Here is a 49,544-nt window from a genome sequence, read left to right as displayed (position 1 = left end):
CAGCTGGAGTACGTGCGCAAGGGAGCGGTCGAGATCATCCGCGAGGAGGAGCTCCTCGAGAAGCTGCACCGCTCCCATCGGGACGGAGCCCCGCTGACGATCAAGGTGGGCTTCGATCCCTCCGCCCCCGACCTGCACCTGGGACACACCGTGGTGATCCGCAAGATGAAGCACTTCCAGGACATGGGGCACCGGGTCGTGTTCCTGATCGGCGACTTCACCGGGATGATCGGCGATCCGACGGGGCAGTCGAGGACGCGGCCGGTCCTGACCAAGGAGCAGGTGAAGAAGAATGCCGAGACCTACAAGAAGCAGGTCTTCAAGATCCTGCATCCGGAGAAGACGGTCATCGACTTCAACAGCCGCTGGCTCGGCAAGCTCGGGGCGGCCGGGTTCATCCAGCTGGCTTCCAAGTACACCGTGGCGCGTCTACTCGAGCGCGACGACTTCGCCAAACGCTACAAGAGCGGCCTGCCGATCGGGCTGCACGAGTTCCTCTACCCGCTGGCGCAGGGGTACGACTCGGTGGCGCTCAAGGCGGACGTCGAGATGGGCGGAACCGACCAGACCTTCAACCTCCTGGTCGGACGCGATCTGATGCGCGAGTACGGCCTGGAGCCGCAGGTCGTCCTGACGATGCCCCTTCTGGAAGGGCTCGACGGCGTCGAGAAGATGAGCAAGTCGCTCGGCAACTCCATCGGCATCAACGAGTCGCCGCGGGAGATCTACGGCAAGGTGATGTCGGTGAGCGACACGCTCATGTGGCGCTACTGGGAGCTGTGCACCGACGCCACCCTGGCCGAGATCGCCGACATGCGTCAGCGCATGGGGGCCGGGGAGCTCCACCCGAAGCAGGTCAAGACCGCCCTGGCCCGCCGCATCGTCGCCGATTGCCACGATGAGAAGGCGGCGAAGGACGCGGCCGCCGAGTTCGAGAGGATCTTCGCCCGCCGGGAGACTCCCGAGGACGTGCGCGAGGTCCGCCTGCCGTCGGCGCCGCAGCCAGTCTGGGTCCCAAAGCTCCTGGTCACGCTCGGGATGGCCAAGTCGAACGGCGAGGCGCGCCGTCTCATCGAACAGGGGGGTGTCTACCTCGAGGGGGAGCGCCTGGCGGACGCGTCGCAGGAGATCCCCGCCGCGCCGTCCTCCTCCTACCTGTTCAAGGTGGGAAAGCGCCACTTCGTGCGGGTGCGATTCGACTGAGCGCCGGGACGGGGAGTCCGGCTAGCGATCGGCGCCGCCCGGCGCGGCCGCTTCCTTCAGGATCGCCCGGATGTCGTCTTCCGGCAGGCCGGTCGCGGCCCGCAGCCGCGAGATGGACCATCCGGTGTGCCGGCGCACGAAGGTCTCGAGCTCGTCGCGCGTGGGCTCCGAGCTCAAATAGAAGATGCGGTCGAGCAGGGTCTCGATCTCCGCGAGCTGTGCCGGAGCGTCCTTCTTCCCCGCCTTGAGCTCCAGGATCACGCTCGTGCTCCCCTGCTGGGCGAAGGTGGCGAGGGTGCGCCCGTAGTTCGGGTTGGACATCGACGGCATGGGGATCGCGCTGGCGCGCAGCCGGTCGGCCTCCTCCTGGTTGCGGTAAACCGTGAGACCGAGCCGCGTCCCCCCGTCGTTCGTGATCCGCTGCACGTACACGGTGTCGAGAGCGCTGAACAGAGTCGGGGAGCGCTCGCTCGGATAGCCGACGCCGTCCAGGCTGACGACGTTCGGGTCGGTGGCGCGTCCCGCCGCCTTGAGATCGACGCGCAGCCTCAAGGAGAGCCCCTCGTAGCGGCTGCGGATGTCCCTGTACGCGCCGCGCTGGACGGCCCGGAGCGCCGGGACCGGCAACAGACAGAACGCGGCCAGGAGTGACGCTGAAAGTGCCAGACGACCCGGGCGCCGCGAGGACATGCAGGCATTCTAGTCCCTTCCGGTCGCTGGACACACCGTCGCACCGCCCGCTCCGGACCGCGTGCTATTCTCGCGCTCTTTTCGCGGGACGGCGCCGATGGCGAGACATGCCCTGAGAGGCGGGCTCCTGTGGGTCCTGGTGATGGCGCGCCTGGCGTGGGCCGGCGCGGCCGCCGAGGCGCCCCTGCGCGTGCCGCGCGCCGCTTCGCCGATCCGCGTGGACGGCGTCCTGGACGAGCCGGCCTGGGCCTCGGCCCTGACCCTGTCTCTCGAGTACGAGACCTACCCCGGCGACAACCTGCCGGCGACGCTTCGCACCGAGTGCCTGGTCCTGCACGACGAGCGCAACCTGTACATCGGCGTGCGGGCCTTCGATCCGGATCCAGGGGCGATCCGCGCCTACCTCGCCGATCGCGACAGCCTGCCGGGGGACGAGGACCAGGTCCAGTTCGTCCTCGACACCTTCAACGACCAGAGACGGGCCTACGTGTTCGCCGCCAGCCCGCTGGGAGTGCAGTGGGACGCGATCGCGAGCGAAGTGGGCGGCACAGGTCTCTCGTACGACAGCTCGTGGGACGCGATCTGGAGCGTGCGGGGGAGGATCGACAGCGACGGCTATACCCTCGAGTTCGCCGTGCCGTTCGCCTCGCTGCGCTTCCCGCGAGGAGGCGGAGAGCAGACCTGGGGCCTGCACGTCACCCGATCCCAGCCGCGCTCGGTCGTGCGGCAGGTATCGCTCCGGCCGATCGACCGCAGCAACAACTGCTTCCTGTGCCAGGAGGCGAAGATCGCCGGCTTCGAGGGGGTGCGGACAGGGCTCAACCTCGAGCTGGACCCGACGCTCACCGCCACGCGCAGCGACGAGCGCGCGGCGTTTCCGGACGGGCCGATGCTGGACGGTCCGGTCGGAGGCGACCTGGGAATCACCGCCCGTCTCGCCCCCGCCCCCGACCTGACGCTGAGCGCCGCGGTCAACCCGGACTTCTCGCAGGTCGAGGCCGACACGGCCCAGCTCAAGATCAACACCCGCTTCGCGCTGTACTACCCGGAGAAGCGCCCCTTGTTCCTGGAAGGGGCCGACTTCTTCCAGACGAGGCTGAGCACGATCTACACACGCACGGTGGCCGATCCGTCCTGGGCTGCGAAGCTCGTCGGCAAGGGGGGCGCGAACGCGCTGGGCGTCCTCGTGGCGAGGGACCGGATCACCAATCTGGTCCTTCCGGCGAACCAGGAGTCCCGGTCGACCTCCCTGGACCAGGAGTCGACCTCCTCGGTCGTGCGTTACCGGCGGGACGTCGGCGCCTCGTCGACCCTCGGGGCCCTCCTGGCGGACCGGGAGGGGAGCGGCTACTCGAACCGGGTGCTGGGAGTGGACGGGATGATCCGTCTGTCGGAGCGCGACACGCTGAACGCGCAGGCGCTGGCGTCGCGCACCGAGTATCCGGCGGCGGTCGCGGGCGCCTTCCTGCAGCCGGACGGCCCCTTCAGGGGCACCGCCGTGAATTTCGGCTACCAGCACGACTCGAAGGAGTGGAACTGGGGCGTCACCGGGTCCGACCTCGGCCGGAACCTGCGCGTCGACACGGGGTTCATCCCGCGGGTCGACACACGCTCGGCCGGGGCGAGCGTGGAGCGCGTCGTCTGGGGTGATCCTGCCGGCCCCTTCATCCGGACGAGCTTCGGCGCGTCTTTGTACAGGTCCGAGGACCACACCGGGCTTCTGACCGACGAGTCGAAGAGCCTGTTCTTCCGCTGGGACGGGCCGCGTCAATCGGCGCTGTCCGTGGACCTGAACCGCGTGCGCGAGTTCTTCGCAGGAACGACCTACGACCTGGCGGGCGAGAGCGTGTCGCTCTCCGTCACGCCACGGGGCGACCTGTCGCTCGATCTATCGGGTGATTTCGGCGATGAGGTCGATTACGACAACTGCCGGCCGGGCCGGGTCGTGCGGCTGGTCCCCGGTGTCTCGTTCAAGGCGGGGCGGCACGTGCGGGTGAGCCTCGACGACACCTACGAGACGCTCGACGTCGAGGGGGGGCGGCTGTTCCGGGCCAGCCTGGCGCAGACGCGCATCGCCTGGCAGCTCAACGTGCGCGCGATGGCGCGTGCCATCGTGCAGTACACCGACATCCACCGCGAGCCGGATCTCTACCTGACGAGCCCCTGCCCGGATCTCGTCCCGCCCGGCTCTCCTCCGCCGGTCGTCGCTCCCCCGGAACGGATCGGGCGGACGCTGTTCACCCAGCTCCTGTACTCCTACAGGGTGAATCCGCAGACGGCCCTCTACCTCGGCTACTCGGAGGATCGGCTGGGAGACACCGGGACGCCGCTCACGCAGAGCGACCGGACCTTCTTCGTCAAGGTCGGGTACGCCTTCCTGCCCTGAGGCGCGTCCCCGGACCAGCGACTGCTTCGGGCTCGGTCCCCGGGCGGCGCCCTTCCGCCCAGGCGAAGGCGAACCAGAAGGCGGCGTCCGGGCGCAGCTTCCAGGCGTCGAACGCCGCGAGGGCCGCGTCGAACTCGCCCGCCGGCAGGAGGCCGCCTCCGACGATCGCCCGGCGGGCGCCCACGAGCACACCCATGGCGTTCTCGACGTAGGCGGCGAAATCGGGCGAGCCGGAGCAGCTCCCGAAGAAGATCCAGGTGTTTCTCTCCGGGACTGCGCCCGCCTGGTGCAGGAGCCACACGAGTCGGCGCCCGATCGCCGGGTCGTTTCCCAGCCGATCGAAGCTGCGGATGTAGGCGCGCCACAGCGGCGTGAACCCGGCCGGCTCCGGCCACAGTCTCAGGATGTCGTGGTCGTCGTCCTCGAGGACGATTCGCCCGCCCGGCCGCACCGCCCGCGCCATGGAGCGCACGACCGCCAGGGGGTCGGGGACGTGCTCCAGGAGGAAGCGGGCGTGCGCCACGTCGAACGACCCCCACTCGCCCCTTCGCAGCGGCAATTTCAGGGCGTCGCCCCGGCGCCACTCGACGCGAGCGGCCTCAGCTGAAGTCCGAGCCGCGCGGACGGCCCCGCGGATCTGGGAGGGGCTGCGCTCGATCCCGAGGACTCGGGCGGCGGGGCCGGCGCGGCGCGCCATGTCCCGGGCGAACTGACCGAGGCCGCTGCCGACCTCGAGAATCCGCTCCCCCCCGCAGAGACCGATCTCCGCCAGCGATCTGCGGTTGATCAGGTCGTTGAGACGGGCGAGCCGCGCCTGTTCGGACGGATCGGTTCCGTGCAGGTAGCGCGAGATCCTGGACGGCATGGCTCCCCCGGGCCGGTCAGCGCGCCGCGGCCGGCTGCAGGTCGGAGGTGCAGTGGGCGCAGCGGCTCGCCTTGAGCGGGACCGGCGACAGGCAGCGCGGGCAGTCGCGCGTAGTGGGGGCCGTGGCGGGCGCCTCCTTGGCCTTCAGACGATTGACCTGCTTCACCAGGAGGAAGATCACGAACGCCACGATCACGAAATCGAGGATGTTGTTGAGGAATATCCCGTAGTTGATCGTCGGCGCGCCGGCCGCCTTCGCCGTCGCCAGGGAGGCGTAATCCTGGCCGGAGAGGTTCAGGAACAACGAGGAGAAATCGATCTGCCCGACCAGCAGGCCGATGGGGGGCATCAGCACGTCGGCGACGAGCGACGAGACGATCTTGCCGAACGCCGCGCCGATGATGATCCCGATCGCCATGTCCAGGACGTTGCCCTGCAACGCGAACTTCTTGAATTCCTGCAGCACGGGGTTCCTCCCTGCGCTCGATCTCAGCGCCTGATCCTGTATCCGGCCCCCACCAGGCTTGCGAGCGCCGGCTCGAGTTCGTGATTCCTGACGAGCAGATAATCGGTGTCGTACGTGCACACTACCATGAGACTGATCCGGGCGCCCGCCAGGAGGGCCGAGAACGAGGCGACGAGGCCGGTGACGGAGAAATCGAACGGCCCTTCGAGCTTGAGACAGCGCCATCCTGCTGCGCAGACGACTCCCGCGGGAACGGCCGGCTCGGGGCAGATGACCGACATCTCGTCGGCCGTGCGCGTGATCGAGACGAACGGACCGGTCAGGGCCCAGGCGGGGACCGGCGCCCCGCTCTCCAGGCGGCACACGGCGAGGGTTGCCGGCAGGAGAGTGAACGTCAGCGACGATGCGTCCACGTCCCTACAGGATGAACAGCGGCGCCAGGACCAGGGTGATCGTCGACAGCAGCTTGATCAGGACGTGCAGCGACGGTCCGGCGGTGTCCTTGAAGGGATCGCCCACCGTGTCGCCGACGACCGCCGCCTTGTGCGGCTCCGATCCTTTCCCGACAACCTGGCCGTCCACCTTGAACAGCCCCGACTCGATGTACTTCTTGGCGTTGTCCCATGCGCCGCCGCCGTTGTTCATGACCGTGGCCATCAGAATCCCGGCGATGGTTCCGACCATGAGAAGGGCGGCCACGGACTCGGCGCCGATCTGGCCGTAGTTGGACAGATACTTGAAGCTGAAGCCGACGACGACCGGGGTGAGCACCGCCAGGAGTCCGGGCAGCACCATCTCCTTGAGCGCCGACACCGTGACGATGTCGACGCATCTGGCGTAGTCCGGCTTGGAGGTCCCCTTCATGATCCCCGGGTTCGCCTTGAACTGCCGGCGCACCTCGGTGATCACGACCTGCGCCGCCTTCCCGACCGCCTTGATCGCCAGGGCCGAGAAAACGAAGACCAGGGTGGCGCCCAGGAGGCCGCCGACGAACACCGGCACGCGCGTCAGGTTGACGCCCATCTCCCTCCCTGTGATCTTCATGACCTCGTCCAGGTAGGCGCGGAACAGCAGGAACGCGGCCAGGGCCGCCGAGCCGATGGCGTATCCCTTGGTCAGAGCCTTCGTGGTATTGCCCACGGCGTCGAGGCGGTCGGTCTTCTGGCGGATCGCTTCCGGCTGCTTCGACATCTCGATGATGCCGCCGGCGTTGTCGGTGATGGGGCCGAACGTGTCCATCGCCAGGATGTAGGCGCAGGGGGCCAGCATCCCCATGGTCGCGATCGCCGTGCCGTACAGCCCCGCACCGGGCATGTCGCCGAGCGCCTGCTTGCCGCACCAGTAGGAGCCCAGGAGGGCCGCCGACACCGTAAGGACCGGAAGACCGGTGCACTCGAAGCCGACCGCCAGGCCGCTGATGATGTTCGTGGCCGGTCCCGTGCGCGACGCCTCGGCGATCTCGCGCACCGGCCGATAGCGGTACTCGGTGTAGTACTGCGTGATCAGCACGAAGGCGAAGGCGGTCAGGATCCCGATGATGCCGGCGCCGAGCAGGTACCCCTGGTGCAGCGTCCCGCCGTACGCGCCGACCGGACGGAGCAGCAGGTAGACCGCCGCGGCGAAACCGACCATGGCGATGCCGGTCGTCACCATGTAGCCGCGATTGAGCGCCCGCATCGGGTCCTCGTCCTCGCGGCAGCGCACCGTGAACACCCCGACGATCGTGGCGATGAGACCGAAGGCGCGGGCCAGCAGCGGGAACAGGATGCCGCCCAGACCGAAGACCGGATAGAGCGCGATCCCGAGGATCATCGCCCCGACGTTCTCCGCCGCCGTCGATTCGAACAGGTCGGCGCCGCGGCCGGCGCAGTCCCCGACGTTGTCCCCGACGAGGTCGGCGATCACCGCGGGGTTGCGCGGATCGTCCTCGGGGATGCCGGCCTCGACCTTTCCGACCAGGTCGGCCCCCACGTCGGCCGCCTTGGTGTAGATGCCGCCGCCGAGCTGGGCGAACAGCGCCACGAACGAGGCCCCGAACCCGAACCCGACGATCTGCAACGGCACGTGGCGGTAGTCCTGCATCCCCCCGAACAGGTAGAAGAGTCCGCCGACGCCCAGGAGGCTCATGGAAACCACCGACAGCCCGCTCACGGCGCCGGCGCGAAGGGCGAGCTGCAGCGCCTTGTTGAGACTGGTCATGGCGGCCGAGGCGGTGCGGATGTTGGCGCGGATCGACACGAACATGCCGATGTAGCCGGCGATCGCCGAGCAGAGCGCCCCGGTGACGAACGACAGGGTGATCCTCCAGGCGGTCCCGGCCCCCATCTCTGCGATGTTCTTGACGTCGCGATTGACGAAGTAGAACGCGAAGATCATCGCCGCGGCGACCACGGCGAGAACAGCGATAGTGCGGTACTGTCTCCTCAGGAAGGCCTCGGCCCCCTCCCGGATGGCGTCCGAGATCACACGCATCTCCGGCTTCCCGGTGTCGGCCGACAGAACGTGCCTCGCCAGGAAGGCGGCGACCACCAACGACAGCACGCTGATCGCCAGGACCAGCGGCAGAACGATACCGACGTCCATGCACTCCTCCTCAATCCATAGTCGGGCCGGGTCGGATTCGGGACGCGCTTCGGAACGGACTCGTCGGGGGCAGCGAGCGCCCCGCGGACGCGGGAGACTATCCTTCCTGCCCCGCTCGCGTCAAGCGAACCGCTGGCGGGGAGACCTTCCCGGCGGGGGGTGGCGTGCCGCACCGCGGCTCGACGAGGGGCACGCGTGCGTGTTGCGCTGGGGGCTGAGTTGGGCTAGGCTTCGCGCGCTTCTGTTTCGCTCCACCTCGGCACACAAGCGCGGGTCAGATGACACAGCCGGCCGTCCTGGTCGAAGACAGGTCCACCGGGTTCCTGCGGGAGCTCGGGCTTCTCGACTCGACGATGATCGTCGCCGGGTCGATGATCGGCTCGGGGATCTTCATCGTCTCGGCCGACATCGCCCGCCAGGTCGGCTCGGCGGGCGGCCTCATCCTGACCTGGGTCATCACCGGGCTCCTGACCATCACCGCGGCCCTGTCGTACGGCGAGTTGGCGGCGATGATGCCGGCGGCCGGCGGGCAGTACGTTTATCTCAGAGAGGCGTACTCGCCGCTGTGGGGCTTCCTGTACGGCTGGACCCTCTTCCTGGTCATCCAGAGCGGCACCATCGCCGCGGTCGCGGTCGGCTTCGCGCGCTATCTCGGCGTGCTGATCCCCTGGATCTCTCCGACGGCCTGGATCGTCCCGCCGATCAACATCTCGTCCGGCTATGCGCTGAGCCTGTCGCGCCAGCAGCTGATCGGGGTGTTGATGATCGTTCTCCTGACCTGGATCAACACGCGCGGTCTCAAGATAGGAAAACTCATCCAGAATGTCTTCACGTCGGCGAAGACCCTGTCGCTGGCCCTTCTTATCATCGTCGGAGTCATCATCGGGCGGAACGCCGAGGTGGTCGCCGCCAACTTCGCGTCCGCCTTCACGCCGCATGACGCGGAGCTGATCCGGCCCGACCTTTCCTTCATGCCGGTGGTGTCGGTGGCGAGCGGCCTGCTCGGCCTGATCGTGGCGTTCTCCGTCGCGCAGGTCGGGTCGCTGTTCTCGGCGGACGCCTGGAACAACATCACGTTCACGGCCGGAGAAGTGAAGGACCCGCGGCGGAACATCCCCCTGTCCCTGGCGCTCGGCACCGGTCTCGTGATGACGCTGTACATCCTGGCGAGCGTCGCCTACTGCAGCGTCCTGCCGCTCGCGGGCATCCAGCACGCGCCCGACGACCGGGTGGCGACCGCAGCCCTGCAGGCGATCTTCGGAGGGGTCGGGGCCGCCATCATGGCGGTCGCGATCGTCATCTCGACCTTCGGCTGCAACAACGGTCTGATCCTGTCCGGTGCCCGCGTGGTCTACGCCATGGCGCGCGACGGACTGTTCTTCCGGAAGACCGGAACCCTGAACGAACGGCACGTCCCGGGGAAGGCGCTGGTCATCCAGGGGATCTGGACCGCCCTCCTGGTCCTGCCACGCACGCGCCTGCGCGACGCCGCCGGGGAGCCGATCCTTGATCCTGTGACCGGTCTCGGCACGTACGGAAATCTGTACAGCAACCTGCTCGACTATGTGATCTTCGCGGCGCTGGCCTTCTACGTCCTCACCATCGCCGGAATCTTCGTCCTGCGCAGGAAACGCCCCGACGCCGAGCGTCCCTACCGCGCCTGGGGGTACCCGGTCGTGCCGGTCCTCTATATGGCGACGGCGACCCTCATCCTCCTTGTCCTTATTACTTACAGGACCCAGACCACCTGGCCGGGGCTCGTCATCATGCTCACCGGCGTGCCGGTCTATCTCGCCTGGCGCGCCTTGAGCCCCGCAGGGAAGGGGACCCCGGCCCCGTAGCGCCCCTCGCTTCTCGGTGGAATACCCTAATTGACAGCGCCGGTACTTGGGGGTATGTAAAAGGTCGTTCTCGCCGCCGAACTGCCCCTAACCTGAGGGTTTCACCATGCGCAGAGCACCCCGTGGGGGGATGCCGTTCGGAGGCATGGCTCTCCTCCTGGCGGAATGCGTCTCGGTTGCGTTCCTCTGTCTGCTGGCAAGCAGCATCCTTCTACGGCCCTCGATCGGACCGATGTGGGCCGCGAATCCGCACGGCGGGACATCGGCGGACTCCGGCGAAGACGAAACCGGCCGCATGCTCGAACGGCTGGACGCGATGGAATCGGCCCGCCTCGTCGTGCCGGCCGCGTTTCCTCGACCCGAAGAGTTCTCTCCGTTCGGAAAGGCGTTCAAGGACGGACCGGTCCGCGTCCCTGGTGACGCCCGCGGACACTTGCGGCTCAACCTCGGCGACCTGGATCCGAGGAATCCGGAGGCTTTCCTCGCGATCCTGCCCGCGGAGCTCCGTCTGGGAGAGAAGGAGAGGATCGGCCTGGGTCCGAAGGGGACCCTGGCCCACGGTCTGAACTACGCGATGCTTTCTCCGCAGGCGGCGTCCTCGAAGCCGCTGGACTCGATCCTCGAGGGGATCCGCGAATCGGCGCGTATCATCGGGTACCTGCCCAACGCCACGCTCCTGGTCTACACGGATTCGAACGGGCTCGGGCGCCTGCGCCAGGACCCGGACGTCGCCTTCTTCCTGGCGATGCCTCCGGGAGACAAGATAGCGATCGACACCGCCAGGCGGCCGCTCATCGAGAAGGCCCGCGCCCTCGACCCGAATCTGCTGCTCGAGGTGGCCCTGGTGCCGGGAAGCGACGCCGCATCGGTCCGTGATGCGCTGACACGTATCCCCGGTGTCGTGGACGTGGCCGACTACGGACCGGACGGGTCATCGTTCCTGGTGCGGGCCGACTACCGATCCCTCGGCAGGCTCGCCCGGATCCCCGAGATCCTGCACATCCAGGAAAGCCTGGAAATGATGACCCTCAATGCCAAGAACGTCCCCGCGGTCCAGGCGGGGTCGGCCCAGGAGACGAACCAGGCGAGGCCGTTCGACGATATCGGCGTCGACGGTGGCGGGATCGACACCAACAACGACGGCCAGCGGATCAACGACGGCTCGGACACCGTGCCGCCGCAGATCGTCGGAGTCCTGGACAACGGGATCAGCGCCGATACCCCGAGCTTCTCCCAGACGGCCACGCAGGTGAACGTGCCCGGTCACATCATCGGCCCGGCGCACCGGAAGATCCACTCGATCATCAACGTGCGAGACACCGGCAACGACTGCGACGGGACCTTGGACGGAGCCGGCAGCCACGGAAACGTCGTGGCCTCGGTCATCGCCGCCTGGCCGACCGGCGTCGGCGTGTTCGCCAGCCGATCCGGTATCGACGGCGCGGGCCGGGCGCGCAACGTCGACCTGGACGGCGTTGCACGCGGCGCGCGCATCATCGTCTCGGACATCGCCGACAGGAGCCGCTGCAACATCAACTCCCTGGTAGAGCGGGGCGGCAACGTCGATCCCGGCAGCCTGGCTGACCGCATGGCCGAGCTCATTTGTCCCAGGAGCGGCGGCACGGGGGCCTGTCTCGGTATCACCGGCGGCGGCACCGAGGTGCACCTGGCGGTGGCGCCGTTCGGAGCCCCCGACAACTTTTCGACGATGCAGTTTCAGGGAAGCGACGGCACCTATCCACAGCAGTCGGCCGACCTCGACACCTTCCTGTACAACAACCGCGACTTCCTGGTCGTCTCGCCGGCCGGCAACAGCGGGACGCTGATCAGCTCCAGCCGTGTCGACTCCTGGACTCCGCGGGTGATCCCCGATCTGTTCGACGGGACCGACACAGACGACTGCATACCGGCTCCGGCCGGCTCATGCGACCCCGCCGCCTTTACTCGCAGGAACGTTCAGATCCCTCCCCCCGCGACCGCCAAGAACGTCGTCGTCGTGGGAGCCACACGCTCCGACGAGTCCAGCTTCTTCAAGGATTTCGACAATCTGGCCAACATGGCGACCTATTCGTCGCGCGGCCCGGCGTCGCGCGAGTCGTTGAGGATGGCCCCGATCGTCGATGCGCCCTGCTGCGACCTGGGTCCCGGAGTCATGGATTTTTCGTCGGTGGCCGTCTTCCGCAGCCGCGACGACGACAACCTGGCCCCGGTCGACGCCCAGGTCGACGAGGGGAACTTCGGCTCGTCCTACTCGGCCGCCGCCGTCACGGGGGCCGCGGCCATCGTGCGCGACTACTTCGCCCAGGGAATGTATCCGGGCGAAGACCGGGCCCCGGCGAACCGGGTCCCGAACATCTCCGGCGCCCTGGTGAAGGCCGCGCTCGTCGCCTCGGCCCGGTTCACGACCAACATCCGGACCCCGGGCGAAGGCAACAAGACAACCCCCGACAAAATCTTGCGGCGGACCCGGGCCACCGACCTCGGAACGATCAACGGTTTCTCGATCGGGATCATGGGAAACAGCGAGCAGGGGTACGGCCGCGTCGTCCTGACGAACGTCCTGCCGCTGCCCGACTGGCCGGACGCCTTCCGTCTCGGGGGGGTCGATCCCGACAACGGCATCAGATGGACCGCCGGCAACACGCCGCCGGGACCTTCGCACTGGGAGCACCCGGCGCAGGGTCTCCTGGTCTGGGACGACATCGCCACGGCCGAGCCGGCGATCGACAATACGCACGTCTCGCAGACGCACACTTTCCGTGTGGCCAGCCCAGTGGTCGTTGGAGCCGCCGGCGCCGGGCTGGCCGTCGCCAGGGGACAGCTGCGCGTCGCCCTCGCCTGGACCGATCCCCCATCCCTGCCGGGCGGCGGCGGACCGCTGGTGAACGATCTCGACCTCCTGCTCGAGGGACCGGGGCCCGACAACTGTCTGTTCGACGGCGACGTCCGACCGGACGGGGTCGCCTGCGCCGCCGCGACGTGCGGTGCGGGAGGGTGCGCGTACGACAACCAATTCTACGATGGCAACAGCTACGGCAACACCCGGAATCCGTTCGTGGACCAGTGGTCGAGGGTGCGTCTCCAGGGGCAACCCGAGATCCACGACAAGCGGAATCCTCAGGAAGCGATCCACCTGAGCTTCGACCGCAACAACGACACGAGCCCGGCTGATTCGCAGATTCTCCTCGGCACCTGGAGGGTCACCGTCAAGAGAGGTCTGGGAGGAGCGGTGCCGGGGCAGATCGCGATCGCCGGTCCCAACGAAGACCTCAACGGCAACCGCCGCCTGGACGCAGGCGAGGACACGAACGCCAACGGCCTTCTGGACCTGGGGGGCCAGACGTACGCCCTTCTCGTCGCCGGCCCGGTGTTCCTGGCCGAAGCCGCGCCGTCACGCGGCCCGTCCAGTTTCCCGCAGAGCTCGGTCTCCCTCGACAAGTTCAAGTATTCGTGCGAGGACGCGGCGGTCGCGACGATCTTCGATTCGACGCCCGGAGCGGGCGCCGCCCGGTCGACCGGCTTCGCCACGTTCACCGTGAGGAACGCGGCCGGTGCCGTCGTCGACACCGAGACCGGTGTGGCCTTCACGGGAGGCACGTTCGCCGGCACTACGACGTCGTCTTCGTTGCCGGTGCGCTCCGTACCCTCGCCCGCCCCGAACAACGGCATCCTCGAGGCGGACACCGGAATGCAGCTCGTCGTGACCTACGCCCCGGCCGGCCAGGCCCCGGTCACCGCTTCGAGCAAGGTGGACTGCTCGCCCAATTTCGTCCCGGGTTACTTCACGATGCGGGGCAACCACGCGATCGGTCCGCAGACCGCCGTCGGCGGCGGCTGCGACAACGACGACAATCTCGACGCGGGCGAGGTCGTCACTTATGGCGTCGCCCTGACCAACCGCGGGCGCGACTGGCCCGGGGACAGGTCGGACGATTACCACGACGTCGTCGCCACGCTGACCCCCTCCGGGACCGGCGCCGCGGCGATCACCGTCATCGACTCGCCGAAGAGCCTCGGCCGCATCCCGCCCGGCCAGACGCAGGCGGCGTACTTCCACGTCTCGGTCAATGCCGCGGCCGCCAACTCCCTGGCCATCCCCAACCGCCAGGTGACCATGACCCTGACCCTCGACTCGCTGAACAAGGGGCGTCGCATCAGCCAGCAATCGTACGCGTTCACGAACGTCATCAACGCCGATCGCGAGACGCTGCATTACTCGACCGATTTCCCGGCGGGCGGGCGCCAGGTGCGCGACCTGAACCGCAACCTGGCGATCGATCGTCCCGATGTCATAGATCCCACGAGACTGTTCATCCTGCCGGACGAGGACGTCGTCTTCTCGTCCCTGTTCACGACGATCGGCCCGGGAAGCCCCATCGTCAGCAACAGGTGCGGGGAAGATCTGAATTGCAACGGGATCCTGGATCCGAACGAAGCCGACATCATCCCGGACGGGATTCTGGACCAGGGCATTCTAGCCTCCTCCACCGGGCCGTCGGCCGGCGACAAGGTTCCGTGGAACTTCGACAACAACAATGGCGGGTGGGTCTCCATCCGCCACCCGCAGAGCAACGTGGCCAACATCAGCCCGAATCCGATGTGGGAGTACAGGACCTCCGGTGTGTGCGGCTTCCAGACCTCCGGCGGGCTGAACAAGTACGGCATCTGGCACACTGGCGACGGCGACCCGAACACGCCCCCCGCAGGCGCCTCCTTCTGCGACAACTACGTCATTCCGAACTCCACGACGACCGAGAACAGGGTCGAGATCGCCTTCGATGTGCTGCAGTCTCCCATCATCGCCAAGGTCAACCAGCTCCCCGACGCGCGCGGCTTCCTCTACGGCGTTGAATTCCAGCGCCTGGGGGTGAACGTCAACGACGAGGTCTGGGACGCCGGCTACACCGGGATGGGGATGAACATCGACAACGACCTGGACAACGACACCGGCAACAGCTTCTTCGGCCAGGAGATGGACGACTACTACGCCCGTTACGGCGGCTGGCCGTACGGCACCATTTTCAACCTTGCCGCCGCGAACGGCTTCGGGTACGGCGGGATCGAGCCCCTCAGCTACTTCCCGTACCAGAGGACGTTCGGCCCCTTGATTGATCCGAATGGTGGCAGCCCTTACGATGGCGGGGGGGAGAGCGGCTTCACCGGGTACGTCTCTGCGACGAACGGTGGCGTTACCCGCAGTTCTCCCATCCCGCCGGCCCCTCCCGACTACTTGAAGTTCCCTCTGCCGGGCGCCACCGTCCCTGGAGTCTGCGAAGGCGGCCTGGACCCGGGCGCTCCGTGCCAATCGAACGCGGACTGCTCCGGCGGCAACACCTGCACGCTCGAGGGGATCACGATCGCCGGACCGGTGCGGAATTTCGAGGGGACGCTCAACGGCTTCGAGGGCGGGTTCGCGAGCGAAACACGGGTCGGCACCACGGCGCCCGAATCCGGTAACTCGGGGAAGATCCTCGTTTCAGGTCCGGCCGGTAACCGCTGGGGGATCGCCTTCGGCTTCTGGAGCATCGAATCGCTGTCGCTGGCCAGGGACTACGGGTTCGGCATCGATGACGTGGTCTTCGAGTGGGACGAGTTCCACCCGAAGGACGAGTCGGCCTTCGTCCCGGCCCACACGCCGGCCTGCAGCCGGTTTGGAACGCCGGGGAATCCCGCCGGCGGTCAGTGCGCCACGATCACCGTCGACCGCACCAGCCTGTACGAGTGCGAAGAGTCGGTCGAGGTCACCGTGGACGACCCGAAGCTGCCAGCCGGACAGCCCGGTTGCCCCGGTGGGAATTGCGTCCAGGTCATGATCGTCACGGACAGCGATGCCGACATCTTCTCCACGTCCCGGTTCAGCGTTCTGAAGCCGAATGCCAAGCGGTACACGCTGCCGGCGGTCGAGGGACAGCCCGGTCTGTACAGGGGCAGCGTCACGTTCTCGGGAACGTCCAACTCGCCCAACAACGTCTTCGCCCAGGCGGGCACTGACCAGCAGTTCATCGTCTACTACCTCGACCCGAACTGCGACGGCGACGGTGACGGTCAGGCGGGGGAAGCCCTGTTCGACAACCTGGACGGTGACGGCGTCAACTCCGCGGCAGACAACTGTGCTCTGATCTACAACCCCACGCAGGCGGACGCCGATGGCGACGGCATCGGCGACCTGTGCGACAACTGCGTGAGCATCGCCAACCCCGGCCAGCAGGACGCCGATGCGGATGGCGTGGGGGACGCGTGCGATTTCGACGACCTGGACGGCGACGGTGTCGCGAACAAAGTGGACGACTGTCCCGACGTCTACAATCCCAGCCAGGCCGGTATCTGCTCGGGAGGGTCAACTCCTGGAGCGAACTGCCTGGCGGACGCTGGCTGTGCGGGAGGCGGTACCTGCCGCGGCTTCGCGTGCTCGAGCGGTACGCAGGACCTGGACGGCGACGGGCGGATGGACAACGCCGACAACTGCGTCCTGACGCCTAACTTCAACGGGCTGCCCGCCGCGGAAAGGCAGAGGGACTCGGATGGGGACGGCCTCGGCGACGCCTGCGACGGCGACTGCGCGGGCATCACCGTCGTGCACCTCTGCAGCAACGCCCCGGCCACCTCCTGCGCCAGCAGCGTGGACTGCCCCGCCGGCGGCACGTGCCAGACCGCCGTCCGCCACACGCCGTCGTCGACCGCCTGCTCGCCTGTCGATGACGACGCGGACGTCGACGGGGTGCCCGACACTGTGGACGACTGCCCCGACATCGCCAACCCGGCGATCATTCCGGGCACGTTCCGGCAGCTCGACAGCGACCGCGACGGTCTGGGGGATGCCTGCGACCCGGCCGGGTCCCTGGACGATGATTTCGACGGCATCCCGGACGACCTGGTCACCTTCGCCGGCACCGTCGCCTGCCAGAGTGCACCCTTGGGGAATCTCTCGGTCCTGCACGTGAGCTATCAGGATATCGACGGCGACCACGATCTCTTCCCCGACCCGGGGGAGACCGGGCTGGTGCAGGTCCGCATCCAGAACAACGGGGCCGCCCTCACCGGCGCCTCCTTCGTCCTGTCCTCCTCCGACCCGAACGTCGATTGCATCACCTTCCCGAGAATCACGGTCGGGTCGGTGCCGGCGGGCGGGTCGGTCCTGATCGGGAGCCTGACCCCTCTTCAGGCCGGCTCGAGCTTCACGTTCAGGACGGGGAATGGTCTGCAGAGCGTCCCAGGTGCCTTCGCCAGTCTCCACCTTTGCGTCACGGTGAACTCCAACGAGGTGCTGGGAGGGACCGCCTGCTTCAACATTCTTGGCGACCTGGATCTGCCGCCAGGGGCGACCCAGACCTTCATCGCCGGGCCGGACGGCGTGTTCGGCTCCCCCGACGACGGCACGTTGCACGAGACCTTCGACGTGGATCGCGACGGCGACGGTGTGATGTCGAGCGCCGACACGTTCCGCCTGCTGGATGCAGGCACCGGCCTGGTCGGCCACGGCACTTACATCCATGGCAGCGTAACACCCGGCGACGACGCCCTGACGGGGATCGCCTGCGGCGGATACAAGACGCCGGCAGAGGGGAACGCCGCGTGCATCCTCGACCCGGACTTCCCGATGGACTGGCACTTCCACTGCCCGCCGAGCGCCACCAACTGCCCCAACACCGAACCGGGAGGGTTCGCGGCGAGCGGCCACACGGGATGCGTCGGCGGCTGCTCCTACCGGACTCCCGACGACGGACGGAGGGCCTTCTCACCCCCCAACTCGCTGCACATGGGGGCGCACTTCGACGCCCATTCGTTCGCAGCCGGCGACACGATGCACCTGCGCACCTTGCAGGCGTTCCAGTCGAACCCGATCAACCTGGCGTTCATCCCCCGCGGCGCGTCCGACCTGAAACTTTCGTTCTGGCACATCGTCGACCTGGTCGGGTCGGACTCACTAAGCGCCTTCGGGCGAGTGTGCCACGATTGCAGCCAGCTCCAGGCTCAGATCGACCGCAACCACGACCCGGCCGTGGACGACTGGGGTCCGTGGGAAACGCTCGCGCCGTTCCAGAACACCTATGACAAGAGGGAGCGGGCCTGGAGCCTTTTCGGCCCGCAGTACTGTGACATCACGCCGACCGACACCGGGACGGCCCCGCCCAACCCGCGCGGGGTGCACGAGACGATGTGCTTCCCCGAGGCCGCCTGGTCGCACTGCGGCAGCGCCGGGGGTACGGGATCGAGCCAGGCGTTCAATTGTTCCGGCGGTGTGGTCGATCCCGGCGGCACGGGCGTCTGGGTGCAATCGAAGTTCGATCTGGCGAGTTTCCTCGGTCAGAGGATCCGGATCCGCTGGATCGCCAACACCTGGAGTCTCGACAATCACTCCTCGTCGTATTGGGAGTTCGGCCCCGGATGGAGCGATACCCCCCACGACGACGGCTGGTGGCTGGACGATATCGACATCACCGGCGTCGTCACGATGCAGGTGACGCCCGACCCGGACACGAAGCCGCCGGTGGCGGGCTCCTGCCCCGCCACGGCGGCCGAAAACTGCGACGAGAATGCGTCGGGCACCGACAACGGGACTCTCCCACGGATCGCGATCACCGACCTCGACGGCAACCCGTTCGGAGCGGGGCGAGTGCCGGTCGCGGGCCAGTCGATCCGCGTCTCGGCGGCCGACTCGACCATCCCGGGCGGATGCGCCGACGGCGGCGTGCAGTTCCGCTTCAGCAAGAACGGTGTCGTCGTTCAGGACTGGAGCGGCAACGCATCTTTCCTCGACACCGCCACAGAGTACAGCCCGACCTACTCGGTCCTGGTCCGCTGCAGCTCGGACACGACCTGCACCAGTCTCGCCGGCGCGTCGGTGACGGCGGCGATCTACGACGGAGCGAATGGCGGGTCGGACGGCGACATCGTCTTTGGCTGGCAGCACGGCGCCTTCGATCCCCGTTTCGGCGTGGTCTATGGAGGGACCTGCCCCTCGTCCAGCCCGACGCCGGGGATCTGGTGCGATGCAGCCAACCGGTGCGTCGGCGGGACGAGCCAGGGGGGCGTCTGCACAGCCAACGCCGATTGCGGCGCGGGGGGCGTCTGCGCCGGCGCCTGCGGCGGCGCTTGCGCGGGCGGTCCGACGTCCGGGGCCGCCTGCAGCGTGGACACCCAGTGCGGTGCAGGGGGAGCGTGCTCCGCCCCATGCGGCAATCCCGGGTCGACGCTGACGACGCTCAACCTGGATTCACCGGGGGGAGCCGGACCGGTCGACGTGTACAGGGGAGTCATCGCGACCCAGGCCACCGGGAACGGATTCGTGGGGAACGGTCCCGGCTGGCAGCACACCGGAACCACGTGCTTCAGCAACAATCTCGCCGTCGTGGCGACGAACGCCACGACCGGTCCGCTCGATCAGAGCGTCGATCCGAACCCGGTCCTGGGGAGCGCGACCTTCTACCTCGCCAACGCCTCGCCGGCGAACGTGCTCAACGGCGCCTTCGGCTGCGTCAATCCCGGCCGCTGCTTCGGGGGCGGGACGCCGAACGCCGCCTGCGGCGTGAACGCGCCGTGCGCCGGAGGCGGCATCTGCCTGAGCCTCGATCTGGCGGGGCCGCTGCAGAACAATCCGCTCAGTTCCGGGTTCGGCTGTCCGGCCGCGACCCCGTCACCGTACAGGGTGAACAGCTCCGCGGCACCGGCCGCGGCGCTGGTCTGCCAGCCCTGAGAGAGGCCCGCGGCCGCCGGAAGGCGCGCCGCGGGCCCGATTCCTTTTACATCTCTTTACACCGCCGGCCTCGTCCCGCGCTTCGAGCTGTGGTCTGCTGGTGCGCTTCGTTCTTCTCTCCAGGCGGGGTCATCTCAGGTGCGAGCGCGCGGCGGTCCCGGAGTCGGGCTGGTCCTCGGAGCCATGATCCTGCTCCCCTCGTCCGCGCCCGCATCGGCTGCCCAGGCTCCAGGCGCGGCGGCACCGTCCGAGCCGACGCTGGTGTTCACCATCCCGCGCGCCAGCACGCCGTACTCCTGGGTCATGTGACGGCGCACCGGTCCGCGGCCCATGCCATTACTCGGACAGGCTCCTAAGATAGAATGCATGTGTCATGAAGCGATCCGTGGCGGTCCTGGTCCTCTCCGTGTGGGCCGGCCTGTTGCCGGCGGCGGCCGCGCGCCCCAATCACCTCCTGGGACAGTCGAGCCCCTACCTCCTGCAGCACGTCCAGAACCCGGTCGACTGGTATCCCTGGGGCGAGCAGGCCCTCCGGAAGGCCGGGAAAGAGGACAAGCCGATCTTCCTCTCGATCGGCTACTCCGCCTGCCACTGGTGTCACGTCATGGAGCGGGAGGCGTTCTCCGACACGGGGGTGGCGCGCTTCCTGAACGAGCACTTCGTGTCGATCAAGGTGGACCGCGAGGAGAGACCGGACCTCGACGCCCTCTACATGAGCGCCGTGCTGGCGATGACCGGCCGGGGCGGCTGGCCGATGACCGTCTTCCTGACGCCGGAACGGAAGCCCTTCTTCGGCGGGACGTACTTCCCGACCGGGAGCTTCCAGAAGCTCATCGAGTCGATCGCCGACGGGTGGACGAACCGCCGGCAGGAGCTGCTCTCCTCGGCCGGCGTGATCGCCTCGATGCTCGAGGATCTGCAGAACACCGCACCGCCCGCGTCCGGTGGCGGCGACGCCTCCCCGGATCCCCTGGCGCAGGCCACGGCCGCCTGGAAGACCTCCTTCGACCGGGCCAACGGCGGTTTCGGGTCGGCGCCCAAGTTTCCGCCGCACGGCGCGCTCCTGGTCCTGCTCGAGACCTACCGGACGACAGGCGACGCGCAGGCGCTGGACATGGTGACGCGCACCCTCGACGCCATGGACCGGGGCGGGATCCACGATCAGATCGGAGGCGGCTTCCATCGCTACTCGACCGACGAGAAGTGGCTCCAGCCGCACTTCGAGAAGATGCTCTACGACAACGCGCTCCTCGTGCCGGTCTATCTCGAAGCCTGGAAGGCCGGCGGACAGGAGGAGCTCAGGCGCGTCGCCGAGGAGACGATCGGCTGGGTGACCCGCGACCTGAGCGATCCGGGGGGCGGCTTCTACGCGACGCTCGACGCCGACACCGAAGGTGAGGAGGGGCGCTATTACATCTGGTCACGGCCGGACATCGAGAAGGTGGTCGGACCGCCCGACGGAGCGCTCGTCGCCGACTATTTCGGCGCCACGGTGACCGGCAATCTCGGCGGTGGCCGCAACATCCTGAACGTGCCGCTTCCGCCCGCGGAGTTTGCCGCGCGGCACGGCCTGGAGCCGGCAGCGCTCGCGGGGAAGGTCAAGCGGGCCCGCGCCCGGCTCCTGCAGGCCCGCGGGCGACGACCCGCCCCGCGCCGCGACGACAAGATCCTCGCGGGCTGGAACGGTCTGATGATCAGCGCCTGCGCGCGCGCCTACTCGATGACCGGAAACGACGCCTACCGGCAGGCGGGGGAACGGGCGGCGCGCTTCGTGCTCGGAAATCTTCTCAAGGACGGTGTCCTCCGGGTGTCGTGGCGCCAGGGGAAGGTCGGTCCGCCGGGGTTCCTCGACGACCACGCCTTCCTGGCGCGCGGCCTGCTCGACCTGTACGACGCGACCGGCAAAAGCGTCTACCGGGACGAGGCGGCGCGTCTCGTGCGCTCCGCGGAGCGTTTCAGCGATCGGGACCGCGGCGGGTTTTTCCTGTCCGCGGCTGAGCAGAAGGATCTGATCGTCCGTCCCAAGAGCATCCTGGACGACGCCCTGCCGTCCGGCAACGCCGTCATGGCGGAGTGTCTCCTGCGTCTGTCGCGCGCGCTCGGGGATGCGGCGCTGGGGGCCCAGGCGCGGCGGACTCTCGACCTGGCCGCTCCGTACGTGGACAAGTATCCGACCTCGTCTCCCTACATGCTGCTCGCCGCGCGTCTCGGCGGGCCCGGGGACCTCCCCGCGGTCGAGCCGGCGACCTTGAAGAGCATGGCGAGGGAGGCGCCGGTCCTCGCGAAGTCCGCGCTCACCGCCGCGGGCGAGGACAAGGCGCCGTCCGGAGCACCCGGGGACCGGGTCATCACCGGAACCGTCGTTGGCCGCGCCAATCCGCAGCGCGTCGTGACGACCGATCTGACCGCGCCCGACCGCCCCGTGCGTCCGGGGCAGGCGGTGACCGTGTCGATCCGTCTGGACATCCAGCAGGGCTGGCACGTCAACTCGCACACGCCCAATCTCGAGTACCTGATCCCGACCAAGGTCGAGTTTCCCGAACCGTCGGGCGCTCGCATCGACCAGGTGATCTATCCCGAGGCGCACTTGGTGACCTTGAAGTTCGCGGACACGAAACTGTCGGTCTATGAGGGGAAGAACACGATCCGCGCGACTCTCCGCCCGGCGCGCGACGGCGCCCCGGGGAAGCAGGCGGTGCGCGCCCGCCTGACCTACCAGTCGTGCAGCGACACGACCTGCCTGGCGCCCGAGACGGTCGAGTTCGTCGTCCCGATCGTGGTCGAGGGGGAGCCGGTCCCGGCGTCGGAGATCGGCCCGCCCGCGTCGACGGAGCCGACAGGCGCGCCGGAGGGAGCGTCCGGTCTCGCGGCCGTCCGGAAGGAGCGCGGACTTCTCGCCCTTCTCGGCCTGGTGTTCGTCGGCGGACTGGCCTTGAACCTCACCCCGTGCATCTATCCGATGATCCCGGTGACCATCGGCTTCTTCGCATCGCAGTCGAGCGCGGGCTGGCTCCGGCGCGTCGCACTTCCGTCCCTGTATGTCCTCGGGATGGCGCTCACGTACTCCGTCCTCGGCATCGTCGCGGGTCTGTCCGGCGGGCTCCTGGGCTCCACTCTGCAGAATCCCTTCATCGTAGGTGCGCTGGTCGTCCTGTTCGTGATCATGGCGCTCGGCATGTTCGGTCTGTTCGAGCTGCGCCTGCCGGGGGCCGTCACCCGGCTGGGCGGCGGCCGACGCGGGCCGCTGGGCGCCCTGGTGATGGGTCTCACGATGGGACTCGTCGCGGCTCCCTGCATCGGGCCGTTCGTCGTCGGGCTCCTGGCCTTCGTCGGCGCCGCCGCGAGCCCGGTTCTCGGCTTCTGGCTGTTCTTCGTGATGGCCGTCGGCATGGGTCTCCCGAACCTGGTGCTCGGCGTCTTCTCCGGCTCCCTCGCGAGCCTCCCGCGCTCCGGGGAGTGGCTGGTCTACGCCAAGAAGGTGATGGGGATCGGCATGCTCGCGGTGGCGCTCTATTTCCTGCAGCCGTTCCTCAAGGACCGTCTCATGGGTGTTCTCGTCGTGATGTTCGCCCTCGCCGCCGGGGTGTACATCGGATTCCTGGAGAAGACACGCATGGCGTCGCGTCTGTTCCCGGCGCTCAAGGCGCTCGTCGGAGCGGCGCTGATCGCGGGAGGGATCTGGTTCTCGGTGCCGCTCCTCGCCGCGCGCGCGGACGCGGGATGGGTGCCCTATTCCTCCGAGGCCCTGGCGAGCGCCGGGAAGGACGGCCGCCCGGTTCTCATCGACTTCTCGGCGGAATGGTGTCTCGCCTGCAAGGAGCTGGAACGGTTCACCTTCACGGACCCGCGCGTTCTCGATGAGGCGCGACGCTTCACGCTCCTCAAGGCCGACCTGACTCAGTTCGAGTCGCCGGAGGTGCGGCAGACCCGCGACCGTTTCGACGTGGTCGGTCTCCCGACGCTGGTGTTCATCGACGGGCAGGGGAACGAGCGCAAGGACCTGCGCGTCTACGGCTTCGAGGACGCGCCGGCGTTCCTCGCCCGCATGCGCCAGGTCCGGTGACGAACCTCTTCGATCGCCTCGAGTGCCCGCGCTGCTTGACGCGGAAGCCGGACGCGGCGCTCCTGTGCGAGTGCGGCTCGCCGCTCCTGGCGCGCTATCGCGCCGCGGAAGGGCGCGGCAGCCTCCTCAAGGAGCACCTGCAGGGCCGGCCCCCCACGCTGTGGCGCTACGCCGAGATGCTGCCGGACGTCCCGCCGATCTCCCTGGGGGAGGGTCTCACGCCGCTCCTGCACGCGCGCCGCCTGGGAGCCGAGCTGGGGTTGCCCTCTCTGTACATCAAGGACGAGGCGGTCAATCCCACCGGCTCGTTCAAGGCGCGCGGCATGACGGTCGCCGTGTCGGTCGCCGCGGCGCGCGGCGTGCGCGTGGCGGCCGCCCCCTCGGCGGGGAACGCCGGCTCGGCCCTGGCGGCCTACGGCGCGCGGGCCGGGATGCAGGTGCACCTGTTCCTGCCCGAGACGACGCCGCGCCCCTTCGTGCTGGAGGCGCAGCGCTTCGGCGCGCGCGTCCGTCTCGTGCCGGGCTCGATCGCCGACGCGGGCCGGGTGATGCGCGCGACACTCGGGCCCGCGGACAAAGACGGCGGCTGGTTCGATGTCTCCACCCTGCGCGAGCCGTTCCGCGTCGAAGGGAAGAAGACCATGGGGTACGAGATCGCCGAGCAGATGCAGTTCCGCCTCCCGGACGTCATCGTCTACCCGACGGGCGGCGGGACGGGTCTCATCGGGATGTGGAAGGCCTTCGAGGAGATGGAGGCGCTGGGCTGGATCGGGCCGGCGCGCCCGCGCCTGATCTCGGTGCAGGCGGCGGGCTGCGCGCCGATCGTGCGCGCCTTCGAGTCGGGACAGGAGACGGCCGAGGCATGGGCCGATCCGGTCACCGCGGCCTCGGGCCTGCGGGTCCCGTCCTCCCTCGGCGACCGACTTATATTGACGACGCTGCGCGCCAGCGGTGGCGCGGCCGTGGCGGTGGAGGATCGTGAGATGATCGAGGCGGCCTCCCTCCTCGCCTCGCGCGAGGGGATCGATGCCTGCCCGGAGGGGGGCGCCGCGCTCGCCGCCGTGAGGCGACTGGCCGCCGCGAAATCGATCGCGACGGACGACACGATCGTGGTCTTCAACACCGGCTCAGGACTGAAATATTTCAGCTAGGGGGCCCGCGGGTCTCCGGTGTCCGTCGGAGGAGGTCGAGCATGCGCAAGGAGTGGGTCGACAGCGTGTTCCGGATCGGTGCGTTTGCCTGGGCCGTCGCCGTTCTCCTGCTCGTCGCGTCCGCCTCGACCGCCGGCGCGGGCGGGCCCGCCGGAAGGGCTCGGAGGCCGCCGCCGGCGCCGCAGGCCTCTCCGTCCCCTCAGGCCTCGCCCGCTCCCGCGTCCACTCCCGCCGCAGAGGCCTCCCCCTCGCCCGCACCGGCGACCGCGCCGCAGGAGGAGCCGCCGCCGCGCATCATCCGCACCGTCTGCACGGATCACGTGTGCGGCGGCTGCGACGGGAAATGCCGCAAGACCAGCGGTCACGTGGCGATCGACAAGAAGGGACACTGCGCCTGCACGCCGACGGAGGGGAGCGCCCTCGATCGGGCCGTGCGCCAGGCGTACGAGAGGCGTCTCCCCCAGTGAGGCGCAGGCCGGCTGCCCGTCGCGGTGCCGCCGCGCGAGCGCGCGGCAGGCGTCCTCCCGGCCCGGACCGCGCGCGTATCTTGAAGGCGGCGCGTCTTCTGCTCCAGGGGATCGGCGAGACGGCTCTCAAGAGCGATCAGCGCGCCACGCCCCGTCGCGTGGCCGAGACCTGGACCGCGGATATCGTGTCCGGCTACCGGGCCGACCCGGCGCGCATCCTCGGGAAGACCATCCCGTCGTCCGGCCACGACATGGTCGTAGTGCGGGACATCCCGTTCACCTCGGTATGCGTGCACCATCTCCTGCCGTTCCAGGGGACGGCGCACGTCGCCTACGTTCCCGGCGCCCGGCTGGTCGGCCTGTCGAAGATCACCCGCGCGGTGGACGCCCTGGCGCGGCGCCTGCAGCTCCAGGAACGGCTGACGCGGCAGGTGGTGGACGCGCTGGCGAGCGCGCTGCGCCCGCTGGGCGCCGCCTGCACCATGGACGCCGAGCACCTCTGCATGACCCTTCGCGGCGCGCGGAAACGCGGGGCCCGCGTCGTCACCTTCGCCGGCACCGGCGTGTTCCGATCGAGCCCGGGTCTGAGGGCCGAATTTCTGCGCCTCGCCGGCCGCGGCGCGTCGTCGCGGGCGCGCAGGTGAGTCCCGTGCGGCGTGCTAGACTCCCGTCCCCGATGACGCGCTCGATCCGCAACGCGGCGATCCTCTCCTTCCTCATGGTCCTCGGGGCGGGCGCCGTCTCCAGTCGCGTCGGCGGGCCGGAGCAGGCGCCCCAGCCGACTCCCGCGCCCTCCGCTTCGCAGACGCCCGCACCGGTCGCCCCGCGCCCGGCCCCGACGTCCCGTCCGGTCCTGCTCGCCCCGTCCGGACCCAAAGTGCGTATCGGGCTGGGCACGGACCCGGTCAAGGTGCGCGTGTCCGCGGACGGCGGGATCGTCGTGCGCGACCCGGTCAAGAAGCAGCCGGTCTGGAAGAAGAAGTTCGACCGCGGGATCTACCTCGTGAGCGAGGTGTCGGGCGGCGGCGAGCCGGGAGTGATCTATCGCGTGCAGGTGGCGTCGTTCGCCGGCAAGGAGCAGGCCGAGGCCAAGAAGAGCGAGCTCGAGACTCTGCTCCCCGGCGAAAAGGTCCTCCTGGTCTACAACCCCGACCGCCGCTCCTGGCGCGTCCGGGTGGGGGAGTTCCTGTCCCGCGAGGACGCCGCGCAGCTGGCCCAGCGGCTCGGCGAGGAGGGGTTCAACGAGCTGTGGATCTCGGACGAGGGGCGCACCGTCGGCGGGCGGTTGCGGGTCCGCCTGGTCGACGATCGCTGGCGCAACTTTCTCACGGGCTACGATCGCGTGCTGATCCAGCCGGCCCGCCCCGGGGCGCTCCTGCGGGTCGATCAGAACCTGTACCGCGGCCAGCTGGAGGCGCGCGTCGGCAAGGGGGGGAACCTCCAGCTGATCAACGAGCTCGACATGGAGGACTACCTGCGCGGGGTCGTCCCGAACGAAATGGGTCCGGGCGTCTACCCGGAGCTGCAGGCGCTCAAGGCCCAGGCGGTGGCGGCGCGGACCTACATCGTCGCCAACCTGGGTGTGTATGGCGACGACGGCTTCGACGTGTGCGACAGCGCGCAGTGCCAGGTCTACAAGGGGGCGGGGACGGAGCATCCGCTCACCGACCAGGCGGTGGACGAGACGCGCGGAATGATCCTGACCTACAGCGGCCGCCCGATCAACGCGCTCTACACGTCGACCTGCGGCGGCCACACCGAGGACGGTCAGCTCGTCTTTCCGGAGGAGAAAGGGCCGTACCTGAAGGGCGTGACGTGCTACCCCGAGGTCGAGGCGGAGAGCCGGACGCTGGCGGGGCGATCCTGGATCGACCCGGTCCTCCTGGAGGACGGGTCGCCGGTGAACGAGGAGATCACGCTTCTCAAGACCGTCGGCATCGTCGGCGGCGAGGGCTTCAACCGCGCCTTCCTGATGGTCCAGGCGGACGCGGAGGAGGTCCAGCGCTGGAGCACGTCCGCGTTCGGCCTGGTGGGGAAGACCCCGTCCCAGGACGGCCTCAAGGGAACGCCGCAGATGCACGAGCTGGCGGGATATTTCATCCGCTCGCTGGGCTGGAACGAGAAGCTGCAGCTGTCGCTGGACGAGCAGGACCTGCCGTATCTCCTGGCTTTCAAGGATCGCGACGAGGTGCCGAAGGAGGCGCAGCGGCCCTACGCCATGCTGATCCTGGAGGGCATCCTGCAGCCGTTCCATGACAATACCCTGAGGCCGCACCACAACCCCTCGCGCGGCCTCGTGCTGCGCTCGCTGTATCGCATCCTCGACTACTACGCTGCGCTGGGCCAGGTGAAGGCGACCTACCGCGGCTGGGACGGCGATCGGATTCTCCTGGAAGTGAAGCAGGACGTGCAGTCGCTGCCCATCAAGTCGGACGTCGCCCTGTTCCGGTCGTTCCGCGATGTGTCCTATCCGGCGCCGAGCCTGCCCCTGGTTCTCGGCGATCGCATCGTCTACCACACGACGCGCGACGGCGCCGTCGACTATCTCAAGGTCATCGCGAACCAGAGAGGCGTGAGCGACGATCGCTATTCCACCGCCTACAGATGGGAGCAGCGCTACACCCGGACCGAGCTCGAGAACCTCATCGGGCAGCGCCTCAACGCCGGCACGCTGAAGGACATCGAGCCGACGCGTCGCGGAGTGAGCGGCCGGGTGGTGGAGATCAAGATCAGCGGCAGCAAGGGCACGTTCTACATCCGCGGCTTCCGCATTCGCACCGCCCTCGGCATCCGCGAGAACCTGTTCACGCTGGATCGCACGTTCGGCACGGACGGCCAGGTCGAATCGTTCATCTTCAGCGGCAAGGGGTGGGGGCACGGGGTCGGCCTCTGCCAGGTCGGCGCGTACGGCATGGCGCTGCGCGGCAAGTCGTACGAGGACATCCTGCACCACTACTACAACGGCGTGGAGATCGTGAGGCGCGCGCAGCCCTGAGCCTCGGCGCGCGGTCGCCTCGGGGCTCGGTTGACCGGCTGGCTGTGGCCGGACGATAATCACGGCCGCTGACTCCTTCCCGGAACCCGGCGTACGGTCGTCGAGGCTCCTGATCACGGCGCAGAGAGACGGTGTGGCTGAGTTTCGCGGCAGGCTGAAGGCCCTCAGTTGCGCGGACATCCTGGAGTTCCTGCGCGTCCTCAACCGCAGAGGATTGGTCTCCTTCACCTCGGACGGCGCGTCGATCGGGCTGTACCTGCGCAGTGAGACGATCGTCCACGCGACCTCCACGCGCGCGACCGACAGGCTGTCGGAGCGTCTCGTGCAGCGTGGCCTGATCACGCGCGAGCAGTGCGACGACGCGATGCGGCGCGCCGCAGCGGGCGAGAAACTGGGCCGCGCCCTTCTCGGAGCGGGTGGCCTGAATCCGCGGGGACTCATGGAGGAGCGCCGGCGCCAGGTCCGGCAGATCGCCACGTCCCTGTTCGAGTGGGAGGAGGGGGAGTTCGTGTTCCACGAGGGGGAGGCGCCGCCGGACGCGGAGGTCGAGGTCGACCTGCCGATCACGGAGACGCTTCTCGAAGGGATCCGTTCGGTGCGCAACCCGGAGCTGTTCCGCAAACGGATGCCGTTCGATGAGTGGGTGTTCGAGGCCATCCAGGACGACGGACAGCGGCCGGACATCGGACTCGAGCCGCACGAACAGTACGTCCTGCGCCTGGTGGACGGCGCGCGGACCATCGGGCAGGTCGGCGCTCTGTCCGAATTCGGTCCGGAGGAGACGCTGCGCACCCTGTTCCTGCTGTCCGTCGTCGGTCGCCTGAAGATGCGCGCCGAGGTCTCGGACGAGGACCAGCCGTTGGGGGGAGCCGACGGCATCGAACGAATCCTGAAGAACTACAACGGCATGTTCGGCCTGGTCTACCAGTACCTGATGAAGGAGGTCGGGCCGATCTCGGAGCATCTGCTGGCGCGGTCGCTGCGGGACCTGTCGGTCACGCATCAGGCGCTTTTTCGGAGCACCTCCCTGGGCGGGGACGGGACGGTGGACCCCGGCCTGCTGCGCGAGAACCTCGGATCCCTCCCCGGGCGCCGCCGCCGGGACGCCCTCATCCAGGGACTGAACGAGCTCCTGTACGCGGAGCTCCTGGTCCTGAGAAAGACCCTGGGCACGGTCCATGAAGGACGGGTGCTGCGCGCCTTCCGGGACGTCCGCCTGCACGAGCCGGAGGCCGGTGCGTGATGGCGAGGGCCCTGGTCCGTCTGGGCGGGCTCCTGATCGTGGCGTCGGTGGTCTATCTCGCCGCGGCCCAGATCCTGGCGGGGGAGCCGGACAAGGGGCTGTTCCGCAACATCGCCATCGCCGGGGGCGTGTGCGTGGCGCTCGGTCTCGTGCTGTCGATGGCCGGCCGCGGGATGGCCGCTCTCGTGGGACGCTCCTGCCCGCGCTGCGGCCGGCGGGTGGCGCGGGGTCGCGTCTACTGCGAGGACCATCTGCAGGAGACCATCAACGAGTACCGCGATCAGCAGCGCAACCGGGGGGCCTGAGCCTTGCCGGGGACGGGCGGCACCGCCACGGCGGAACAGACCCGCGGCGAGGGCGCGCCGCTTCTGGTGGTGGTCGGTCCGACCGCGGTCGGCAAGAGCGAGTTCGCCCTGCGCGCCTGCGAGCGCTTCGGCGGGGAGATCGTCGGCGCCGACTCGATGCAGGTCTACCGCGGCCTCGACCGTGGCACGGCCAAGCCCGGACCGCGCGAGCTCCGGCGGGCGCCGCACCATGGGATCGATCTGGCGGAGCCGGGAGAGGACTTCTCGCTCGGCGATTTCGTGAGGTATGCCGAGGCGGCGATCGACTCGATCCGGCGCCGCGGGCGGCTGCCCGTCGTCGTCGGGGGGACCGGGCTGTACCTGCGAGGTCTCCTGAAAGGGATCGCCGAGGCGCCCCGCCGTGACGAGGCCCTGCGGGCGAGGCTCCGGGCGCTGGCGGAGCGGCGCGGCCCGGCCGGGCTCCACAGGCTCCTGGCGCGGGTCGATCCGGCCGGCGCCGCGCGGCTGCCCCCGGCCGATCGACAGAGGCTGGTCCGCGCCCTCGAGGTGTACTTCGTGGCGCGCCGGGGCCTCTCGGACCTGATCGGCGAATCGCCTTTCGGACCGGATCGTTTCGCGACGGTGAAGGTGGGCCTGAGCATGGCGCGCGAGTCGCTGTACCGTCTCATCGACGCCCGCGTCGATCGCTTCTTCGCGGAGGGGCTGGTCGACGAGGTGAGGGGGCTGCTCGAAGCGGGCCGCGCGGAGGCCGCGAACGCCTTCAAGGCGCTCGGGTACCGCGAGACGATGCGCCACCTGCGGGGCGAGCTGAGCCTCGCCGAGGCGGTCGCACTGACCAAGCGGAACACGCGGCGTTATGCGAAGCGCCAGTGGACGTGGTTCCGGCGGGAGGAGGGGGTCGCCTGGTTCGAGATCGACCCGGCCGACCCGGAGCGATTCGAGCGGCCCCTGGCCCATGCGGCGGTGATGCTGACATGCTGACACTGGCCAACCAGCTGACCATCTTCCGGATGGTGATGATCCCGCTGCTGATCACCCTCCTGCTCGGCAACCTGCACGGCTGGGCTCTGCTGGTGTTCATCCTCGCGGGGGTCACCGACGCCCTGGACGGATTGATCGCGAGACGCTACCGCCAGAGCTCGAACATCGGCGCCTTCCTGGACCCGATGGCCGACAAACTCCTGATGACCGCCTGCTTCATCGTGCTGGCCCTTCCGGATCATCCGAAGTCGGTCCCGGAATTCCACATGCCCAACCACATCCCGCTGTCCCTGACCATCGTGGCGATCAGCCGGGACGTGTTCATCGTCATCATCGCGCTCCTCGTCCACCTGACCTCGGGCACCACCAGCTTCCGGCCGACATTTCTCGGCAAGCTGACGACGGTCGTCCAGGTCGTGACGATCGGCACGGTGATGCTGTTGAACTACCTGGGACGGGAGCAGCCGGTCCTGGTCGAAGGGCTCGTCTGGCTGACGCTCGCCGTCACGCTGGCCTCCGGCTTCCACTACATCTATCGCGCCACCCGCACCGTCGAAGGGGGCTGACCGTCCAGTGAGCGGGGACGGGCTGTTCTATTCGACCCAGATCAGCTCGGCCTTGATCGTGCCGACCGGGCCCCGGTAGTCGAGCGGAATCTCGAAAGTCGCGGTGCCCTGCGGAGGGACGACCGAAGGATCGAGCGGCGTCTCCCCCTCGGCCGCCATACCGCCATCGTCCAGGAGGATGCGCACCCTCACCCGGGCCTGCGAGGCCGAGCTTCCGCCGCTGTTCTGGACCCGCCCGAACACCTTGATCCGGCCGTCCGGAAGGACGGAGTGGTCGTTGGAGACGAACGACAGGTTCGCCCGGCTCTTCTGACGGTAACGATCGCGCAGCTTATCCTCCACCGACGTCCCGGGGCGCAGGGCCTTCTGGAAGACATCACCGGCGGGCCGGTTCGTGTAGCTCATCTGGGTCTCCACGGGCGCCTGCCCGGGGACCGGCTCTCCGACGGCGCTCGCGACGGCGCTCTGTCCGCCGGGGGCGTCGCGGAAGGCCAGGCGACGGTGCCTGACCGCGCCCGCCACGATGAGAACTCCGAGAAGGGCGGCGAGCACCATCAACATCCAGGAGAACCCGCCCGCCCGGGCGGGTCGCTCGTCGGCGCCGGGCAGCGGGCCGCGCCCCGCGCGTCCGCGCAGCTCGGCACCGGTCGTGGCGCTCCACGACTGCGCCGCCGGAACGACACCGGCGGCGCGCGGTCCGGCGGTGTCGGCCGAAATCGTGGATTGCGCCCGCTCCAGCTCGCGGATGACAGCGTCGTAGTCCTGGAACCGCTCGCCGGGACGCTTGGCCATCATCTTCTGGATCGCGGAGGCGATCGGGTAGGGAACGGCGGGGTTGACCGCGCGCGGCGAGCGCAGAGGCTCGCTCATGTGCTTCACGATCATCGCCAGCGGCGTCGGCGCCTCGAACGGCAGTCGTCCGGTCACCAGGTGGTAGAAGGTGGCGCCCAGCGAGTAGATGTCCGATCGCGCGTCGATCGCGGCACCCGAGGCCTGCTCGGGCGAGATGTAGCCCGGCGATCCCAGGATCTCCCCGGTCGCCGTCAGCTGGGTCTCCGAGCGCGCCGCCTTCGCCAGGCCGAAATCGGTGATCTTCAGGACACCGTCCTCGGTCAGCATCAGATTGCTCGGCTTGATGTCGCGATGGATCAGCTTTTTCTGCGCGGCGTGACGCAGTCCCGTCGCCGCCTGCAGAACGTAGCCGGCCGCCTCCGCCGCCGGGATCGCCCCCTTCTCCCTCAGGATCGCCTCGAGAGATCGACCGCGGATGAACTCCATGGCGAAGAAGGGCACGTGCCCCTCCTGCCCGATGGTATAGATCTGGGTGATGTTCGGATGATTCAGGGCCGCCGCGGACTGCGCTTCGCGCTTGAAGCGCGCGACGAACTCGGGATCCGCGGCCAGGGCAGGCAGGAGGGTCTTGAGCGCCACCTGCCGCTGCAGCGCCTCGTCCAGGGCCAGATAGACGACGCCCATTCCTCCGGCGCCGATGCGATCCTCGACCCTGTAAGGGCCGAAGCGCTCCGGTCGGTCACTCTCCGCGCCGGGGTTCAACGCGTCGTCGCTCATCTCCTGTACCACGTCCCCCGTCCGGCACCGCCGGGCACGATCACGGAATCGTCATCGTCCCGGTCAACTGCACGCTGCAAATCTATGGACGGGAGGGGCCAAGTCAACGCGGCGGGGATCCCTATGGAAAATGACCGACAACAGTGCGGATGACTCCTGGACGTATCGAGGGAAAAGCACGGCTGGGAAGGCTCGGAGGGTCGAGATCACGGAGAATCGTTCCCACGCGGCACTAACCCCCGTGAAATCAAGCAAATCAAACAGGAACGCTGACGAGCATCCGCATGGTGGTAGGGCATTTTCCCTACTTCTTAAACATGCCTAGAATTCCCTTCCGCCCCGCGTCCTCCGACGCCAGCCCGTCCAGCGCCTCCTGGCTGGCCGGGTCCCACTGCAGCGCCTTCTTGAACATGTCGCGCGCCTTGGAATGCAGCCCGCCCTTGGCGTAGAGGGATCCCAGCTGCGCGTAGATGTCGGCGTTGGTCGGATCGCGTTCGATGGCCTTCAGGAAATTCTCCTCGGCATCCTTCTTCCAGCGCGGGTTCCGGCTCTGCGCCTGCGCCAGGTAATGGAAGTGTTCGGCCTTGGAGGGATCCTGATCGCACGCGTTCTGCAGGAAGGAGATCGCCTCGCCGAGCTTCCCCTTGTCGAACATCTCCCTGCCGTGCTTGAAGTTCATGTGCGCCATGTCGCCGCCGTCCGCCTTCTTCTCCTGCGCGTGGGAGCCCTTGCGGATCGCCTGGTCTTCGTCGTACTTCGTCCGCGTCTCCGCATTCGACAGAGTGGAGTACGCCTCGGTGATGTGGGCGAACACCTTCTCGGCCTTGGCCTTCATGTCCTCGCGCGTGAACTTGTCGGGATGGAACTTCTTCGCGAGGCCGTAATAGGCGCGCCGCACATCGTCAGAAGGAGACGCGGCGGCGACGCCGAGGATCTGGTACAGGTCCTGATCGCGCATCTGCTCGAAGCGCTGCAGCATCTCGCTCTCGAGCTCGGCCGGGGTCGCCGGCCGCACCCGCTCGATGACCGACGTGACGCGTCGAGGCGCCATCGACGGCGCGGGGCGCCTGGCCGGATGAGATGCGCCCGCGCGCGCCCCGACCGGCTTCGCGAGGCCCGCCGGCCGCGCCCCGGGACGGGGGGCGGAGGGTCCCTGCTTCGTCCCGGTCTGCGGTGCCGCGGCGGCACCGCCGTTCGTCGGCGCGCGCGGGGCGCCAACCGCGGGGGAGGATGCCGGTGCCGTGGTCCGAGGGGCCGTCCCGGGGCGCGGCGCCGGCGCCGCCGGATGCAGGGGGATCTCCACGGCCCCTTCGGGCATGGTCAGGATCCCCGCGAGGGCGAGGCCGAAGAGGGCCCGCACCGTCGTGTCCTCGCCCATCGGGCTCACCATGCAGATCTCCGCCGCGCTGGTCCGTCCGTCGACGCGCGACATGATGAATCCTTCCGCCGGGTTGAGCTTGATCGCCTGATATCCCTCGGGCGGGCGGGGCGACATCATGACTCGGGCCTCGAGGGAGCCGAAGCGTCGTCTGATCGCGTCGGCGTCCGGGAGGGCGCGGACCCATTCGAGCAGGATTTCCGGCGTGCTCAGCCCGCCGTCGAGCTGCTCGCGGAATGGAAGCGCGCCGGCCTGGAACTCGTAGGTCCCCTCGCGCATCGCGAGGGCGCCCAGCACGACGCGATGGATGTGCTCGCGGGTCAGCTCGGTGAGGTTCTCCTTGGTGATCAGCCCGAGGCGCGCGATCGTCGTGCCGAGGAGCTCGTCCTGCAGCTTCGCCGCGGTCGCCTGGCGCAGCTGCTCGTCCGTCAAGGCACCCCTGTTGCGGAACAGGGCCGTGATGCTCTCGGTCGGCAGGGTGCTGACCGCGAAGCGGATCATGATGCCGGCGTCGATGAAGATCTGGCGTGTGGTGGCGTCCTTCTGGATCCTCAGGACGCCGGAGGCCTGGCGCTTTTGCACATCGGCCAGGACATCGATCAGGGCCCGCTGCGCGAGATCGCCGTTCATCCGGTCGGGGCTCCCCCCGGACCGCGCCCCGAACGGACTCCGGCCGGGGTGCGGACCGGTCCGACCATAACTTGTGGCGCGGAATCGATTATTGCAAGTACTTGGCGACCAGGGCCTCGCCCCAGGCCTGGCGCAATTCCTTGAGCGAGTAACGCGTGACCTTCTCGAACGACGCCTCCGCCGTGTCCCCCTTCGCCATCGTCTCCAGGACGTCCAGAAGGGCGGGAAAGCCGAGGCGGTCGTCGAGGTATTCGGCGAACGAGAGGGCGCTCGGGTAGGTGAACGCCTGGCCCCAGCTCTCCTTGTCCGGGAGCGCCTGGTACTCCTTCGCCAGCGAGACTCCGGTCGCGGTGCCGGTGGACTTCCCCTCGATCACCTGGGCCAGGCCTTCGTGCAGCCAGCGGGGTGCTGTGCCGTGGCTCTTGCCGGCGATGAAGGCATGCGCCAGCTCGTGGACGAGGACATGCCGGGCCTCGGCGTTGAGCTGCTGCAACCCGCCGATCGGCACGCGGATCTTGCCGTCGTAAAGACCGGCCACGTTCGAGTCCGCCTGGGTCGCTTCGTAGAACTGCCGCTGCGGGTAGAGGATGACGATGATCGGCTGCAGGGGATAGTGATCGAAGCGCGTCTCGAGCGCGCGGAACTGACCCTCGAGGTAGTCGAGGATCTGCGCGCCGAGGTCCGGGCCGCCGCGCTCGCCGTCGTACTTCAGGGTGAAGTGGGCCGCGTCCGACTGGCGGTAGGAGCCGTCGATCGCGCGCTCGCGGGAGAGCTTGTCGATCTTGCTCTTGAGCGCGTCGTTCGGCTTCAGTTCGTAGGCCTTCCTCCATTCGGCCAGGGCTTCCTGCGTGCGCTCCTGCCCGTTGTACACGTCGCCGAGGAGGGCGTGCAGGTCCGCGTCGTCGGGGTGGTCGAGGAGCGCGCGCTCGAGAGTCGATCGGGCGAATATGTCCTGATCGGTTCGCAGGTAGGTCGCGGCCAGGCCCAGCTGCGCCCGCGCGTCGTGCGCGTCGTAACCGAGGGCTTCCCGGAACCGGGCCAGCGAGGCATCGTAGTCGCGCGACTTGAGCGCCCGCGCCCCGAGCTCGTCGAGAAGCCTGACGAGGTTCCGGGTGTTCTGGGCCCGGGCCATGGGGAAGTCTTCGATCCGGCGCTTCAGGTCGTCGATGCCGATCTGGATCGTCTCGTCGGACACGGTCGCCTGCAGGGGCGCGGCGCTCTGCGCCGGAGCGGGGGCGCGGGGGGAGGCGGCCGGGGTCGGCGACGCCTGCGGCGCCGGATCGATCCTGTCCACCTGCGACCGCGGAACGTTGATCCGCGACGCGCCCTGGCTGATGATCAGGAGATCGCCGCTCACCTCCCACGCGTCGGCGGCGAGTGTCGCTCCGTTCTTGAGATGGATCACGTCGGCACGGGCCGGCGATCCGGACGATGCGAGACAGAGGGCGAGGGACAGGGAAGCAAGGATCTGCCGGTGCCGGACTCTCGGCCGGGCGTTCATCCGGGGGTCCGGAGACGGGACAGGGGCACGACGAGCGGAACGGTGGAGCCGGTCAGCGCGGCCGGCACGCCGGAGGCTGCCGCCCGCGCCGAATCGACGTCGGCATAAACCCCCCAGCAGACCCGGTAACAGGATCGTCCCTTCAGCGAATAGGGAAGGATGAACAGGGAGTCGTCCGCGCCGGCACGTGTCCTCGCCCCCTTCACGGTCTCCTCCTGGCAGGCGATCATCACCTGGAGCGTGAACCGATCGGGATTTCCGGAAAGAACGAAGGACTCGAACTGCCGGGCGGCGCCAGCCGCGTCCCCCTGGTCGAGCTGCTGCAGGGCCGAGGCGATGCCGGGGTCGGACGTGAGCGCGGTCCGGCGGGTCGACCCGCCCCGCAGGGCAGGCGCAGTCGTCGGCGCAGGCACGGGCGCTGTCTGCGCGACCGCCGGGGGAGCGGCGCGGGCCACCGGCGGGGCCGGTCGCGCGTCTTCCGATTTCGCGAGAGGGCTGGGTGCCGGAGCCTCACGCGCGTGTTCCTGCATCCTGGCCTCGGCCGGCGCAGGCACGACTGCGGGGACGGCGGAGGGCCGGGGCTCTGGCGCAGCGGCCCGGGCGTTCTGGACCGGCTCCGCCTCGACCGGCAGCGTCGCAGCCGGTCGGGAAGGGACGGACCGCGAGGCGGCGGCCGGCTCGCCATCACCGTTGCGGAGGATGACGTAGCCGAGCGCCCCCCCGACGACGAGCGTGACCGCGCTGGCGCCGAGGAGGATCCGCATGACGTTCTTCGATTCGCCGGAGCTGGGCGCGATCCGGCCGTCGAATGTCAACACGATCGGCCCGGTGTGCACGCGCTCTCCGGTGTCGGGATCGATCTCCCAGCGCGGCTCGCCGACGGCTGCCGGCATCGGCGCCGGCTCGGACGGGAACGCCTCCGGTGGCTGGGTGAAGGCCGGCAGCTCATCCGGTGGGATGGGGGGAGGCTCCGCGACGGCGGGCGGCTCCTCCGGCGTGATCTCGAAGGCGGGCCGGTCGATCGGCCGCGCGGGACTCTCCTCATGTGCCGCGACCGGGACGGACGGGACCGAGGGACTCTCCTCCAGTGTCGCGACCGGGACCGGTGCCGCGACCGGGACCGGTGCCGCAACCGGGACCGGTGCCGCGACTGGGATCGGGGAGGGCCGGTCGCCGTCGGTGACGACTTCTACGAGCGGGGCCGGCTCGAGCGCCTCCGTCTCGATCTCGATCGTGTCGTCATCGGCGCCTTCCTCGGCTGCCGGCGCGGGGTCCGCATCCGGGGTCGCCACGACAATCGGAATGGCGCGGCCGCCCGCGGCGACCGGAGCCGCCTCCCCGGTCGGCGGCACCTTCTCCGCCCCGCCGAGGAGCTCGAGGGCGAGGACGACCCTGCCCACCGTGAAGTCGTCGTGCGACGTGCGGCTGCTGAGGTCGTGCAGGCTCGCAGCGCCGTTCAGGAGCCGGGCGAACCGGTCGATCTCGGAGTCGAGCTTGAGCGAAGACAGCACGAACTCGAGCCGGTCCGTCGGCCGGTACACCGCCTCCATCGAGCCGATCTCGCGGACGATCGTGGCGCGGTCGCCCGACCGCATGAGACAATCGAACAGAAGCCGCCGGGTGCCGAGGCCCAGAGAGGTGACCTCCGGCGGCAGCGGTCCGGGGACCATTTCGTAAGATCCGCTGGTCGCCGTGAAACACGAGGCGACGATGATCTGGACCTGGCGGCGGGCGCCCTGCAGAAGCTCGGTGGGGGTCAGGAAGCCCATCTCGATCAGGGTCTTCCCGAGGGACGCTCCGGGCTCCATGCGCGTCCGGGTCAGCTCGAGCTGCTCGATCGTGAGGCGCCCCTCCTGGATCAGGATGTGGGCCAGCCGATCGGAATCGGCGTTGCTCGCGGCCGAGGCGATTTCACCCTTCTTGAAGTAGAGGACCTTGACGGAATCGGCAAGGGTCAGGCGCAGCGATCCCTCGAACTCATGGAGATGCAGGCCGGCGACGAGTCTCGGCAGGAAAATGTCGTCGATCGATCCCTGGGGCGGCTGATCGTGCATTACGGATCCGTCGGTTCTCCGCGTCTTTCGAGCCAGTCCACTCATTATCAGTTCCGCCCGGAAGCCTGTCAACCCGACGAGAATCGGTCTAAACTCCGGGGCGCATGAGCGACACACGCGCCCCCTTCGACGTGATCGTCGCCGGGAGCGGAATCGCCGGCCTGCGCGCCGCCATCGAGATCGCCCGGGAGGGCGGACGCGTCGCGATCCTGACCAAGGACGGTCCGACCGACTCGGCCACGGACAAGGCGCAGGGCGGCCTTGCCGCGGTGCTGTCGGACGACGACGAGATTTCGCTGCACTATCAGGACACGATCCAGGCGGGCGACGGTCTGTGCCACGAGGGGGCCGTCCGCGTGCTGGTCGAGGAGGGGCCGGCGCGCGCCCTCGAGCTCATCGAGTGGGGGGCGCGCTTCGATCGCGAGGGGACGCGCATCGCGCTGGCGCGCGAAGCCGCCCACAGCAAGAGACGGATTCTGCGCGCCCAGGGCGACTCGACCGGCAGGGAGATCGCCCGCGCCCTGGTCGCGAAATCCTCCGAAGACAGCCGCATCGTCCTCCTGCCGCGGATCTTCTCCGTGGATCTCATCCTCGCCGGGGGGCGCTGCGCCGGGGTGTCCGCCCTGGACGAATCGAGACGGCGGCCGGAGATCCTGAAGGCCCGCTCCGTCCTCCTGGCGACGGGGGGAGTGGGGCAGGCGTACCAGGAGACGACGAACCCCCCGCAGGCCACGGGGGACGGCATGGCGATGGCGTACCGGGCCGGCGCGGAGATGATGGACATGGAGTTCGTGCAGTTCCATCCGACGGCCCTCTCCATGGAGGGGGCGCCGCGCTTCCTGCTGTCGGAGGCGATGCGCGGTGAAGGGGGGCGGCTCGAGAACGCAGCCGGTGAGCGCTTCATGTCGCGCTCCGATCCACGCGGCGAGCTGGCGCCGCGCGACATCGTGGCGCGCGGCATCGTCGCCGAGATGCGCCGCACCGGCCACCCTTGCGTCTACCTGAGCATGCGCGGCCTCGATCCCGAGTTCGTGCGGGGCCGCTTCCCCACGATCGCGGCCACATGCGCCGCGTACGGGCTGGATATCGGGCGCGATCGGATCCCGGTGACGCCGTGCGCGCACTACATCATGGGGGGCGTGAAGACCGATCTCTGGGGACGGACCTCGGTCCCCGGGCTGTACGCGGCGGGAGAGGTCGCCTGCACCGGCGTGCACGGCGCCAACCGCCTGGCGAGCAACTCGCTTCTCGAGGGGCTGGTCTTCGGAGCGCGGGCCGGCCGCGCCATGCTGGGGGACGACCTGCCGCCGCCTCCGGAGGGACCGCTCGTCGGCGACCCGGGGACGGCTCTGGCGATCGGCGAGGAGGCGGCGCGTGAGGCGATCGAGTCCCTGAAGCGGGTCATGTGGGAGGGAGCCGGGATCGTGAGGGACGGGTCGGGCCTGCGCCGGACGATCGACGCCGTCCTGCGCCTGGAACGGGGGCTGGCCCGCCGTTCCGTGTCACGTCCCGGAGTCGAGGCCCGCAATCTGCTGTTCGTCGGCCGCCTCATCGCCGAGTCCGCGCTTGGGCGCCGCGAGAGCCGCGGCGCGCATTTCCGTCAGGACTTCCCGGAGCGGGAATCCGGTCGGGGACGGCACTCGATCATCGCGCCCGGAGCCCCGGCACCCGATCTCCCCTTCATCACGGTTCCCGAAGCCGACTGACGCGTCTCCCGGGCCGCTCCCGGTCCGGTCCCCGTCCACCTCGACACGTTCGAATCCGGCTATGCGTTCGCACCTGCCTGTCCGCAGCCGGACGCCCCGCGGTCATCGACCGGAGCGAAGGCCGCGCTGTGATTCGATCCGCCGGCGAGCACCGGGATTGCTAGTCGCGCCGGTGCGGGCCTTCCCGCAGTCGGGATGGAGGGTCGAAGAGGGCCGATCATGAAGCCGCGACCGTCGCAGACCTACCTCGTCACCCTGTGGACCTACGGCATCGAGCCGCTGTTCGCCGATTCCTCGCGGAGGGCGCTGTTCCTGCACGTCCTCGGCGGCCTGAGGCACAAGCTCGGCTTCCGGCTGCACGCCTACGTGGTCCTGCCGGATCGCGTCCGGCTGATCCTGGGGTCGCCCGGAGAAGACATTCGGGCCGTCCGCCTGACCGTGCAGCGTCTCAAATCGCGGTTCGCCCGGGAGGTCAACGCGCGATCCGGAAGGCGGGGCCTGGTGTGGCAGGACGCCGACCAGACGCTGCCCCTGGCCAGCGCGGACGAGGTGCGACGGAGGGCCGATTTCCTGCACTACAACCCGGTCATGGCGGGCCTGGCGCGGGATCCGGGAGACTGGCGCTGGTCGAGCTACCGGGCCTGGGCCGGCCACGGACGCACGCCGCTCGCGGTCGATGTGCTCCCGGCCGAGTCGGCCCGCCCGCCGGCCCCGGCCGGCAGGATCACTTGATGATCTTGAAGCTGCGCTCCCAGCGCGACTTGGTGAAGAGGTGCGTGATCTTGTCCCAGATGCCCGACGCCTTGTCGGCCAGGGCGGTCTTCTGCCAGGCGTACGAATCCTCGTCGTACGACCACCAGATCATGAAGGCCCGGCCCTTGACGTAGTCGCGCGGCACGAATCCCCAGGAGCGGCTGTCCTTGCTGTTGTCCCGGTTGTCTCCCATGCAGAACAGGGAGTTCTCCGGGATGCGGGTGGGCGGATAGTTGTCCTGGTCGCTGTTCAGGCCCGGAGGGTTGCGATGGATCACGTACGGCTCTTCGAGGGGCTTGCCGTCGATGTAGACCACCCGACTGCGCACCTCCAGCACCTCGCCGGGCAGCCCGATGACCCGCTTGATGTAGTCCTTCTCCGGCTCCTCCGGGTACTTGAACACGACGATGTCCTTCCGCTTCAGGTCGCGCACCGGAAGAAGCAAGTGCTCGACCCACGCCAGCGCCGGAACGGACGACAGCGGCGCGAAGGCGAACTTGTTGACCATGATGTAGTCGCCGACGAGGAGCGTCGGGATCATCGATCCGGTCGGGATCTTCGATTGCTGGAACGCGAACGTGCGCGCGAAGATGACGAAGATGACGCAGGTGACGATGGTCTCGAAATAGTCGCGGACGATGGTCTTGGGCGCGTCGTCGGGCAGCATCCTCTCCCCCGTGTCAGGCGAGGGATTATAGAGGGGGCGGCGGCACCAGGCAACTCGTCCCCCCCGAGAGTGTCGCGCCGCGGTCGCGGGACGCGCGCCTCACTCGATCCAGATCGAGACCCGATGGTCGTCCTCCTGCACCTCGAGGACCTGGCCGGGATCCATCGATTCCAGCTCCCTGATCGCGTCCTCGAGATCGAGATCCTTGACGCGCACCCGGGTCTTCTCGCCGTCCGCGCCGCAATCATGGATGGTCGCGTGCGCCTCGGTCCGCGCGGCGATGCGCAGGAACGCGGACACCACGCTCATCGGCAGGTTCACCAGGACGCTCGGCGTGACCGAGCCGTCCGCGTACACCCGGATCTTGAGCCAGCGGCCCCTGGAGGAGTCCCGGGCGGCGAGCGGAGTCACGGCGAGGGTCAGCACCAGAAGGCCGAGAAGCGCCGTCCCGGCCACCGATTTGAAGCGAGAAGTCATGGGACCTCCTTGGGAAGACCGCCGGTTCCACCGGATCGAACGGTGGCCGTCGCAAAAGGTTCCCCGCGCCGGCGCGCCCTCCTCAGAGACCGGCGCGTTCCTTCAGACGGGCGATCTGACGGGACAGGCGGTGCAGCCGTATCGACAGGCTGAAGAGGTACACGGCGAGGACGACCCACACCGCGGTGTAGGCCAGATTGAGGAAGCGCAGGCCGCGCTCCACGACATCGGGGCGCGCCGCCACGTTCTCCGCGGTGAACCCGGTGGCCGGATCCTGCACGAGGAGGGCGAAGATCGAGGCGAGGGACTCGAAGTGCGGGTCGATCATGCTGTCCCGGCGGGCGACGCCTGACGTCCGGCGTGCAGCGTCAAGGCTTCCACGTCGTCCTGCAGGCGCCCGAGGCGGACGCGTAGAAGGAGAAGGAGAAGGAAGAACAGAAGGAACGTGACCGAGCACAGCGCCAGGGCCTTTCCCATGGCCGGGTCGAGACCCTGGCCTCCGGAGATCTTCAGCACCCTGGGGTGCAGTCCGCGCCACCATTCCACGGAGTAATAGATGATCGGGACATCGAGCGCACCGACGATGCCGAGGACGGCGCAGAAGCGCGCCGCCTGGTCCGGGCTTTCCGCGCTCCGGCGCAGGATCAGGTATCCCATGTAGAGCAGCCAGAGGACGAGCGTCGAGGTGAGACGCACCTCGCCCGTCCACCAGACGCCCCAGACCGGGCGGGCCCAGATGGGTCCGGTGAGCAGGACGATAGTGAAGAACAGGACGCCGATCTCGGCGGAGGCGTGCGCCAGAAGGTCCAGGCGCCGGTCGCGGGTCCACAGGTAGAGAGCGCTGAACAGCGCGCACAGGCCGACGCCGAGAAAGCCCGCGAAGGCCGAGGGGACGTGGAAGTAGAAGATGCGCTGCACGACCCCCATCTTCCCTTCCGTCGGCACGATCCGAAAGACCACGTGCAGGCAGCAGGGGACGAGGACCGCCACGAGGATGAAGAGGATGCGCTCGGCCAGGACGGCCGTGCCGCTCGTCGTGTTCGCCACCGCGCGCTTCGCCATCACCGGCCGCGATGATACCACCATCGCGCGGCGCGCCTAATCCTCGAGGACGTAATCGAACAGCAGGACGGCCGCCGCGAGAAAGATGACATCGTAGGCGGCGGACATCTGGAGCCAGTGCCCGTAGGCGGCGAACGGGCGCCCGGCCAGGACGTGGCTCGTCGTCTTGACGGCGGCCAGCGCGACCGGCACGGCCGCGGGGAAGAGGAGGAGCGGCAGGAGGAGCTCGGACCGGCGCGTGCTGGTGGTCATGGCGGCGAACAGGGTTCCGACCGCGGCGAAACCGACGGTGTTGAGAAGAAGCGCCAGGATCGCCAGGAGGATCCGGCCGCTGAAACGGAAGTTGAACATCACCACCGCCACCGGCACGATCAGGATCTCCACGACCGCCATGAACAGCACCGTGGCCGCGACCTTGCCCAGGTAGAAGGCGCTGCGGTCGATCGGCGAGAGCAGGATCCCCTGGATGCGGTCCTGCTCGCGCTCGATCTGGAACGAGCGCCCGATCGCCAGCACCCCCGAGAAGATGAAGGCGACCCAGAGCACCCCGGGGCCGAGCGTCACGAAGTCGATGACGGTGAAGTCGAACGCGAAGTTGAACACCACGAGGACGAGAAGCGCGAAGAACAGCAGAGTCACGAGCTGCTCGCGGCTGCGCAGCTCGACTCTCAGGTCCTTCCCCGCGACGAGAAGAACGGCGCGCAGGTACGTCACGCGGGTCCCGCTCCCGCGACGGACCCCGGCGTCGCCAGGAGCGTCTCGAGGCGGGCGGAGTCGAGACCGCGCGCGGGCGCGTCGAGCTCCAGGCGTCCGTGCCGCAGCACCAGGACTCGATCGGCGACCCGCAGGCCCTGCTCCAGATCGTGCGTGGCCATCACGCAGGTGCGGCCGGCCGACCGAAGCTGCCGCAGTCGCTCCTCGAGCCGCGCGGAGGATTCACGGTCCAGTCCCGTGAACGGCTCGTCGAGCAGCACCATCTCGGGGCCGTGCAGGAGCGACCGGGCGATGGCCAGCCGCTGCTGCATGCCGCGCGAATAGACGCCGACCCGGTCCTCCTGGCGGTCCGACAGACGAGCCGCGTCGATCGCCTCGCGCGCCGCGCGCCCGGGATCGGGGAGACCGTAGAGCCGGGCGTAGAACAGCAGGTTCTCGAGGCCGGTCAGGTGCTCGTAGAGAAACGTCTGGTGCGAGAGGAAACCGATCCGGCTGCGAAGGCGGCCGGCGTCGGATGGCACGACCTCCTCGCCGAACAGGCGCAGCCGCCCGCCGCTCGGACGCGTGAGGGTTGCGAGAAGACGCAGGAGCGTGGACTTGCCCGCGCCGTTCGCTCCCAGCAGGACGATCGTCTGGCCGGCGGGGACGCTCAGGTCGATCCCGTCGAGAGCGGCCAGCGGCCCGTAACGCTTCGCGAGTCCCCGCGTCTCGACGACGGGAGGACCGTCACGGTCCGCCGCCATCACGTGCCGCCCGGGCGCCGGCCGCGCGGCCGGGGCACCTGGGCCTCGATCTCCTCGATGCGCTGCACCAGGCGGACCGCCTCGTTCGTGTACCGGTCGGTCATCTCCCGATAGTCCCGCTCGCCGATCTTGCCGGCGTGGTAGTCGAACTCGATGTCCTGCAGGGTCTCGTAGGCGACGCTCTTGAGAGCGTGCAGATCGCGCAGCTGGGCGAGCAGATCGGGGCCGTCGGTGAGCGGCGCCGTGACGTGCCCGACGAAGGGGGAGAGGATGAGCGCCGCCACGGCGAGCGTCAGCACAATTCCTGCGAGGACCAGCATCAGCGTCGTTCCCTCAGCTCGCGGCGGACGCGCTCCCGCGCCCTCTCCTCCGCGGGCGTCGGGGCAGGGAGGTCCATCGCCGGCGGCGCTCCGGGGGCCGCCGGGGACGTCCTCACGGAGCCCCAGCGGCGCACCACGACGACGAGTGCCGCGCCGGCGAGGAAGAGAACCAGAAACGGCGTGACCCAGGCGACGAGGTCGAATCCGGACTTGGTCGGCGCCGAGCGCATCTGCTCGCCGTGCTGCGCCACGAACGCCGCCACGACCTGGTCGGGAGTCTCCCCGTTGGCCAGACGTCCGGCGATCTCCTGCCTTATGGAGTCGGCCGTCCCGCACGTGCAGACGCGCACGGTCAGGTCCGAGCAGCCGCAAAAGCACATGAGTCGCCCTTCGACCTGCTGCTGGGGCGTCAGGTCCGCAGCCCGCGCGCCGGACGACAAGGGGAACGCCGCCGGGATGAAAAACGTGAGGGCGAGGAGAATGAGAATTCGCCGGGCGGCCGGACGGGCGGATGACGCGGGCGCGCGGCGGGGATCAGGCCGCACGGGTCTCGGCCTCCGCCAGCCGCGCCTCGGCGTCACGGCGGCGGTCGCGGAGGTCGGGGAGCATGGCGAACCAGGCTCCGAAAATCAGGACCCCTCCGCCGATCCAGATCCAGTTGATCAGCGGGTTGAGGTAGGCCTTGAGCGTGGCGCGCCCCTCCTGCGGGTCGAAGCCGGTCATGATCGTGTACAGATCCTCGCGCAGGGTGTAGTGGATGGCGACCTCGGTCGAGGGGTTCTGCCCCGCCTTGTAGAAATTCTGTCCGGGCACCAGCGTGCCGACCGGCCGGCCGCCGTCGAGGATCGCCAGACGCGCCCCCATGAACTCGGCGTTCGGTGAATCGCGACTCACCATGTCCTCGAAGCGCAGGGTATAGCGTCCGACCGAGAAGCTCTCGCCGCGCTTGAGGGAGGCCGTGCCCTCCTGCTTGAAGGCCGAGGACCCGGTCACGCCGATCAGGATGAGGACGAAGCCCAGGTGCACGACGAAGCCGCCGTAGCGGCGCTTGTTCCTGTCGACGAGGCTCAGGAGGGCCGGGCCGAACTTCTGCCCCGTCACTTTCTGGCGCGACCGCGCGCCCCAGAAGAACTCCATGACCGTCGTGGTGATGACGAACACCCCCAGGCTGAACGCCACGATCGCATAGAGGTCGCGCACGCCCGCCACGTACAGGGCCACGGCACCGCCGACGAGGGACCAGAAGGGGACCTGGATCTTCTCCATCAGCTTCAGGGCGCTGGCCCGCCGCCAGGCGATCGTGGGGCAGATGCCCGCCAGGGTCACGAGCGCCAGGGCGATCGGCACCATGATCTGGTTGAAGAACGGCGGGCCGACGGTGATCTTCACGCCGCGCACCGCCTCGGAGATGATCGGAAAGAGAGTGCCCCACAGCACCGTGAACGCGGCGCCGACCAGGATGAGGTTGTTGAACAGGAAGGTGCTCTCCCTCGACACGAACGAATCGAGGCGGTGCTCGCTCTTCAGCTCGGGCAGGCGGTAGAGCAGGAGCCCCACCGACACGAGGGTGCAGAGGCCCAGAAAGCCCGCGAAGACCGGGCCGATGTCCGACTTCGTGAAGGAGTGCACGGACGAGATGACCCCGCTGCGCGTGATGAAGGTACCGAGGATGGCCAGCAGGAAGCTCATGATGACCAGGGAGAGGTTCCATACGCGCAGCATCTTCTTGCGCTCCTCGATCATGACCGAGTGCAGGAACGCCGTGCAGGTCAGCCAGGGGATCAAAGAGGCGTTCTCGACCGGGTCCCAGGCCCAGTAGCCTCCCCAGCCGAGCTCGACGTAGGCCCACCAGCCTCCCAGGAGAATCCCCGTTCCCAGGAAGAACCAGGACAGGATCGTCCAGCGCCGGGTGGTGCGGAACCACGTGTCGTCCAGGCGTCCGGTGGCGAGGGCGGCCATGGCGAACGCGAACGGCAGGGTCAGCCCGACGTACCCGAGGTAGAGACAGGGCGGGTGGATCGCCATGAACACGTTCTGGAGCTGCGGGTTCAGGCCGTTGCCGTCCTCCGGCGTGAAGGCGAGCCGGACGAACGGACGGGCCATGAAATTCACCAGCCCCAGGAAGAATGTCGAGACGAAGGCGAGCGTCGCGACGACGAACGGCAGCAGTGGGCGATTGAGTCGGCGGTTCGTCAGGACGATGAGGGACGCGTAGGTGACCAGGATGAATTCCCAGAACAGCAGCGAGCCGGCCTGGCCGCCCCACAGGGCGGTGATCTTGTAGAGCTTCGGCAGGGCCCGGTTGGAGTAGGACGCCACGTACTCCAGGCCGAACTGATCCGTGAAGATGCAATATTCGAGACTGACGACCGCGAGGAGGACCAGGACCCACGTGGCGTAAACCGCGCGCTCGGCGGAGAGGACCAGCTCACCGAGGCGGGCACGGCCGCCGTTATACGAGGCGATCAGGGCCCACCCCGAGGTGGCCAGGGCGAGGTAGAGGCAGAGCGTCCCGAACTCGGCCATCGGCTAACCGGCTCTGGGGGGTGACGTCACCGCGGCTGCCGGTTCTGGGCTTCGTACTTGGAGGGGCACTTGGCGAGGAGTGTCTGTGCGGCGAACACGTCGTCGGCGCCGAGGGCTCCCTCGACGACCGCCTCCGCCCCGTCGACGAAGGTGTCGGGAACTTCCTTGTTGTAGACGACGGACAGCTCCTGCTTGCCGTCGGTCAGGACGAACCGCGCTCCCGGCGCTCCCTGGTGCTTCTGGATCGATCCGGCTTTCACGATGCCGTTCACCCTGAAATTGTCCCCCAGGTCGGATCGCCTGCCGGAGTCCTTGAACTCGGACACGGTCAGGTAATAGACGAGCGACCCCTTCAGCCCGACGCTGAACAGGACGGCGAATCCGGCGACGAGGAGAACCACCGTGATGACGATTTTTCTGGATATACGCTGCGCCACGGTGAGGACCTTCTCGGTAGAAGGTTGAGTTGAATCCAGACGCCGATGATAGCCGACGCTCCAGGGCAAGTCAACAGAACGGGGAACGGCGGGCGGACCGGATGCTGGCGCTGAACCCGTGCTGTTTCCTGAACTTCCGCCGGAAATCACGATACTGAAATCGGGCACGGCGCGGGGCCGGCCGCAGATAGTCGAGCGGCGGGCTTGACAGTTGGGAATCGGGACCTACATTAAGTGCCAGACGGTTTGTATATGCGCTTTAGAATCACAAGAGATGGGGATATAAACGCAGCGCATATACAGACACTGAGAGCATCCCGAATCCTTCCATAAACCCAACCCGAGACGCGGGGGCCGAAAGGCCCCCCACCCGCCTTTTGTCTGGGTCTCGATGTCTGGGCCGGATCTGGGGCTGTCCGCATGTGCCCGAGCTGTGACTATCGCCCGTGGACCCGGTCGCGGGTGATCGGGAGGGGGCCCTTCATCGTAGGTATCTCCCGGCGCACAGTCTGGCTCCCGCGATGGGGGGAGCCAAGGATAGGTAGGATCAGAATTTCACTTTATCCTTCGCATCATCAAGTGCAGCGTCGTCGTGCGCTGCGTCGGCAGCTTCCCGAGCGACGCTGTTGAAGATCGTCACGTCGGCACGATAGGTCTCCGGGCGATCACCCATGTCTTGTATCAGTCCTACGATGACTGGATGCTTCTCAGGATCGATCAGCGCCCGACCCACAGTGTAGACCGCACGAATGTTTCCCGCCTGCCACGTCACGGTCGTCAGGTGCTCCCTTGCCACAGTTGCATTGAACCCGTTGTGAAGCTCATTCTGCGATAACGTCGTCGACGCGGGTGCGCCCCATCGTTCAGTTAGCAGCCGAATCATTGCATTCGGTTCCGGGTCGGCAGAGAACCTGAGACTTAGCGCACCCGAGGTCACTACGTACACCATCCGCAGCCACACGATCTGACCTTTGGCGTCCTCGACCACCCACCCACGCCGGTCTGAGAGGGTGAAGTGGTGAATCTTGCAGCCGAGATATCCAGGTGACAGGTCGAAGATATCGGCCCGACGTAAGAATCGATCAGTGATCTCGCGCTCCCGGCCAAGGTCGATTCCGCTGATCCCCGCGAGGTCGGTGAGGGACATTCCGATGGAAATACCCTCCAGCGAGGGTGTCTGCGGCACCTGCTGCAAGTCGGCCGCCCACACACTGCCGACCCCGGTGGCCAGCAGCGCTCCGATCGTGACCCACTTCAACATCAGCTTCATTGTCGTCCACCCCCAGGCGCGACCTCTGCGCCGGTTCCCTCACGATCACCATGGCCTTGCGCCAGTGGTCCAGATGGGCTGTTAGGCGGGGCGGTCTTAGCAGGGCGCGGAAAAAGTCACGACTTCACGGTTCGTGACTGGATCGAGTGACGTACGATGCGTCTCAACACATCGGAGGAGCGCGCGATGCGTGGAGACGACCGACAGCAAAGCTCGATGTTCAGCTACGTCGCACCGG

36 protein-coding genes are annotated in these 49,544 nt (G+C 68.6%); 16 read left to right on the top strand and 20 right to left on the bottom strand.

Translation table 11 applies throughout. The features are described from left to right. The coding region (gene tyrS / locus VEW47_05000) for a tyrosine--tRNA ligase (GenBank protein ID HYS04533.1) at positions 1-1,203 on the top strand (1,203 nt) is incomplete at its 5' end. A 21-nt stretch (positions 1,204-1,224) separates the two neighbouring features. On the opposite strand, the gene VEW47_04995 is transcribed toward tyrS, so the two are convergent. Next, entirely contained in the window at positions 1,225-1,893 is a 669-nt protein-coding gene (locus VEW47_04995; protein HYS04532.1) for a hypothetical protein, read from the bottom strand. 97 nt (positions 1,894-1,990) lie between these two features. Here VEW47_04995 and VEW47_04990 point away from each other — a divergent pair, with 97 nt between their 5' ends. Then, positions 1,991-4,279, top strand: a complete 2,289-nt coding sequence (locus VEW47_04990; protein HYS04531.1) for a DUF5916 domain-containing protein — start codon at positions 1,991-1,993, stop codon at positions 4,277-4,279. Here VEW47_04990 and VEW47_04985 read toward each other — a convergent pair. From VEW47_04985 to VEW47_04970, 4 genes are read right to left on the bottom strand one after another with little or no spacing between them, the layout of a single operon-like run. Then, positions 4,251-5,144: a methyltransferase domain-containing protein gene (locus tag VEW47_04985; GenBank protein HYS04530.1), complete on the bottom strand. Its 894-nt coding sequence runs from the start codon at positions 5,142-5,144 to the stop codon at positions 4,251-4,253. The two genes, VEW47_04990 and VEW47_04985, sit on opposite strands and share 29 nt — an antisense overlap. 16 nt (positions 5,145-5,160) lie before the next feature. Then, complete coding sequence (mscL, locus tag VEW47_04980) at positions 5,161-5,610, bottom strand: large-conductance mechanosensitive channel protein MscL (GenBank protein ID HYS04529.1); 450 nt, start codon at positions 5,608-5,610, stop codon at positions 5,161-5,163. A gap of 23 nt (positions 5,611-5,633) precedes the next feature. Then, positions 5,634-6,023, bottom strand: coding sequence for an ACT domain-containing protein (locus tag VEW47_04975; GenBank protein ID HYS04528.1), 390 nt, complete (start codon positions 6,021-6,023; stop codon positions 5,634-5,636). 4 nt (positions 6,024-6,027) lie between these two features. Continuing rightward, positions 6,028-8,193, bottom strand: a complete 2,166-nt coding sequence (locus tag VEW47_04970; protein ID HYS04527.1) for a sodium-translocating pyrophosphatase — start codon at positions 8,191-8,193, stop codon at positions 6,028-6,030. 278 nt (positions 8,194-8,471) lie between these two features. Between VEW47_04970 and VEW47_04965 the strand changes: the two genes are divergently transcribed. The 12 genes from VEW47_04965 (at position 8,472) to VEW47_04910 (ending at position 31,499) form a co-directional block, all read left to right on the top strand. Continuing rightward, positions 8,472-10,034, top strand: coding sequence for an amino acid permease (locus VEW47_04965; GenBank protein ID HYS04526.1), 1,563 nt, complete (start codon positions 8,472-8,474; stop codon positions 10,032-10,034). A gap of 106 nt (positions 10,035-10,140) precedes the next feature. Continuing rightward, a complete protein-coding gene (locus VEW47_04960; GenBank protein ID HYS04525.1) occupies positions 10,141-19,728 on the top strand; it encodes a thrombospondin type 3 repeat-containing protein in 9,588 nt (3,195 codons plus the stop codon). A 138-nt stretch (positions 19,729-19,866) separates the two neighbouring features. After that, complete coding sequence (locus VEW47_04955) at positions 19,867-20,037, top strand: hypothetical protein (GenBank protein HYS04524.1); 171 nt, start codon at positions 19,867-19,869, stop codon at positions 20,035-20,037. A 64-nt stretch (positions 20,038-20,101) separates the two neighbouring features. Beyond that, positions 20,102-23,791 (top strand): DUF255 domain-containing protein, encoded by a 3,690-nt coding sequence (locus VEW47_04950; GenBank protein HYS04523.1) that lies wholly within the window; start codon positions 20,102-20,104, stop codon positions 23,789-23,791. Beyond that, positions 23,788-24,942, top strand: a complete 1,155-nt coding sequence (locus VEW47_04945) for a threonine synthase (protein ID HYS04522.1) — start codon at positions 23,788-23,790, stop codon at positions 24,940-24,942. The genes VEW47_04950 and VEW47_04945 overlap by 4 nt, the downstream gene beginning before the upstream one ends. A gap of 41 nt (positions 24,943-24,983) precedes the next feature. After that, positions 24,984-25,409, top strand: coding sequence for a hypothetical protein (locus VEW47_04940; protein ID HYS04521.1), 426 nt, complete (start codon positions 24,984-24,986; stop codon positions 25,407-25,409). After that, positions 25,406-26,053 (top strand): GTP cyclohydrolase I, encoded by a 648-nt coding sequence (folE, locus tag VEW47_04935; protein HYS04520.1) that lies wholly within the window; start codon positions 25,406-25,408, stop codon positions 26,051-26,053. The genes VEW47_04940 and folE overlap by 4 nt, the downstream gene beginning before the upstream one ends. A 32-nt stretch (positions 26,054-26,085) precedes the next feature. After that, positions 26,086-28,404, top strand: coding sequence for a SpoIID/LytB domain-containing protein (locus tag VEW47_04930; GenBank protein ID HYS04519.1), 2,319 nt, complete (start codon positions 26,086-26,088; stop codon positions 28,402-28,404). 133 nt (positions 28,405-28,537) lie between these two features. Then, on the top strand, positions 28,538-29,647 hold the full coding sequence (locus tag VEW47_04925) for a DUF4388 domain-containing protein (protein HYS04518.1): 1,110 nt from the start codon (positions 28,538-28,540) through the stop codon (positions 29,645-29,647). After that, complete coding sequence (locus VEW47_04920; GenBank protein ID HYS04517.1) at positions 29,647-29,952, top strand: hypothetical protein; 306 nt, start codon at positions 29,647-29,649, stop codon at positions 29,950-29,952. The genes VEW47_04925 and VEW47_04920 overlap by 1 nt, the downstream gene beginning before the upstream one ends. 3 nt (positions 29,953-29,955) lie before the next feature. Continuing rightward, positions 29,956-30,933: a tRNA (adenosine(37)-N6)-dimethylallyltransferase MiaA gene (gene miaA, locus VEW47_04915; GenBank protein ID HYS04516.1), complete on the top strand. Its 978-nt coding sequence runs from the start codon at positions 29,956-29,958 to the stop codon at positions 30,931-30,933. Then, on the top strand, positions 30,927-31,499 hold the full coding sequence (locus tag VEW47_04910; protein HYS04515.1) for a CDP-alcohol phosphatidyltransferase family protein: 573 nt from the start codon (positions 30,927-30,929) through the stop codon (positions 31,497-31,499). The genes miaA and VEW47_04910 overlap by 7 nt, the downstream gene beginning before the upstream one ends. Before the next feature lie 27 nt (positions 31,500-31,526). Here VEW47_04910 and VEW47_04905 read toward each other — a convergent pair whose 3' ends face one another. The 4 genes from VEW47_04905 to VEW47_04890 form a co-directional block, all read right to left on the bottom strand. Continuing rightward, a complete protein-coding gene (locus VEW47_04905; protein HYS04514.1) occupies positions 31,527-33,068 on the bottom strand; it encodes a serine/threonine-protein kinase in 1,542 nt (513 codons plus the stop codon). Between the two features lie 304 nt (positions 33,069-33,372). Then, positions 33,373-35,076 carry a DnaJ domain-containing protein gene (locus VEW47_04900; protein ID HYS04513.1) on the bottom strand — a complete coding sequence of 568 codons (1,704 nt, stop codon included), beginning with the start codon at positions 35,074-35,076 and terminating at the stop codon, positions 33,373-33,375. 88 nt (positions 35,077-35,164) lie between these two features. Then, on the bottom strand, positions 35,165-36,577 hold the full coding sequence (locus tag VEW47_04895; protein ID HYS04512.1) for a tetratricopeptide repeat protein: 1,413 nt from the start codon (positions 36,575-36,577) through the stop codon (positions 35,165-35,167). Next, positions 36,574-38,631 carry a DUF4388 domain-containing protein gene (locus tag VEW47_04890; protein HYS04511.1) on the bottom strand — a complete coding sequence of 686 codons (2,058 nt, stop codon included), beginning with the start codon at positions 38,629-38,631 and terminating at the stop codon, positions 36,574-36,576. Before VEW47_04890 ends, VEW47_04895 begins: the two co-directional genes overlap by 4 nt. A 104-nt stretch (positions 38,632-38,735) precedes the next feature. Here VEW47_04890 and nadB point away from each other — a divergent pair, with 104 nt between their 5' ends. Both nadB and VEW47_04880 read left to right on the top strand, forming a co-directional pair. Then, a complete protein-coding gene (gene nadB / locus VEW47_04885) occupies positions 38,736-40,337 on the top strand; it encodes an L-aspartate oxidase (GenBank protein HYS04510.1) in 1,602 nt (533 codons plus the stop codon). Between the two features lie 219 nt (positions 40,338-40,556). Next, positions 40,557-41,069, top strand: a complete 513-nt coding sequence (locus VEW47_04880; GenBank protein ID HYS04509.1) for a hypothetical protein — start codon at positions 40,557-40,559, stop codon at positions 41,067-41,069. Here VEW47_04880 and lepB read toward each other — a convergent pair. From lepB to VEW47_04825, 11 genes are all read right to left on the bottom strand, one after another. Then, positions 41,062-41,757 (bottom strand): signal peptidase I, encoded by a 696-nt coding sequence (gene lepB, locus VEW47_04875; GenBank protein HYS04508.1) that lies wholly within the window; start codon positions 41,755-41,757, stop codon positions 41,062-41,064. The two genes, VEW47_04880 and lepB, sit on opposite strands and share 8 nt — an antisense overlap. A gap of 99 nt (positions 41,758-41,856) precedes the next feature. After that, entirely contained in the window at positions 41,857-42,234 is a 378-nt protein-coding gene (locus VEW47_04870) for a hypothetical protein (protein ID HYS04507.1), read from the bottom strand. 82 nt (positions 42,235-42,316) lie between these two features. Then, positions 42,317-42,562 carry a CcmD family protein gene (locus VEW47_04865; protein ID HYS04506.1) on the bottom strand — a complete coding sequence of 82 codons (246 nt, stop codon included), beginning with the start codon at positions 42,560-42,562 and terminating at the stop codon, positions 42,317-42,319. Beyond that, positions 42,559-43,296 carry a cytochrome c biogenesis protein gene (locus VEW47_04860; protein HYS04505.1) on the bottom strand — a complete coding sequence of 246 codons (738 nt, stop codon included), beginning with the start codon at positions 43,294-43,296 and terminating at the stop codon, positions 42,559-42,561. The genes VEW47_04865 and VEW47_04860 overlap by 4 nt, the downstream gene beginning before the upstream one ends. A gap of 36 nt (positions 43,297-43,332) precedes the next feature. Continuing rightward, complete coding sequence (locus tag VEW47_04855; GenBank protein HYS04504.1) at positions 43,333-44,010, bottom strand: heme exporter protein CcmB; 678 nt, start codon at positions 44,008-44,010, stop codon at positions 43,333-43,335. After that, a complete protein-coding gene (locus tag VEW47_04850; GenBank protein HYS04503.1) occupies positions 44,007-44,753 on the bottom strand; it encodes an ABC transporter ATP-binding protein in 747 nt (248 codons plus the stop codon). Before VEW47_04850 ends, VEW47_04855 begins: the two co-directional genes overlap by 4 nt. Next, the gene (locus VEW47_04845) at positions 44,753-45,073 is read right to left on the bottom strand and encodes a hypothetical protein (protein ID HYS04502.1); all 321 of its coding nucleotides are present in this window, start codon (positions 45,071-45,073) and stop codon (positions 44,753-44,755) included. Before VEW47_04845 ends, VEW47_04850 begins: the two co-directional genes overlap by 1 nt. After that, entirely contained in the window at positions 45,073-45,618 is a 546-nt protein-coding gene (locus VEW47_04840) for a cytochrome c-type biogenesis protein CcmH (GenBank protein ID HYS04501.1), read from the bottom strand. The genes VEW47_04845 and VEW47_04840 overlap by 1 nt, the downstream gene beginning before the upstream one ends. After that, entirely contained in the window at positions 45,608-47,599 is a 1,992-nt protein-coding gene (locus VEW47_04835) for a heme lyase CcmF/NrfE family subunit (GenBank protein HYS04500.1), read from the bottom strand. Before VEW47_04835 ends, VEW47_04840 begins: the two co-directional genes overlap by 11 nt. Before the next feature lie 26 nt (positions 47,600-47,625). After that, on the bottom strand, positions 47,626-48,036 hold the full coding sequence (locus tag VEW47_04830) for a cytochrome c maturation protein CcmE (GenBank protein ID HYS04499.1): 411 nt from the start codon (positions 48,034-48,036) through the stop codon (positions 47,626-47,628). A 547-nt stretch (positions 48,037-48,583) separates the two neighbouring features. After that, positions 48,584-49,306, bottom strand: coding sequence for a hypothetical protein (locus VEW47_04825; GenBank protein HYS04498.1), 723 nt, complete (start codon positions 49,304-49,306; stop codon positions 48,584-48,586). Between the last annotated feature and the right edge of the window lie 238 nt (positions 49,307-49,544).

This window comes from Candidatus Dormiibacterota bacterium (genome assembly GCA_035635555.1).
Lineage (GTDB): Bacteria > Acidobacteriota > Polarisedimenticolia > Gp22-AA2 > Gp22-AA2 > Gp22-AA3.
The sequence above is the reverse complement of the archived record's forward strand: the minus strand, read 5'-3'. Positions and strand labels throughout refer to the sequence as shown.

Excerpts from the sequence above, each read along its gene's own strand:
- VEW47_04845 (HYS04502.1), bottom strand. The coding sequence starts at position 45,073 with ATGCTGGTCCTCGCAGGAATTGTGCTGACGCTCGCCGTGGCGGCGCTC.
- VEW47_04910 (HYS04515.1), top strand. The coding sequence starts at position 30,927 with ATGCTGACACTGGCCAACCAGCTGACCATCTTCCGGATGGTGATGATC.
- VEW47_04940 (HYS04521.1), top strand. The coding sequence starts at position 24,984 with ATGCGCAAGGAGTGGGTCGACAGCGTGTTCCGGATCGGTGCGTTTGCC.
- VEW47_04880 (HYS04509.1), top strand. The coding sequence starts at position 40,557 with ATGAAGCCGCGACCGTCGCAGACCTACCTCGTCACCCTGTGGACCTAC.
- VEW47_04965 (HYS04526.1), top strand. The coding sequence starts at position 8,472 with ATGACACAGCCGGCCGTCCTGGTCGAAGACAGGTCCACCGGGTTCCTG.
- VEW47_04835 (HYS04500.1), bottom strand. The coding sequence starts at position 47,599 with ATGGCCGAGTTCGGGACGCTCTGCCTCTACCTCGCCCTGGCCACCTCG.
- VEW47_04870 (HYS04507.1), bottom strand. The coding sequence starts at position 42,234 with ATGACTTCTCGCTTCAAATCGGTGGCCGGGACGGCGCTTCTCGGCCTT.
- VEW47_04860 (HYS04505.1), bottom strand. The coding sequence starts at position 43,296 with ATGGCGAAGCGCGCGGTGGCGAACACGACGAGCGGCACGGCCGTCCTG.
- VEW47_04895 (HYS04512.1), bottom strand. The coding sequence starts at position 36,577 with ATGAACGCCCGGCCGAGAGTCCGGCACCGGCAGATCCTTGCTTCCCTG.
- VEW47_04995 (HYS04532.1), bottom strand. The coding sequence starts at position 1,893 with ATGTCCTCGCGGCGCCCGGGTCGTCTGGCACTTTCAGCGTCACTCCTG.
- VEW47_04825 (HYS04498.1), bottom strand. The coding sequence starts at position 49,306 with ATGAAGCTGATGTTGAAGTGGGTCACGATCGGAGCGCTGCTGGCCACC.
- nadB (HYS04510.1), top strand. The coding sequence starts at position 38,736 with ATGAGCGACACACGCGCCCCCTTCGACGTGATCGTCGCCGGGAGCGGA.
- VEW47_04970 (HYS04527.1), bottom strand. The coding sequence starts at position 8,193 with ATGGACGTCGGTATCGTTCTGCCGCTGGTCCTGGCGATCAGCGTGCTG.
- lepB (HYS04508.1), bottom strand. The coding sequence starts at position 41,757 with ATGCTGCCCGACGACGCGCCCAAGACCATCGTCCGCGACTATTTCGAG.
- VEW47_04850 (HYS04503.1), bottom strand. The coding sequence starts at position 44,753 with ATGGCGGCGGACCGTGACGGTCCTCCCGTCGTCGAGACGCGGGGACTC.
- VEW47_04920 (HYS04517.1), top strand. The coding sequence starts at position 29,647 with ATGGCGAGGGCCCTGGTCCGTCTGGGCGGGCTCCTGATCGTGGCGTCG.
- VEW47_04890 (HYS04511.1), bottom strand. The coding sequence starts at position 38,631 with ATGCACGATCAGCCGCCCCAGGGATCGATCGACGACATTTTCCTGCCG.
- VEW47_04905 (HYS04514.1), bottom strand. The coding sequence starts at position 33,068 with ATGAGCGACGACGCGTTGAACCCCGGCGCGGAGAGTGACCGACCGGAG.
- VEW47_04985 (HYS04530.1), bottom strand. The coding sequence starts at position 5,144 with ATGCCGTCCAGGATCTCGCGCTACCTGCACGGAACCGATCCGTCCGAA.
- VEW47_04930 (HYS04519.1), top strand. The coding sequence starts at position 26,086 with ATGACGCGCTCGATCCGCAACGCGGCGATCCTCTCCTTCCTCATGGTC.
- VEW47_04950 (HYS04523.1), top strand. The coding sequence starts at position 20,102 with ATGAAGCGATCCGTGGCGGTCCTGGTCCTCTCCGTGTGGGCCGGCCTG.
- VEW47_04900 (HYS04513.1), bottom strand. The coding sequence starts at position 35,076 with ATGAACGGCGATCTCGCGCAGCGGGCCCTGATCGATGTCCTGGCCGAT.
- VEW47_04960 (HYS04525.1), top strand. The coding sequence starts at position 10,141 with ATGCGCAGAGCACCCCGTGGGGGGATGCCGTTCGGAGGCATGGCTCTC.
- VEW47_04865 (HYS04506.1), bottom strand. The coding sequence starts at position 42,562 with ATGATCGACCCGCACTTCGAGTCCCTCGCCTCGATCTTCGCCCTCCTC.
- VEW47_04990 (HYS04531.1), top strand. The coding sequence starts at position 1,991 with ATGGCGAGACATGCCCTGAGAGGCGGGCTCCTGTGGGTCCTGGTGATG.